59 protein-coding genes are annotated in these 55,168 nt (G+C 70.7%); 39 read left to right on the forward strand and 20 right to left on the reverse strand.

The genetic code is table 11. From position 1 onward, the window contains the following. Positions 1-316: 316 nt before the first annotated feature. Both MFF30_RS13300 and MFF30_RS13305 read right to left on the reverse strand, forming a co-directional pair. On the reverse strand, positions 317-1,669 hold the full coding sequence (locus MFF30_RS13300) for an MFS transporter (RefSeq protein ID WP_238279902.1): 1,353 nt from the start codon (positions 1,667-1,669) through the stop codon (positions 317-319). Continuing rightward, complete coding sequence (locus tag MFF30_RS13305; protein ID WP_306424577.1) at positions 1,666-2,451, reverse strand: PRC-barrel domain-containing protein; 786 nt, start codon at positions 2,449-2,451, stop codon at positions 1,666-1,668. Before MFF30_RS13305 ends, MFF30_RS13300 begins: the two co-directional genes overlap by 4 nt. A 370-nt stretch (positions 2,452-2,821) precedes the next feature. Here MFF30_RS13305 and MFF30_RS13310 point away from each other — a divergent pair, with 370 nt between their 5' ends. From MFF30_RS13310 to MFF30_RS13320, 3 genes are all read left to right on the forward strand, one after another. Next, complete coding sequence (locus MFF30_RS13310) at positions 2,822-3,193, forward strand: hypothetical protein (RefSeq protein WP_238279903.1); 372 nt, start codon at positions 2,822-2,824, stop codon at positions 3,191-3,193. A 201-nt stretch (positions 3,194-3,394) separates the two neighbouring features. Beyond that, entirely contained in the window at positions 3,395-5,602 is a 2,208-nt protein-coding gene (locus tag MFF30_RS13315; protein ID WP_238279904.1) for an FUSC family protein, read from the forward strand. 326 nt (positions 5,603-5,928) lie between these two features. Further along, positions 5,929-6,603 (forward strand): response regulator transcription factor, encoded by a 675-nt coding sequence (locus tag MFF30_RS13320; protein WP_238279905.1) that lies wholly within the window; start codon positions 5,929-5,931, stop codon positions 6,601-6,603. A gap of 112 nt (positions 6,604-6,715) precedes the next feature. Here MFF30_RS13320 and MFF30_RS13325 read toward each other — a convergent pair whose 3' ends face one another. Both MFF30_RS13325 and MFF30_RS13330 read right to left on the reverse strand, forming a co-directional pair. Further along, complete coding sequence (locus MFF30_RS13325; RefSeq protein WP_238279906.1) at positions 6,716-8,104, reverse strand: flagellin N-terminal helical domain-containing protein; 1,389 nt, start codon at positions 8,102-8,104, stop codon at positions 6,716-6,718. A 301-nt stretch (positions 8,105-8,405) separates the two neighbouring features. Continuing rightward, on the reverse strand, positions 8,406-8,699 hold the full coding sequence (locus MFF30_RS13330; protein ID WP_238279907.1) for a PilZ domain-containing protein: 294 nt from the start codon (positions 8,697-8,699) through the stop codon (positions 8,406-8,408). A gap of 138 nt (positions 8,700-8,837) precedes the next feature. Here MFF30_RS13330 and MFF30_RS13335 point away from each other — a divergent pair, with 138 nt between their 5' ends. The 11 genes from MFF30_RS13335 to MFF30_RS13385 all read left to right on the forward strand — a co-directional run bounded on the left by MFF30_RS13335 (position 8,838) and on the right by MFF30_RS13385 (position 18,142). After that, positions 8,838-9,380 (forward strand): hypothetical protein, encoded by a 543-nt coding sequence (locus MFF30_RS13335; protein WP_238279908.1) that lies wholly within the window; start codon positions 8,838-8,840, stop codon positions 9,378-9,380. 160 nt (positions 9,381-9,540) lie between these two features. Beyond that, a complete protein-coding gene (locus MFF30_RS13340; protein ID WP_238279909.1) occupies positions 9,541-10,317 on the forward strand; it encodes a DUF1217 domain-containing protein in 777 nt (258 codons plus the stop codon). A gap of 4 nt (positions 10,318-10,321) precedes the next feature. After that, positions 10,322-11,047 carry a flagellar basal-body rod protein FlgF gene (gene flgF / locus MFF30_RS13345; protein WP_238279910.1) on the forward strand — a complete coding sequence of 242 codons (726 nt, stop codon included), beginning with the start codon at positions 10,322-10,324 and terminating at the stop codon, positions 11,045-11,047. Between the two features lie 4 nt (positions 11,048-11,051). Then, positions 11,052-12,398: a flagellar protein export ATPase FliI gene (gene fliI, locus MFF30_RS13350; protein ID WP_238279911.1), complete on the forward strand. Its 1,347-nt coding sequence runs from the start codon at positions 11,052-11,054 to the stop codon at positions 12,396-12,398. Between the two features lie 140 nt (positions 12,399-12,538). Beyond that, on the forward strand, positions 12,539-13,786 hold the full coding sequence (locus tag MFF30_RS13355; protein WP_238279912.1) for a flagellar hook protein FlgE: 1,248 nt from the start codon (positions 12,539-12,541) through the stop codon (positions 13,784-13,786). Between the two features lie 100 nt (positions 13,787-13,886). Beyond that, complete coding sequence (gene flgK / locus MFF30_RS13360) at positions 13,887-15,359, forward strand: flagellar hook-associated protein FlgK (RefSeq protein WP_238279913.1); 1,473 nt, start codon at positions 13,887-13,889, stop codon at positions 15,357-15,359. 5 nt (positions 15,360-15,364) lie between these two features. After that, entirely contained in the window at positions 15,365-16,411 is a 1,047-nt protein-coding gene (locus MFF30_RS13365; RefSeq protein WP_238279914.1) for a flagellar hook-associated family protein, read from the forward strand. 113 nt (positions 16,412-16,524) lie between these two features. Further along, positions 16,525-16,872, forward strand: coding sequence for a flagellar biosynthesis regulator FlaF (gene flaF, locus MFF30_RS13370; protein ID WP_238279915.1), 348 nt, complete (start codon positions 16,525-16,527; stop codon positions 16,870-16,872). A gap of 44 nt (positions 16,873-16,916) precedes the next feature. Next, the gene (locus tag MFF30_RS13375) at positions 16,917-17,318 is read left to right on the forward strand and encodes a flagellar biosynthesis repressor FlbT (protein WP_238279993.1); all 402 of its coding nucleotides are present in this window, start codon (positions 16,917-16,919) and stop codon (positions 17,316-17,318) included. Positions 17,319-17,400: 82 nt separating this feature from the next. Then, positions 17,401-17,820 carry a flagellar hook assembly protein FlgD gene (flgD, locus tag MFF30_RS13380; RefSeq protein WP_238279916.1) on the forward strand — a complete coding sequence of 140 codons (420 nt, stop codon included), beginning with the start codon at positions 17,401-17,403 and terminating at the stop codon, positions 17,818-17,820. 55 nt (positions 17,821-17,875) lie between these two features. Beyond that, positions 17,876-18,142, forward strand: a complete 267-nt coding sequence (locus MFF30_RS13385; RefSeq protein WP_238279917.1) for a flagellar biosynthetic protein FliQ — start codon at positions 17,876-17,878, stop codon at positions 18,140-18,142. Here the strand turns inward: MFF30_RS13385 and MFF30_RS13390 are convergent. The 5 genes from MFF30_RS13390 to MFF30_RS13410 form a co-directional block, all read right to left on the reverse strand. Further along, on the reverse strand, positions 18,129-18,899 hold the full coding sequence (locus MFF30_RS13390) for a 5-oxoprolinase subunit PxpA (RefSeq protein WP_238279918.1): 771 nt from the start codon (positions 18,897-18,899) through the stop codon (positions 18,129-18,131). The genes MFF30_RS13385 and MFF30_RS13390 overlap by 14 nt on opposite strands. 25 nt (positions 18,900-18,924) lie before the next feature. Next, a complete protein-coding gene (locus MFF30_RS13395; RefSeq protein WP_238279919.1) occupies positions 18,925-19,938 on the reverse strand; it encodes a 5-oxoprolinase subunit C family protein in 1,014 nt (337 codons plus the stop codon). Next, entirely contained in the window at positions 19,938-20,639 is a 702-nt protein-coding gene (locus tag MFF30_RS13400; protein WP_238279994.1) for a 5-oxoprolinase subunit B family protein, read from the reverse strand. Before MFF30_RS13400 ends, MFF30_RS13395 begins: the two co-directional genes overlap by 1 nt. A gap of 147 nt (positions 20,640-20,786) precedes the next feature. Further along, entirely contained in the window at positions 20,787-21,056 is a 270-nt protein-coding gene (locus MFF30_RS13405) for a hypothetical protein (RefSeq protein ID WP_238279920.1), read from the reverse strand. A 115-nt stretch (positions 21,057-21,171) separates the two neighbouring features. Then, on the reverse strand, positions 21,172-21,423 hold the full coding sequence (locus tag MFF30_RS13410) for a hypothetical protein (protein ID WP_238279921.1): 252 nt from the start codon (positions 21,421-21,423) through the stop codon (positions 21,172-21,174). 241 nt (positions 21,424-21,664) lie between these two features. Here MFF30_RS13410 and flhA point away from each other — a divergent pair, with 241 nt between their 5' ends. The 6 genes from flhA to MFF30_RS13440 all read left to right on the forward strand — a co-directional run bounded on the left by flhA (position 21,665) and on the right by MFF30_RS13440 (position 26,346). Then, positions 21,665-23,746 (forward strand): flagellar biosynthesis protein FlhA, encoded by a 2,082-nt coding sequence (gene flhA / locus MFF30_RS13415; protein WP_238279922.1) that lies wholly within the window; start codon positions 21,665-21,667, stop codon positions 23,744-23,746. Continuing rightward, positions 23,743-24,516 carry a flagellar biosynthesis protein FliR gene (gene fliR, locus MFF30_RS13420; RefSeq protein ID WP_238279923.1) on the forward strand — a complete coding sequence of 258 codons (774 nt, stop codon included), beginning with the start codon at positions 23,743-23,745 and terminating at the stop codon, positions 24,514-24,516. Before flhA ends, fliR begins: the two co-directional genes overlap by 4 nt. Before the next feature lie 4 nt (positions 24,517-24,520). Further along, positions 24,521-24,922, forward strand: a complete 402-nt coding sequence (locus MFF30_RS13425) for a hypothetical protein (protein WP_238279924.1) — start codon at positions 24,521-24,523, stop codon at positions 24,920-24,922. Positions 24,923-25,074: 152 nt separating this feature from the next. Beyond that, positions 25,075-25,545 carry a rod-binding protein gene (locus MFF30_RS13430; protein WP_238279925.1) on the forward strand — a complete coding sequence of 157 codons (471 nt, stop codon included), beginning with the start codon at positions 25,075-25,077 and terminating at the stop codon, positions 25,543-25,545. 9 nt (positions 25,546-25,554) lie between these two features. After that, positions 25,555-25,884: a flagellar protein FlgN gene (locus MFF30_RS13435; RefSeq protein WP_238279926.1), complete on the forward strand. Its 330-nt coding sequence runs from the start codon at positions 25,555-25,557 to the stop codon at positions 25,882-25,884. A 15-nt stretch (positions 25,885-25,899) separates the two neighbouring features. Then, on the forward strand, positions 25,900-26,346 hold the full coding sequence (locus MFF30_RS13440) for a hypothetical protein (protein ID WP_238279927.1): 447 nt from the start codon (positions 25,900-25,902) through the stop codon (positions 26,344-26,346). A gap of 87 nt (positions 26,347-26,433) precedes the next feature. Here MFF30_RS13440 and MFF30_RS13445 read toward each other — a convergent pair whose 3' ends face one another. After that, positions 26,434-29,175, reverse strand: coding sequence for a heparinase II/III domain-containing protein (locus MFF30_RS13445; protein ID WP_238279995.1), 2,742 nt, complete (start codon positions 29,173-29,175; stop codon positions 26,434-26,436). 224 nt (positions 29,176-29,399) lie between these two features. On the opposite strand from MFF30_RS13445, the gene flgB reads away from it, so the two are divergent. From flgB to MFF30_RS13530, 17 genes are all read left to right on the forward strand, one after another. Next, the gene (gene flgB / locus MFF30_RS13450; protein ID WP_238279928.1) at positions 29,400-29,786 is read left to right on the forward strand and encodes a flagellar basal body rod protein FlgB; all 387 of its coding nucleotides are present in this window, start codon (positions 29,400-29,402) and stop codon (positions 29,784-29,786) included. Beyond that, positions 29,786-30,202 (forward strand): flagellar basal body rod protein FlgC, encoded by a 417-nt coding sequence (flgC, locus tag MFF30_RS13455; protein WP_238279929.1) that lies wholly within the window; start codon positions 29,786-29,788, stop codon positions 30,200-30,202. Before flgB ends, flgC begins: the two co-directional genes overlap by 1 nt. Before the next feature lie 9 nt (positions 30,203-30,211). Then, positions 30,212-30,550, forward strand: a complete 339-nt coding sequence (fliE, locus tag MFF30_RS13460) for a flagellar hook-basal body complex protein FliE (RefSeq protein WP_238279930.1) — start codon at positions 30,212-30,214, stop codon at positions 30,548-30,550. Between the two features lie 77 nt (positions 30,551-30,627). Then, positions 30,628-31,416, forward strand: coding sequence for a flagellar basal-body rod protein FlgG (gene flgG / locus MFF30_RS13465; protein ID WP_238279931.1), 789 nt, complete (start codon positions 30,628-30,630; stop codon positions 31,414-31,416). Positions 31,417-31,548: 132 nt separating this feature from the next. Then, entirely contained in the window at positions 31,549-32,022 is a 474-nt protein-coding gene (flgA, locus tag MFF30_RS13470; RefSeq protein WP_238279932.1) for a flagellar basal body P-ring formation chaperone FlgA, read from the forward strand. Beyond that, complete coding sequence (flgI, locus tag MFF30_RS13475) at positions 32,022-33,125, forward strand: flagellar basal body P-ring protein FlgI (RefSeq protein WP_238279933.1); 1,104 nt, start codon at positions 32,022-32,024, stop codon at positions 33,123-33,125. The genes flgA and flgI overlap by 1 nt, the downstream gene beginning before the upstream one ends. Further along, positions 33,122-34,087 (forward strand): MotE family protein, encoded by a 966-nt coding sequence (locus MFF30_RS26200; protein ID WP_238279934.1) that lies wholly within the window; start codon positions 33,122-33,124, stop codon positions 34,085-34,087. Before flgI ends, MFF30_RS26200 begins: the two co-directional genes overlap by 4 nt. Then, a complete protein-coding gene (gene flgH / locus MFF30_RS13485) occupies positions 34,087-34,803 on the forward strand; it encodes a flagellar basal body L-ring protein FlgH (RefSeq protein ID WP_238279935.1) in 717 nt (238 codons plus the stop codon). Before MFF30_RS26200 ends, flgH begins: the two co-directional genes overlap by 1 nt. A gap of 23 nt (positions 34,804-34,826) precedes the next feature. Then, a complete protein-coding gene (locus MFF30_RS13490) occupies positions 34,827-35,318 on the forward strand; it encodes a flagellar basal body-associated FliL family protein (protein ID WP_238279936.1) in 492 nt (163 codons plus the stop codon). 10 nt (positions 35,319-35,328) lie between these two features. Beyond that, entirely contained in the window at positions 35,329-36,093 is a 765-nt protein-coding gene (gene fliP, locus MFF30_RS13495) for a flagellar type III secretion system pore protein FliP (protein WP_238279996.1), read from the forward strand. A gap of 187 nt (positions 36,094-36,280) precedes the next feature. Continuing rightward, entirely contained in the window at positions 36,281-37,000 is a 720-nt protein-coding gene (locus MFF30_RS13500; RefSeq protein WP_238279937.1) for a nucleoside deaminase, read from the forward strand. A 92-nt stretch (positions 37,001-37,092) separates the two neighbouring features. Further along, a complete protein-coding gene (fliF, locus tag MFF30_RS13505) occupies positions 37,093-38,796 on the forward strand; it encodes a flagellar basal-body MS-ring/collar protein FliF (RefSeq protein ID WP_238279938.1) in 1,704 nt (567 codons plus the stop codon). Continuing rightward, positions 38,796-39,491 carry a hypothetical protein gene (locus MFF30_RS13510; protein WP_238279939.1) on the forward strand — a complete coding sequence of 232 codons (696 nt, stop codon included), beginning with the start codon at positions 38,796-38,798 and terminating at the stop codon, positions 39,489-39,491. The genes fliF and MFF30_RS13510 overlap by 1 nt, the downstream gene beginning before the upstream one ends. Before the next feature lie 3 nt (positions 39,492-39,494). Next, positions 39,495-40,820, forward strand: a complete 1,326-nt coding sequence (locus MFF30_RS13515) for a MotB family protein (RefSeq protein WP_238279940.1) — start codon at positions 39,495-39,497, stop codon at positions 40,818-40,820. Then, a complete protein-coding gene (locus MFF30_RS13520; RefSeq protein ID WP_238279941.1) occupies positions 40,820-42,046 on the forward strand; it encodes a MotC family chemotaxis protein in 1,227 nt (408 codons plus the stop codon). Before MFF30_RS13515 ends, MFF30_RS13520 begins: the two co-directional genes overlap by 1 nt. After that, positions 42,043-45,042 carry a flagellar hook-length control protein FliK gene (gene fliK, locus MFF30_RS13525; protein ID WP_238279942.1) on the forward strand — a complete coding sequence of 1,000 codons (3,000 nt, stop codon included), beginning with the start codon at positions 42,043-42,045 and terminating at the stop codon, positions 45,040-45,042. The genes MFF30_RS13520 and fliK overlap by 4 nt, the downstream gene beginning before the upstream one ends. After that, entirely contained in the window at positions 44,996-45,619 is a 624-nt protein-coding gene (locus MFF30_RS13530) for a transglycosylase SLT domain-containing protein (RefSeq protein ID WP_238279943.1), read from the forward strand. The genes fliK and MFF30_RS13530 overlap by 47 nt, the downstream gene beginning before the upstream one ends. A 202-nt stretch (positions 45,620-45,821) precedes the next feature. On the opposite strand, the gene MFF30_RS13535 is transcribed toward MFF30_RS13530, so the two are convergent. The 8 genes from MFF30_RS13535 to motA all read right to left on the reverse strand — a co-directional run bounded on the left by MFF30_RS13535 (position 45,822) and on the right by motA (position 51,907). Then, the gene (locus MFF30_RS13535) at positions 45,822-46,505 is read right to left on the reverse strand and encodes a response regulator transcription factor (RefSeq protein WP_238279944.1); all 684 of its coding nucleotides are present in this window, start codon (positions 46,503-46,505) and stop codon (positions 45,822-45,824) included. 236 nt (positions 46,506-46,741) lie between these two features. Further along, on the reverse strand, positions 46,742-47,191 hold the full coding sequence (locus MFF30_RS13540) for a BspJ family T4SS effector nucleomodulin (protein WP_238279945.1): 450 nt from the start codon (positions 47,189-47,191) through the stop codon (positions 46,742-46,744). Then, positions 47,191-48,252 carry a flagellar biosynthesis protein FlhB gene (gene flhB, locus MFF30_RS13545; RefSeq protein WP_238279946.1) on the reverse strand — a complete coding sequence of 354 codons (1,062 nt, stop codon included), beginning with the start codon at positions 48,250-48,252 and terminating at the stop codon, positions 47,191-47,193. Before flhB ends, MFF30_RS13540 begins: the two co-directional genes overlap by 1 nt. A 27-nt stretch (positions 48,253-48,279) precedes the next feature. Beyond that, a complete protein-coding gene (locus MFF30_RS13550; RefSeq protein ID WP_238279947.1) occupies positions 48,280-49,308 on the reverse strand; it encodes a flagellar motor switch protein FliG in 1,029 nt (342 codons plus the stop codon). A 20-nt stretch (positions 49,309-49,328) separates the two neighbouring features. After that, on the reverse strand, positions 49,329-49,706 hold the full coding sequence (gene fliN / locus MFF30_RS13555; RefSeq protein WP_238279997.1) for a flagellar motor switch protein FliN: 378 nt from the start codon (positions 49,704-49,706) through the stop codon (positions 49,329-49,331). A 109-nt stretch (positions 49,707-49,815) separates the two neighbouring features. Beyond that, complete coding sequence (locus tag MFF30_RS13560; RefSeq protein ID WP_238279948.1) at positions 49,816-50,115, reverse strand: hypothetical protein; 300 nt, start codon at positions 50,113-50,115, stop codon at positions 49,816-49,818. Further along, positions 50,099-51,031 carry a flagellar motor switch protein FliM gene (locus MFF30_RS13565; protein WP_238279949.1) on the reverse strand — a complete coding sequence of 311 codons (933 nt, stop codon included), beginning with the start codon at positions 51,029-51,031 and terminating at the stop codon, positions 50,099-50,101. Before MFF30_RS13565 ends, MFF30_RS13560 begins: the two co-directional genes overlap by 17 nt. Before the next feature lie 3 nt (positions 51,032-51,034). Further along, the gene (gene motA, locus MFF30_RS13570; RefSeq protein WP_238279950.1) at positions 51,035-51,907 is read right to left on the reverse strand and encodes a flagellar motor stator protein MotA; all 873 of its coding nucleotides are present in this window, start codon (positions 51,905-51,907) and stop codon (positions 51,035-51,037) included. 153 nt (positions 51,908-52,060) lie between these two features. Here motA and MFF30_RS13575 point away from each other — a divergent pair, with 153 nt between their 5' ends. Then, positions 52,061-52,264, forward strand: a complete 204-nt coding sequence (locus MFF30_RS13575; RefSeq protein WP_238279951.1) for a DUF3606 domain-containing protein — start codon at positions 52,061-52,063, stop codon at positions 52,262-52,264. A gap of 10 nt (positions 52,265-52,274) precedes the next feature. Here MFF30_RS13575 and dut read toward each other — a convergent pair whose 3' ends face one another. Continuing rightward, positions 52,275-52,766, reverse strand: coding sequence for a dUTP diphosphatase (dut, locus tag MFF30_RS13580; protein ID WP_238279952.1), 492 nt, complete (start codon positions 52,764-52,766; stop codon positions 52,275-52,277). Further along, positions 52,763-53,650, reverse strand: coding sequence for an HpcH/HpaI aldolase/citrate lyase family protein (locus MFF30_RS13585; RefSeq protein WP_238279953.1), 888 nt, complete (start codon positions 53,648-53,650; stop codon positions 52,763-52,765). Before MFF30_RS13585 ends, dut begins: the two co-directional genes overlap by 4 nt. Before the next feature lie 344 nt (positions 53,651-53,994). Here MFF30_RS13585 and pstS point away from each other — a divergent pair, with 344 nt between their 5' ends. Further along, positions 53,995-55,032: a phosphate ABC transporter substrate-binding protein PstS gene (gene pstS / locus MFF30_RS13590; RefSeq protein WP_238279954.1), complete on the forward strand. Its 1,038-nt coding sequence runs from the start codon at positions 53,995-53,997 to the stop codon at positions 55,030-55,032. The last annotated feature ends 136 nt before the right edge of the window (positions 55,033-55,168 follow it).

Below are 55,168 nucleotides of genomic sequence, written 5' to 3' on the forward strand. Positions count from 1 at the left end.
CAGGGCGCGTCGGCGCAGGTAGCGTCCCACGAAGGCGAACGGCCGATCGGCATAAACGCAGAGGTCTTCCATCGCGGTGACCATCCCGGTTTCGAGCATCCACCCGATGACGGGGGGACGTACCCTTGTTTAAAGCGTCCTCGCGGACCCCGGTTTCCCGCGTGTGTCACACACGGGAACTTGAGCCCCCCTAACGCGCAACGCGAAAAGGAGACAAGCGTTGCAGTGTCGGGTGGAGCCTGCCCGTTCTAGTGCAGGAACCTGAACCCCGCTTGAGCGGCAAGCGAATTCGATGCCGCCCCCATGCTTTTCCCGTTCACGCCTCGGTGTCGGGGCGCGTCTCCGGCATGATCAACGCCACCAGGGCGAAGGCCGCGAATCCCACGATGGCGAGCCCCAGGAAAGCCGTGTGGCTGCCCAGACGGTCGGCCATGACACCGGCCAGCGACGTCGAGAGCGCGGCACCGATGCCCATGGCCGTTCCGACGGCGCCCAGCGCCAGGTTGAAATGGCCCGTCTTGCGGGTGGCATCCGAGACCACGAGGGGCACCATCACGCCGAACACCGCCGCCGAGACTCCGTCGAAGACCTGGACGGCCACGAGAAGCTCGGGGCTGTCCACGTAGGCGAAGAGCAGGCCGCGGATCGGCAGTGCGAGGAAGCCGATGAGGAGGAGCGGGCGCCGGCCCCAGCGCTCGGCGGCGCGTCCGACAGCCGGGGCCGACAGGGCCAGAACCACCTGCGGCACCACGATACAGGCCGCGATCAGCGCCGTGGCGGTCTCGCTCGCCCGCAGGGTGAGCATGCTGCCCACCAGCGGCAGCATCGCCGCGTTGGCGAGGAAGAACAGCGTCATGCAGGCGCCGAAGCAGAGCAGGGCGCGGTTGGTGAGGAGCGCACGCAGGCCGTTGTCGCCGCGCGCGGCCGGCGCGTCGGTGGCGACCTTGGCGCGAGGCGGTCCGTCGATCTCCCCGGGGCGGATCCAGGACAGCGCGATCAGCGTCGGCACCATGAGGGCCGCCGTCAGGTAGAAGACCGCGTCGTTGGAAAGGTAGTAGCCGCAGGCGCCCATGCCGGCGGCTGCGACCGCGTTGCCGAGCGCGGAGAAGCTGGCGTTGCGCCCGAGGCGCTCGCCCGCCCGCGCATGGCCGACGAGGCCGATGCTGATCGCCGCGATGGCCGGCGTGAGGATGCAACTCGCGGCGGAATGCGCTGCCATGGCCAGCAGCACGACGAGAAAGTTCGGCCACATGGCCAGCGCGAAGGCGCTCAGCGCGATGGCGACCACCGAGAAGCCCGCGGCGAAGCGGCGCGAGCGGACGGCGTCCACGAAAGCGCCGCCCGGCACCTGGCCCAACAGGCTGACGAGGCTGCCCACGGTGAGCGCGAAGCCGATATCGGACTGCGTCCACTTGGCCTGGGTGAAGTAGACCGCCAGGAACGGCCCGAAGCCGGTCTGCAGGTTGGCCACGAAGAACGCGAAGCCATCGAGGCCGCGGGTACTCGCCCGAGAAATCACCTTCATGTCGCCCGGAGCCTCCACTGCCGTCGCGGCCGGGGCGTCGTCCGTGAGGGCGTCGCGACGGGGGAGCGGACGCGGCCGGAAATCCGGACGCGGCGTCTCGCGGGGCTTGAGGGCCCGGCGGTTCTTCGGACGCGGAGCCGTCATCGATCCGGCGACTTCTCGGCCGGCTTGTCCGGCGCCTTCTCGGGGGTGGTCGGGGCCGAGGCGGCGCCCGGGGTCGGCATCGTCACGGCGGCGGGCGCGGAAGCCGGGGCAGGCTGCGAAGCGGGTGCAGGCGCGGAAGAGGGTGCAGGCGCGGGCGGCCCCTGGACGGGGGCGGCGGCCTGCTCGCCCTCGGCGGGCGTCGCCGGGCTCGCGGGGCCGAGGACCACGATGGGTTCACCGGGCTTGTACTCGGGGGAGACGCGGACCTGGTTGCGGCTGAGCTGCAGCACCAGCCGGCTCGGCTTGCCGTCCGAGGTGAAGCGCATCGCCCGCCAGTCCACCGCGATCTTGCGCGAGCCCACGCCGAGGAAGCCGCCGAAATCGATGATGGCGGCGCGCGGACGGCCGTCCTTGTCGAGGATGATGTCGATGATCCGGCCCATATCCTCGCCGGTGGAGCTGCGCACGGCCTTGCCGAGCACGCCGTCGTAATCCTGCGTGTCGAGCACGGTGGCGGGCGTGCCCGTGGCGCCCGCCGGGGGCGCGGATGCGGGCGGAGCGGCCGGCTGCGCCGATGCTGGCTGTGCCGGTGCCGGTGCCGGTGCCGCGTGCGCGGGTTGCGGCGGCGCGGCGGGGGGCGGAGGCGTGCCGGGCGAACCCGTCGTGACGTCGCCCCCGGCAGAGACCGGTTCCTTCCCGGGCGTTGCCGGGCTTTGGGCGGCCGCAGCTGCGGCCCACAGGGTGATCGTCGCGGTGGCGATCATCCGGACAGTTCTGAACACGCGCGTTCCCCGAGGTATGCGTCGGCCCGGTCTCGCACAATCGTGGCTTGAGCGTCGGGTTCCACCCGAGGGCGGCGCCGGCCTCATTGCGCGGGGACCAAGGCGAAGTTGTGGATGAGCGGATACGGTGTGGATCGTCGCGGCGCCCGGTTCCCGAAAAATCGGGAATGCCCGCGCGCCGGGCAAGAAACGGACCGCCGCCGGGCCGGCTCCGCTCCACCGGCGCCACTCTGGCACCAGTCGAAGCGGGGCCGCAATGTCCGGTGCGCGGTGGCCCGTCTGGTTTTCGCCCAAACCGCGTCGTAGAGAGGCAGAATGATGCGTAGGGTGCCCCCGGGGGCACTATTGTCTTGCTTGAGGACCAGATCCGATGTCGCTTCCGTCCAAAGTCTGCGCCGCGGCGCTCGTTGCCGCCGCCCTCGGGGGCTGCCAGGCCTTCGGCGGCGGCGGTGGCGTGATGCCCGAGACGGAGGTCGGACCGCCGCCCTCGATGCGCGGCACCGCCCAGGCGCCCCGGCGCGGTGCCCGTGCCGATGCGGATGGCGGCGAGGCCCAGACCACGCCGACCCGCCGCCTGAATCTGCCCAGCAGTGCCGGCGGCCAGACCCGCGCGGCGGCGAACGAGGAGCGGCGCATCCGCCGGGAGGACATCGAGGGCGAGACCACGAGCCGTTCGAGCTCCGGCGGCCTCGGGCCCCAGATGAGCCAGGGCGGCGGCGTCGGCCTCGGCGGCAAGTTCTGATCGGGGGCAAGTCCTGACCGACGGCAAGGTCTGATCCGCTGCTGGGGCTGACGCGCCCCCGGGCGCGGACGGCCGCCGGATGCAGGGCTCCCGTGCCGGTGCGGTGGTTCCGGTGCGCCCGCAACGGTCCTACAGATCGGTCCCGCGGAAGGGGGCCCGCCGCCCGTGCGGACGGGACCTGACGTTCCGTGGAGCCTGCGCGTGCCCGCGACCCCACCCATCTCCGGCAAATCCCACCCCGCGACCGGCCCGCGCCGAAGGGCGCGCGCCGCGGCGTTCCTGCGCGGCCGCGGCACCCTGGCCAATCCGGGGCAGGACCTCACGCGCCTGCCGATCGGCCTCGATCCGCGCGGCCTCAGCCTCGTCGACGGGGTGCGGGCGGCGCTGGCCTTCGGCCTCGTCATCCTGCTGCACGAATGGCTGCCCTGGCCGCCGCTGCTCACCGTGGCGCTCGCCGCGAACCTCGCGTGCTTCGCCGATGCGGGCGGGCCGATGCGCTCGCGCCTCCTCGTGCTCACGGTCTTCTCGCTGCTGGGGGGCGTGATCTGGGGGCTGTTCGGCCTGATGCAGCCCCTCGGGCCGGTCCCCGTGGTGCCGCTCGCCGGGATCGTCATCTTCGGCTGCACCTATGCGCGGGTCTGGGGCGTGCAGGCGCAGGCCGCCGGCAATGTCCTCGTCCTCGTCCTGTGCTTTGCCCTCGACCGGCCGCTCACGCCCGATCAGGCCCTGGTGGCCGGGCTGGTCTTCGCCGCCGGTGGATTGTGGGCGACGCTGCTGGCGCTGCTGCTCTGGCGCCTCCATCCCTATCGCCCGACGCACCGCGCGGTGGCCGAGGTCTGGCGCCGCCTGACCCGCCTCTGCGACGACCTCGAGGACCTCGCCTCCCTGGCCTGGCCGGAGAAGCCCGAGACGCGGAACGCCGGAGGGGGCGCCCGCCAGATCTTCGATCGCCAGACCTTCGAGCGCCAGGCCTTCGACCGGCACGCCCGCGCCCACCGCCGGGGCGTGCGCGAGGCGATCGAGCAGGCGCGGACCGTCATCGTCGACCTCGCCCGCAGCCGCGAGCGCATCTCCGACCGCACCGCCCAGGCCCTGATCCGCCTGGAGGCGGCGGAGCAGATCTTCGCCGCCCTCATCGCCCTGTCGGATCTCGTCGAGGGCGAGCCCGACCCGCGCCGGCGCCGGATGGCGCGCCGCTTCCTGCGCCGGCTCCGGCCGCTGCTGGGCGTCATCGCCCGGGCCATCCGCGACGACAGCGCCATCGACCTCGCTCGCCTGGAGCGGGCGATCGACCGGGGCACCCGCCGCCTCGCCCATGACCGCGGGCTGCACGATCTCGCCACCCGCATCCTCGACCGCGTCCGCATCGGCGCCAAGCTCTCGACACCGGACGGCTACTGGCCCGGCGGCGCCCTGCTCGGCCGGGCAAGCCTGCCCCTCGGGACCCGGCTCCTCGGGCCGCTCGGCACCAATTTCACCTTCGCATCCGCCAACCTGCGCCACGCCGTGCGGGCGACCGTGGTCGCGGCCCCCGCCCTCTGGGCCACCCTGGTCTGGGCGGGCCCCTTCGCCCACTGGCTCACCATGACGGTGGTGCTGACGATGCAGCCCTTCTACGCCGCCACGTGGCAGCGCGCCCTGGAGCGGATCGGCGGCACGGTGCTCGGCGGTCTGATCGGCGCCGTTCTGGCAAGCTTCGCCACTTCGCCCCTGGCCCTGGCGGCCCTGGTTTTTCCGTTAAGCATCATCGGCTTTGCCGCGCGTCAGGTCAGCTACGGCGTCTTCATCGCTTGCCTGACCCCCCTCGTGGTGCTCCTCGTCGAGGTGGTGGAACCCGGCCACGGGTCCTGGGAGGTGGCGGGCATGCGGGCTCTCCTCACCCTCCTCGGTGGCCTCATCGCGGTGGGCAGCGCCCTCGTGCTCTGGCCGATCTGGGAGCCCGACCAGGTCCGACTCGAACTGCGCAAGGCCGTGCGGGCGCATGCCGCCTTCGCCCGTGCGGTGCTCGGCACGGGGGCCGAAGCCGAAGCCTCGGGGGCCCGCGCCCAGGCCGCCCGCGCTGCCGGACTCGCCCTGAACGACCTCGAGGCGGCCCTGGCTCGCGCCCTGCAGCAGCCCCGCGCGGGACGTCACCCTCAGGTGGAGATGGCGATGGTCGCCGACGCCACCCTGCGGCGGATTTCGGCCCGGCTCACGGCCCTGCGCTATTCCGCCGAGACGGCGGAGCCGGAAGCCCTGGCCGCCTGGAGCGACTGGATCGCCGCCACCCTGGCGAGCCTCGGCGGCGAGGGAACGCCGCGGGGGATGCCTGACGCACCCCGCAGCGACGGTCTTCGCCGTCTCGTCGGCCAGGTCGAACTCCTCGCCGAGACTTTGAAGCCCGGCGGATCGCGACCTGCGGGCGCCTGAGACCGCGCCAGGTGCCGGGGTCGATACCGTGACGCGTCTGCCACAGAGCCGTGCCCTCGGGAAGATTCGGCAGTCCGGATGCCCTTCGGGCCGACCTGGGATCACAGGATACCCGATCACTTAATGCAAAATTAACCATTTCGTTAAAGAAAGGTTGTCAACGCAAATCGGCGGACGGCGGTGATCAGACCCCTAAAAGGGGCGGCGCCGCGAAGTCATCATCAAGTAAAAACCTGGATGCCAAGGGCGGACAACGAAGTCGCTCCGCGTTCAAGGTGATGGTCCGACGGGGTTGCGATAACGTTCGTTTTCGGCGGGGCGCTGGAATGTATATCGTTGTCGATGAAAGGCAGTCAGTTGCCGCCGAATACCTGGCGGGTTTCGGAGCGCAGGACGTTCCCGCGCGAAGCCTGAGAGCCGAGGAATTCCTGGCCTGGCTCGCCGGCCACCCGACCGATACGGTCCAGGGCATCGTTCTCGGCGAGTGCGACGACCGTGCCGGCCGCACCGCCGCGATCCGCAGCCTGTCCCAGGCGCCCATCATCGCCCTCAACGAGACCCGCTCCCTGGAGCAGACCCTCGACCTATTCACCGCCGGCATCGACGACGTGGTGCGCCGTCCGGTCCATGTCCGCGAGATCCTGGCCCGGGCCGAGGCGATCCGCCGGCGCGGCATACGCGGCGAGGCCCAGGCCCCGGCCGCCCAGGACCGCAATGGTCGCCTCAAGGTCTTCGCGGACGGACGCGACCCCGAGATCGACGGGGTCAGCCTGAACCTGCCGCGTCGCGAGCGCCACATCCTGGAGTTCTTCGCCAGCCATCGCGGGCGTCCCCTCAGCCGCGCACAGATCTTCAACGCGGTCTATGCGGAGCACGGCAGCGACGTCGAGGAGAGCGTGGTCGAGGGCCACATCAGCAAGCTGCGCAAGAAGCTGCGCCTGCGCCTCGGCTACGATCCGATCGAGGCCAAGCGCCTGGCCGGCTACACCTTCGTCGGCTGATCCGCCCCTTTCCCGTCCGACCCGGAATGCGAAAAAGGCCACGCTCCCTCGCGGGGGCGTGGCCTTTTCCTCGTCGCGCCGCCCCCGGAACCTCCGGGGGCGGCCGTTCGGCTTAACGGAACAGCGAGAGCACGTTCGCGGAGGCGCCGTTGGCGATGCTGAGGGCCTGGACGGCCAGCTGCTGCTGGGTCTGGAGGGCCTTCAGCTTGGTCGACTCCTCCTCCACGTCGGCGTCCACCAGGATGCCGATGGTCCGGTCGTTGGCCTTCATCAGGGTGTCGACGAAGGTCTTCTGGCCGTCGATCTGGGTCTTGTTGGCGCCGAGCTTCGTGCCCGCGTTGGTGACGCTCGAGATGGCCTTGTCCACCTGCGAGATCAGGGTTGCCAGGGTGGCGTCGCCGGTGGTGCCGGAGAGGGCCGAGATGTTGATCGAGTTGATCGACTGGCTGGTGGTGCCGTCCACGGTGTCCAGGATGCCCTTGGCGTTCGACGTGCCCGCATCCGTGCCCTTGCCGGCTACGACGGCGAGGCCGGCGGTGGTGCCGAAGCCGATATCCACCAGCGCATTGCCGCCCGTCGCGGCGACGACGTCGACGTTGATCGTGCTGGCGGCGGCGGCCGTGGTGGTCTTCAGGACGATGCGGCCCTGCGTGTCGAGGCTGGCGGCGACCAGGCCCTTGACGCTGTTGGCGCCGGTGGAGGCCGCGATCTGGTTGTTGATCGCGCTCAGGACCTCGTCGGTGGTGACCTTGGCGAGGTCCTTGACCGCCGCGCCGAGGGTGGTGGCGTCGAGCTTGATGTTCTGCGTCTTGCTGCCGTTCAGGTTGATCGTGAAGTTCACCTGCTTGGCGCTGGCGGCGGAGAAGTCGGCGGTGCCGGCCGTGAAGGCCGAGGTGCCGGTCAGCGAGGTCGAGCCGGCGACCTGGGCCTCCGTGGCGGGCACGCTCGCGCTGGCGGCGTTCACGTCATAGAGCTTGATGTTGGAGACCTCGACGTTGATCCGCGAGTAGGTGATCGCGCCGGCGGTGGAGCGCGAGAAGCCCGCGATCACGCTCTGCGTCGCCTGGTAGGCAGTGTTGGCGGCCGAGGAATCCACCGAGAGCCAGTTCTGGCCGCTCGACACCGACGAATCCGCCGTCGCCTTCATCTTGCTCTGGATGGCGGTGATCTCGGTCTGGACCTTGGCACGGTCCACGCCCGGCTGCAGGGCGGTCTGCAGCTTGGCGCGCATGTTCTGCAGATCGGTGATGATGCTGTTCAGGCCGTTATAGGTCGTGTCGACGGCCGAGGAGCCGAGGCCCAGCGAATCCTTGACGGCGGAGAGCGAGGCGTTGTCGGTCCGCACCGTGGTGGCGATCGACCAATAGGCGGCGTTGTCGGCGGCGCTGGAGACCCGCTGGCCGGTCGAGACCCGGTTGCTCGTCATGTCGAGCTGGGTGTTGATGCTCTTGAGGGTCGTCAGCGCCGTCATTGCGGCGTTGTTGGTCAGCAGGCTGGTCATTGCGAGGATGTCCGGTTGACAGGAATTACAAGGAATTCGTGTGTATGACCGCGCAGCAGAGCGCTCAAATCCGATCTGAGGATCGGATTTATTTTGCGTAATGCTGTCTACATCCCGGGTTTTCACCGGAGCAGTGGGACGACATCATGTCTATAGGTCCACGAAACCTATCCACTGCGGTGGCTTCGAAGGCGTTCAACCCTTTCGGGTCGCCGTCTCACCGATGGACCGACTATGCACGGCCCGACTTAGCAGGAACTTAAGGGCGGCCTGCGGCCGCCTGTATCCGGATGCGACCGGATCAGTCCCGGGCCAGGAACGTCACGCCCGCGAAGTCGGCGCGCTGCCAGCGCAGGCGCACGGACAGGGTGCGAATCTCGTGGCCGGCGATGATGAGATCGAATTCCGGTGGCAGCGGCCTCGGGCGCGGCAGGCGAAGGCTCGCGCCCACGGGTGACAGGTCGCGCACGATGCAGGCGAGCAGGCTCTCGGGTCCGAGGACGATGCGCCCCTGCTGCATCACGCGGTGACGCTTCGGCGTCGGGCTGCGCAGGGGCCGATCCCCGCGGGACACCGCCTCCTGCCAATCCGCCATCGTCGATCCGTCCGGTGCCACACGCCGAAACGGACTTAACAGCGCGGCTCCGGACTGTCGATCGAACGGACCTTAACCATTCGCTAACCATATTGCCGGAGTGTTGCGCGGAACGCCGTCGACCCTCCAGCGACCCTCATGAACCGATCCCTCCCCTCGCGAACGACGGCGCCCGCCCTGCGGCCCGGCCATGTCCGTCCTTCGACGGGGGCCGAGCTGCTGCGGCGCGCCCGGGCCGCCACTCTCGAGCGGGCGGCCGTCGGCGTTTGCGTCGGGCTGGCGCTGGTCTCGGGGAGCTTCGCCGCCTACTCCATCACGGGCGCCACGAACACCTACTCGGTCCAGCCCTTCCTGCCGGCTCTCGGGGGCGGTTTCGCCTGGAGGCGGAACGCCGCTCCCGTGCGCGAAGCGGCCCTCGACCTCGACCCGACCACCACCGGTTCGCTTCCCGATGGCGCGCGCGCGGCCCCGGAGCGCCCGGAGCCGGCGCCGGGCGCGCGCGGCTATGTCCTGCGCCGCGTCAGCGGCGGGACCGCCTTCGTGGACGGACCCGAGGGCCTGCGCCAGGTGGTGCCCGGCGCCGTCCTGCCGGGGGCCGGGCGCATCCTGTCCATCCGCGCCACGGGGGCGGGCTGGGTGGTGATCACCTCCGAGACCATCATCGGGCCGACCCCGCTTTGACTCGGATGGAACGCCTCGCCCGGGCGCCTTCGCAGTGCAAGCCCAGCGCCGCGCTGGTGGCGCCGAGACCTGCGCGCGCGCGCCAGCCATCGTTACCGAGGGCGCGGCCGATGCTCCGAGATTTTCCGCGCACCCGTGCCCGGCCAGGACGCTCCCGCCCATGACGAGCACCTTCACGAGCTACCGGCTGATCGCCCGGGACATGACGGCCTCCCTGGCCCGGAAGGCGGCCCAGCCCGACGTCGCGCGCGAGACCGCCTACTACAAGGCCAAGATCGGCGACGTGAAATCCATCGACGACTTCCTCGGCGACCGGCGCCTCTACGCCTACGCGATGAAGGCCTACGGCCTGGAGGACATGACCTACGCCAAGGCCTTCATGCGCAAGGTCCTCACCGAGGGCGTGAGCGATCGGGCCGCTTTCGCCAACCGCCTGGCCGACGATCGTTACGTCGCCTTCGCCAAGGCCTTCGATTTCAAGACCTACGGCGCCGGCACCACCACCCTGGCCGCCGCCACCACAGACACCACGAGCGCCTACCTGCGCCAGAGCCTCGAGACCGACGCGGGCAGCGACGATACCGGCGTGCGCCTCGCCCTCTACTTCGCGCGGCAGGCGCCCACCGTGTCCTCGGGCTACGGGGTGCTGGCCGACCAGGCCCTGTCACAGGTGGTCAAGACCGTGCTGGGCCTGCCCGACGTCGCCTCCTCGGACGGGATCGCGCGGCAGGCGGCGATCATCGAGAGCCGCGTGGACTTCGCGAGCTTCAAGGATCCGGACAAGCTGGAGCGCTTCGTGCAGCGCTTCACCGCCATCTGGGACGCGCAGAACAACGCCACCTCGGCGCCGGTCCTCAACCTGTTCGCGGATTCCTCCTCACAGGGCCTCGACGCGAGCCTGCTGCTGAGCCTGCAGCGCATCCGGTCGGGGACCTGACGCGATGCAGAACGCACTCTACGTGGCGCTCTCGGCGCAGGTCGCCATGGAAAAGCGCCTGAACGCCGTCGCCAACAACGTCGCCAACCTCTCCACCAGCGGATACCGGGCGGAGGACACGAAGTTCACCGCGCTCCTGGCCCAGGCCAGCAAGGGCGCCGTCGCCTTCACCTCGTCCGGCGACACCTACATCTCGCAGCGGGCGGGGCCGACGATCAAGACCGACGCCCCCCTCGACGTCGCCGTGCAGGGCGATGCTTGGTTCGCCGTGCGCGGGGCCAACGGCCCCGTCTACACCCGCGACGGCCGAATGAAGATGGATGCGCTGGGTCAGCTGCGCAGCATCACCGGGCAAGCCATGCTCGATCCGGGCGGTGCGCCGATCCTTCTCGACCCCCAGGCCGGCCCTCCGACGATCGGGCGCGACGGCAGCGTGGCGCAAGGCGTCAACCAGGTCGGCTCCATCGGGCTCTTCGCCCTCGATCCCAAGAGCACGCTCACCCGCGCCGAGCCGAACGGCGTCACCAGCAGTCTGGCCGCCGTCCCGGTGCAGGACTTCACCCGCGTCGGCATGGTGCAGGGCTACATCGAGGGCGCCAACGTCAATCCCGTCATGGAGATGACGAAGCTCATCAACATCCAGCGCGCTTTCGAGAGCGCGGCGTCGCTGGTCTCCGAGACCGAGACCTCGTTTACCGGGGCGGTCCGCTCCCTCAGTCCGCAGGGTTGAGGCGATGACGGACGCCCTCCACCGCCTCGGCGCCGCCCTGGCGGCGGCCCGCGAGGCGCTGCCCCTGGTGCGCATCGGCGGCCCGATCCAGGAAGTCACCGCCAGCGCGGCCCGCGTCGCGGGCGTCGCGCCCTTCATGACCCTGGGCGACCGCATGGGCTTCGTGGGCGGTGGCCGCGAGCAGATCGGCGAGGTCGTGCGCGTGGATGCGGCCGGCGTCACCGTGAAGCCGTTCGACAGCCGGATCGAGGCCGGGATCGGCACCCGCGCCTATCGCCTCGGCGATCCGACCCTGCGCCCGGACCCGAGCTGGAAGGGCCGGGTCATCGATGCCCTCGGGCGTCCCATCGACGGGCTGGGCGCCCTCGTGCCGGGCCAGCGCGCCGTGCCCCTCGATGCGGCGCCGCCCGCCGCCATGGAGCGCGCGCGGGTGACGAAGCCCCTGCGCACCGGCGTGCGCGCCCTCGACCTGTTCACCCCGCTCTGTCTCGGCCAACGCATCGGCATCTTCGCGGGCTCCGGCGTCGGCAAGTCGACCCTGCTGGCGATGCTGGCGGCCGCCACCGGCTTCGACAGCGTCGTGGTGGCCCTGGTGGGCGAGCGCGGGCGCGAGGTCCGCGAGTTTCTTGAGGGCGCGATGGCGCCCAACCTGGCGCGCGCCGTCGTCGTCGTCTCCACCGGCGACGAGAGCCCGATGATGCGGCGCCAGGCACCGAAGATGGCGATGGCGATCGCCGAATCCTTCCGGGATGCCGGGGAATCCGTCCTCCTCATCGTCGATTCCGTGACCCGCTACGCCCATGCCGCCCGCGACGTGGCGCTGGCGGCCGGCGAGCCGGCGGTGGCCCGGGGATACCCCCCGAGCGTGTTCTCGGACCTGCCGCGCCTGCTGGAGCGGGCCGGGCCGGGGCTCGACGGCACGGGTACCGGCCCCCACGGGGGCGGCACTATCACGGGGGTGTTCTCGGTGCTCGTCGACGGCGACGATCACAACGATCCGGTGGCCGATTCCATCCGCGGCACCCTCGACGGGCACGTGGTCCTCGACCGCGCCATCGCCGAGCAGGGCCGCTACCCGGCGGTGCACCTCCTCGGCTCGATCTCGCGCCTCGCCACCGAGGTCTGGACGCCCGAGCAGCGCGAACTCGTGCGCCGCCTCAAGGCCATGATGGCCCGCTTCGAGGAGACCCGGGACCTGCGCCTGATGGGCGGCTACCGGGCCGGCGAGGATGCCGAGCTCGACCAAGCCATCCTCCTGGTGCCGCGCATCTACGAGGCCCTGCGCCAGGAACCCGGCATGGCGGCGAGCCGGGACGCGTTCCTGGAACTCGCCCAATCCCTTCGGACCTGAGGCGCACCCATGCGAACGCCTCCCGAATCCGGGTTCCGACCCCTCCGGTGCGCCGGGCCAAGCCCCGCGCAAGCCTATCTTTCTTTAGTGCTCGTCAAGATCCCGCGCCGCGCCGCGCGCCATTCCTCGAAGGTGACGTCATGAGTCTCATCAGTGTCCTGCGCACCGGCGTCTCCGGCATGAACGCGCAGTCCAACCGCATCTCCACCGTGGCGGAGAACGTGCAGAATTCGAGCACCACCGGCTACAAGCGCACCTCGGCCGAGTTCTCCTCGCTGCTCATCGAGAACAACACCGGCACGAGCTACAATTCCGGTGCCGTGGAGACCACGATCCGGCGCGCCATCAACGAGGGCGGCTCGATCAGCTCGACGACCTCGAAGACCGACCTCGCCATCCAGGGCAAGGGCTTCTTCGTCGTGCAGGACGAGAACAAGGCGCCGCTCCTGACCCGCGCCGGCAACTTCGTGGTGGATGGCCCCACGGGCAACCTCGTTAATTCGGGCGGCTTCACCCTGATGGGCTTCAACATCCTCGACGGCGAGGCGAATCCGACGCTCAACGGCATCCAGGGCATGGTGCCGGTGAACACCTCCGGCCTCAGCATGCGCGCCACGCCCTCCACCGCCGGGTCGATCTCGGGCAACCTGTCGGCGGATACGGCGGACCTCGCCGGCGCGCTCTCGCCGACGAACTACTCGAAGAAGTCCTCCATCGTCACCTTCGACAAGCTCGGCAAGAGCGTCACCCTCGACGTCTATCTCGCCAAGGTGCCGGCTTCCGCCACCGCGCCGGTGGTGGCCGCGAACACCTGGAGCGCCAGCATCTTCGCGCCCGACGGCACCCAGCTCACCAGCCCGGCCGTGACGCTCGCGTTCGGCGCCGACGGCAAGCTCAGCGGAGCCGCCGCCACCGCGGCCAAGACGAGCTTCACCATTCCGGGTGGCGAGACCTTCGCCCTCGATCTCAGCGGCGCGACGCAGTTCGCCGGTAGCTACGACCTGAAGGGAACCGCCAACGGCAAGGCCCCCTCGGCCGTGACCGGGACCGAGTTCAGCGGGGATGGGACCGTCTACGCCACCTACGCGGACGGGACGCGCCTGGCCGCCTTCAAGGTGCCGCTCGCCGACGTGAAGAGCCCCGACAACCTGGAGCCGCGGGCCGGTAACGTCTTCCGCACCAACAACGAGTCCGGCGATATCCAGATCGGGTTCGCCAGCACCGGCAGCCTGGGCTCGCTGAAGGCCGGCGCCCTGGAAGCCTCCAACGTGGATGTCAGCTCCGAGCTGACCACGATGATCGAGGCGCAGACCGTCTACACCGCGAACTCGAAGGTCTTCATGACCGGCAACGAGCTCCTCGATACCCTGATGAACCTCAAGCGCTGACCGGGCGGCCGCGCGCAGGCGCGGTGCCCGCACCTTTGCCCGTCGCCCCAAGGGGCGGTGGGCCGCGCCGCTCGCACGCTCGCTCCCCAGGACACACCCGATGGGCCTCTCCCTCGCCCTCAACTCCGCCCGATCGTCCCTCATCGCGACCTCCGCGCAGGTCGCGCTCGCGGCCCGCAACACCGCCGGGGCCAGCGACCCGTTCTATACCCGCAAGATCGCCAACCTCGTGGCGACCAGCGGCGGCAGCGCCGTCTCGATCCAGCGCGCCACCGACAGCGCGCTGTTCGACCGCAAGCTGTCCGCGACCTCCTCGGTGGCGGCCAGCGAGGCGGTGCTCGACGGCCTCACCACCCTGAAGGGGACCATCGGCGACACCGATGACGGGACCTCGCCGGCTGCCCGCCTCGGGGCCCTCAACGCCGCCCTGCTGATGGCGGCCAACAAGCCCGACGACGCGGCGCTCGCCCGCACCGCCGTGGACCGGGCCCGCGATCTGGCCTCCAGCCTCGCCGCCGGCGCCACGGCGGTCCAGTCCGTCCGGGCCCAGGCCGATGCGGGCCTCGCCGACTCGGTGGCGCGGATCAACGACCTCCTGACTCAGTTCGACGCCGCCAACCGCCTCGTCACCAATGGCACGGGCTCCGGCGCCGACGTCACCGATGCCTTGGACGACCGCGACCGCATCCTCGCGGGCCTGTCGCAGGAGATCGGGATCACCACGGTGACCCGCGCGGGCAACGACGTCGCCATCTACACCGACAGCGGCGTGCCGCTGTTCGAACGCAGCCCGCGCCGCGTGTCCTTCACGCCCACCACCACCTTCTCGGCCGGCACCATCGGCGCGGCCGTCACCGTGGACGGGGTGCCGGTGACCGGCGCGACCTCGCCGATGCCGGTGCATTCGGGGCGTATCGCCGGCCTCGCCGAACTGCGTGACGGCGTCGCGACCCGCTACGAGGCTCAGCTCGACGGCATCGCCAACGGCCTGATCGACGCCTTCGCGGAGACCGGGACCGATGCCCTCGGGAACCCGGTGCGGGCGGCGGGCCTGTTCACGGCCGGTCCGGGCGGCCCCGTCCCCAACGGCACCACGGCCAACCAGCTCGGGCTCGCCGCCCGGATCCGGGTGAACGCGGCCGTCGATCCGCAGCAGGGCGGGAACGTCAGCCTCCTGCGCGACGGCGGCATCGCCGGGACCGCCTACCGGTCAAACCCCAACCCCGCGACGAATGCGGCCTACCCCGACCGCCTGCGCGCCCTGGCCGCCGCCCTGGGGGCGGACCGCCCCTTCGACGCATCGTCGGACCTCGGCACCCGCAGCTCCCTGCAGGACTTCGCGACCGCCTCGACCGGATGGCTCTCGGCCAAGCGTCAGGCCGCGACTACGAACTCCGACTACCAGTCGACCCTCCTCGCGCGGGCCTCGGACGCCTACTCGAACGCGACGGGCGTCAACACCGACGACGAGACGGCCATGACCCTCCAGCTCGAACGGTCCTACACCGCCTCGGCCAAGCTGCTGACGGTGATCAACGACCTCCTCAAAACCCTGATGGATGCGGTGCGATAGACGCCATGCGGACCAACGCCCTCTCCACCCTAAGCTTCTGGAGCGCGCCCCGCACCGGGGTCGCCCGCATGCAGGCTGACATCGCGCGCGGCAACGAGGAACTCGTGACCGGGCGCTTCGCGGATGTGGGGCTGGCGCTCGGCAGCCGCGCCGGGTTCACCGTGGGCCTGCGCCAGAAATCGGCCGAGCTCTCGGCCCTGCGCGACGGCAATGCCGGCACCGCCCTTCGCCTGAGCACCAGCCAGGCCGCCTTGAAACAGATGCAGGAGACCGCCGACACCGCGCTCAAGACCTTCACGGGCTTGCCGGAGGACAAGCGGGCCGGCGCTCTGAAGGCGATGGCCGCGAACCAGCTCGCCGGGCTCACCAGCCTCCTCAACACCTCGGTCGACGGCCAGTTCGTGTTCGGCGGCACCAACACGGGGAGCGCGCCGATGACGGCCTACACGGCAAGCCCGGCTTCACCCGCCAAGGCGGCCGTCGACGCCGCCTTCCTGGCCGCCTTCGGGGTGACGCAGGAGAGCGCCGGCGCCGGCGCGATCACGGCGGATGCCCTCTCGGCCTTCCTCGATGGACCGTTCCAGAACCTGTTCGACGATGCCTCCTGGGCCGCCGACTGGTCCGGTGCGGGCGCCGCTCCGCTCACCAGCCAGATCTCCCTGACCGAGACGGTGCAGAGTTCGGCCAGCGCGAACGCGCCGGCCTTCCGCAAGCTCGCCATGGCCTACGTGATGGCCTCGGATCTCGGGGCGACGAACCTCTCGGCGGCGGCCCAGGCCGTCCTCGGCGACAGGGTCGCCAAGGGTTTGAGCGAGGCGAGCGGGGGACTGGTCACGCTGCAGGCGGATCTCGGCCGCTCGCAGGCGGCGATCACCGCCGCCAATACCCGGTTGGACGCGCAGAAGAGCCTGTTCGCGAACCAGATCGGGCAGATGGAGGGGGTGGACACGGCCGAGGCCAAGACCCGCGTCGACCGCCTCTCGACCCAGGTCCAGATCTCCTACGCCCTCACCGCGCAGCTGCGCCAGCTCAGCCTCGTGGCCTACATCTGACGCGGCTCGGCCGCACGCATCATCCGGCGGACGCCTCCGCCGGCCCCTCGGATCTCCGGCTCGAACCCGCGCCCCGGCGCGCGGCGGGCCCCGGACACACGGGACAGGACCCCATGTACCAGTTTTCCTACGCCGAGATCCTGGAGGAGGCGCCCGCCATCGCGCGCGAGCGCGAGCGCGTGGCCTTCGACCGGGCCCTCGACCTCCTCCGGCTGGCGGACCGGCCCGATGCCGAGCAGACCGACCGCGCCACGGCGGCGGGCTTCCTGCAGAGCCTCTGGGGCGTGCTGATCGACGACCTCCAGAGCGAAGAGAACGGCCTGCCGCCGGACCTGCGCGCGGACCTCGTCTCGATCGGCCTGTGGAGCATGCACGAGGCCAACGCCGTGATCGCGACGCCGCAGCGGGATCTCTCCGCCCTGATCACGGTGAACACCGCCATCCGGGACGGCCTGCGGTGAGCCGACCCCTGCGCCTCTCGCTGCGCGCCGGCGAGCGCGTCTACATGAACGGCGCGGTCCTGCGGGTCGACCGGAAGGTCTCGCTGGAGCTTCTGAACGACGCCAGCTTCCTCCTCGAGACCCACGTGCTGCAGGCGGAGGCGGCGACGACGCCCCTGCGCCAGCTCTACTTCGCGGCTCAGACGATCCTGATCGAGCCCGGCAACGCCGAGCGGGCGCGCGCGCTGTTCCGCACCCTTCAGGCCGGAATCCTGGCGGCCGTGGTGGATCCGGACATCCGCGCGGGTGTCACCGCCGCCGGCCCGCTCGTCGAGGGTGGCCGGCTCATCGAGGCTCTCAAGCTGATCCGCGGGCTCTACCCGGCGGAGGCGGCCCTCCTGGCGGCGTCGCCGGGGATCGAGGCGGCGCCGGCGGCCGGTCCGCAGGCCCCGTCACCTCCGGCCTGAGGGTCGCCTTCCCGCCCACGGGTCTATGGGCGGTCCGAGAGTCCATTCCAGGCCCGAGGGCCGCCACACGAGGAAGCCCGCGATGAGCGTCGCCAGTGTCACCAGCACGGCCACATCCCAGACGGCCAGCACCGCCGCCGCGACCAAGTCCGCGACGGGCGTGGCCGCCAAGTTGAACGCGGACACCTTCCTCACCCTGCTGATGACGCAGCTGAAGAACCAGGATCCGACGAAGCCGATGGATTCCACGGCCTACGTGAGCGAGCTCGCGACCTTCTCGCAGGTGGAGCAGGCGACCAAGACGAACGCCAAGCTCGATTCGCTGCTCTCCTCGAGCTTCCTCTCCCAGGCCGACCAGATCATCGGCCGCACCGTCACCTCCGCCGACGGCACCGTCACCGGTGAGGTCCAATCCGTGAAGATCACCAGCGAGGGCGCGCTCGCCCGCCTCACCTCCGGCGCGGACGTGCTGCTCACCGAAGGCATTTCGCTGTCGCAGTGACAGGCCGGCCGGGTTAGACCCGCGATCCCAGACCCTCAGGACAAGGCCGCCCCGGATGAACGAGGTCGACGCCCTCGAACTCGTGCGCGCCGCGATCTGGACCGTGATCGTCGCCGCTGGCCCCGCCATCGGTGCCGCCATGCTGGTCGGCATCGCGGTGGCGCTGCTCCAGGCGTTGACCCAGATCCAGGAGGTGACGCTCACCTTCGTGCCCAAGATCGTGGTCATCCTGCTGGTGCTGCTCGTTACCAGCTCGTTCATCGGGGCGCAGATCTACACCTTCGCCGAGGCCACCTACGGGCGCATCGTCACGGGGTTCTGAGGGCGAATCCGCGCAAGGCGATCCCGGCTTCTTCGAGGCGCGCCCGCACCGTTCGGGCCATCGCGATGGCGTGCGCGCTGTCGCCGTGCACGCAGACCGAATCGATGCGCGTCGGCAGATGCGTGCCCGCCGCCGTCACGATGGCGCCGGCGCGCACCATCGCCAGCACCCGTTCGGCGGCCGCCTCCGGCTCCGTGACGAGCGCGCCCGCCTGTCCGCGCGGGATCAGCTGACCGTTCTCGTCGTAGCCGCGATCGGCGAAGATCTCCGCGTGGACGGCGAGACCCGCCGCCTCTCCCGCCGCGACCTGCTGCGTGCGGGCGATGGCGAGGAGCCCCAGCGTGGGATCGACGGCCCTGACGGCGCGGGCGACGGCATCGGCCGCATCGCGCTCCGCCGCCGCCCGGTTGGCGAGCGCGCCGTGCGCCTTGACGTAGCCGAGACGGTGCCCGGCCAGGGCGGCGAGACCCTGCGCGGCACCGACCTGATAGGCGACCTGCCGCTCGATCTCCGCCGCCGTCACCGGCATCGGCCGCCGCCCGAACCCGGGCAGATCCGCGTAGCCCGGATGCGCGCCGACCGCGACGCCGCGGGACCGGGCCAGCGCGAAAGTCTCGGCCATGATCTCGGGGTCCCCCGCATGGAACCCGCAGGCGACGTTGGCCGAGGTGACGATGGCGAGCATGGCCGCGTCGTCGCCGCAGCGATAGGCGCCGAAGCCTTCGCCGAGGTCGGCGTTCAGGTCGATGGTCGGCATCGCGTCTCCTTGACTCCCGGCGATCCTACCCGAAGACGCCGTCGATGAGGTTGGTGCCGAGCAGGAATTCCGAGGTGAAGCGCGTGCGCAGGACGGGCCGGCGCGTCACGGCCGGGAGCAGGGCGGCGACTTCCGCCCGGCGCGCGGCCACGGCCTCGGCCAGCTCGACCGCGGCGAAGCGCAGGACCGTCCCGGGCCGGGCCTGGGCGAGCCGGCCGAGATCGGCGCCGATCACGGTCGCGATCTTGGGGTAGCCGCCGGTGGGCTGGCGGTCGGCCATCAGCACGAGGGGCTGGCCCGAGCCCGGCACCTGGATCGCCCCCATGGCGATCCCGTCCGAGACGATGTCGTGGGTCCGGGCCTGGATGGTCGGGCCTTCGAGGAAGCAGGCCATGCGGTCGCCGCGCGCGCCCACCCGCCAGGGGCCGGCCAGGAAGGCCGCGATGGCGCCCTCGGCGAAGTGATCGTCCTGGGGGCCGAGCACGATCCGGATCGTGTCCGGCGGCCGATGGAGGACGGGCAGGTCGAGCTGCGCGGCCTCGCCGATGACGGCGCGCGGTTCCAGCACCGGCAGGACATCCCCGGCCCGGAGGCCGCGCCCGTCGAGGCCGCCGAGACGGGACCGGGTGTGCGTGGCGGTGGAGCCGAGGACCGGCGCCACGTCGATCTGGCCCGCCACCGCGAGGCTGGTCCAGACGCCGGCCTCGCCAGCCCGGATGCCGAGGCGCTCGCCCGGGCGCAGGGTCAGGCCGATGGGGCAGGGCAGGGTGCGCCCGTCGAGGTCGATGCGGGGTGCGCCCCCCGCCAGCGCCACATCGACCGGTTCGCCCTCGACCGTCAGGGACATTCCGCCCAGCGAAACCTCGATGGCGGTAGCGCCGGGCGGGTTGTCCAGCGCCCGGTTCGCGCAGGCCAGCGCGAGGGGGTCCATCGGGCCGGCCGGCGTGATGCCGTAGCGCAGGTAGCCGTGGCGGCCGCCATCCTGCAGGGTGCTGCCGGCGCCGGCCGATAGGATGCGGATGCGGGTCCGGCAGCCCATCAATCCTCCCGGCGGGCGATGATGTCGCCGCGTGCGGCCCGCGCGTCGAGTTCGGCGAAGGTCGCCGCGTCGATGGCCGCGAAGCGCAGGACGTCGCCGGGCTCGATGAGGAAATTCTCGGTCCGCGTCGTCGTGAAGAGCCGCTCGGGCGTTCGCCCGACCATGTACCAGCCCGTGGGCATCGGCACGGTGGCGACCGCCGCCAGTCCGCCGCCGATCAGGATCGCGTTGGCCGGGTGGGGCGGGCGCGGCGAGGCGCGCCGGCCGATGGCGAGCGCATCCGGCAGGCCGCCCAGATAGGCGAAGCCCGGTGCGAAGCCGTACATGTAGACCCGGTACTCCGCTTGCGCGTGCAGGTCCGCGATCTCCGCCGGGGACAGGCCGGCCCAGTCGGCCACCGCCCCGATGTCCTCGGCAAGATCCGGGTCGTAGCAGCAGGGCAGGGTCCAGCGGCGCCCGCTTCCCGCCCGGGGGCGAGGCCCGGCGATGCCCGCCTCGACGAGGCGACAGAGATCGGCCCGGTCGAGCACCAGGGGATCGTAGTGGATCATCAGGGAGCGGTAGGTCGGCACCGTTTCGCGCAGGCCCGGAACGGCCGCCTCCGCGAGGGCGGCGTCGAGGGCCAGCACGCGCGCGTTCAGGTCCGGATCGACCCTGGCTCCGAACTCGACCACCAGGGCCGTTTCCCCCGCGTCGCGCATGCGCACCGGTTCGATGCCCGCCTCGCTTCGACCCTGCACGGCCACGCCCTCGAGCCTCCCGGCGCCGAAACCCCGAGCCGGCGCGAGCGGCAGCGTTTCACAGCACGGGCGAGCTGACGAGTCCCCGATGCGGTGCGGCGCGTGAGTTCAATGTGTGCCCGAGACCTGCCGGTTCCGCTTCTTCTCGCGCTGATAGGCGTTGATCGCCTGGGCGCAGGGGCGCGAGAGCTTGCGGATGTTCTGCCGGAAGCAGGCCTCCACCTCCGGGCCGCCCGGCGCATGCATGCTGCAATGCTCCAGGTAATCGCCGGTGCAGGACAGCTTGAGGAGTTCGCGCATCGGGGTCGGCTGGGCTGCCGCCGCAGCGGGCACGAGGACGACGCCGAGGACGAGGACGGTGGAGCGAAGGAGAAGCATGGGTCGGCAGGTGCTTTCGAATCAGAATGACGGAATCATCTTTTAACGCCCAAGTGACGCTTCCCGACGCATGAAGTCGAGCATTTCACGCGCTTCGACCTCCGAAGGCCACAGGTCAGGCGCCGCAGACGGGGGCCTGATAAGAAATTCCGTTGGTTTCGTCGAAGATCTCGACCACCCAGCTTCGCGTCGCGTTACAGCTTGAGGCCGCGGTGCGGCGGCAGGCTTTGGCGAGCCGATCTGCAATTTGCATGGCTTCTGCAAGCAACGAGGTCTCGAGTGCTTCCGGCGCCTGCCAGATCATGGCATGGGCCGAGCGGATCTGAAGGCGAAATTCGAACATCGGACCCTGCATCGAAATCGTCATTGTGTTTTTACATCGGCGCGTGTGGTCGTATTTCCTAAAGATTGCGTCAGACACCGACAAGGTCATGGCAATGCCCAAGGGTCCATTCGGCTTGTCCGAGCGTCCCATTCGCCGGCCGGATGCGGCCAATCCCGTGGCGCGGCGGTCGGCGGGGCCCCCGCCGCCGGCCGGGCAGGCGACCCTCGCGCAAGCTTGGGGCGCGACAAGCCCCCGTTCCAGACACGGGGGTTGAGCATCCGCCATGGCGGCAAGCGAAGCGATCGCGGGAGAGCGCCGGTCCCAGCGGGACATCGGGTTCGCGGCGGGCATCGTCGCCATCCTGGCGATCCTGTTCCTGCCGGTGCCGGCGATCCTGCTCGACATCGGGCTCGCCTTCTCGATCGCCCTGTCGGTGCTGATCCTGATGGTGGCGCTCTGGATCAAGAAGCCGCTCGAATTCTCGGCCTTTCCCACCGTCCTCCTCATCGCGACCCTGCTGCGCCTGGCGCTCGGCATCGCCACCACCCGGCTGATCCTGGCCAACGGTCAGCACGGCGTCTCGGCGGCCGGCCACGTCATCCAGGGCTTCTCGCAATTCGTGATGAGCGGCGATTTCGTCATCGGGATCGTGGTCTTCCTGATCCTGATCACGGTGAACTTCCTCGTCATCACCAAGGGCGCCACCCGCATCGCCGAGGTCGGCGCGCGCTTCACCCTCGACGCGATCCCCGGCAAGCAGATGGCGATCGACGCCGATCTCAATGCCGGGCTGATCGACGACAAGGAGGCGCAATCCCGCCGCCGCGAACTGGAGGAGGAGAGCGCCTTCTTCGGCTCCATGGACGGCGCCTCGAAGTTCGTGCGCGGCGAGGCCATCGCTTCGCTGATCACCATCGCCGTCAACGTGTTCGGCGGCATCATCATCGGCACCACCCGCCACGGCATGCCGCTCGGCCAGGCGGCGGAGGTGTTCACGAAGCTCTCCGTCGGCGACGGTCTCGTCTCGCAGATCCCGGCCCTGATCGTCTCGCTGGCCGCCGGCCTCCTCGTCTCGAAGGGCGGTACGCGCGGCACCGCCGAGCAGGCGGTGATGGGCCAGCTCGGCGCCTATCCGCGCGCCCTGTCGGTGGCCGCGGCCCTCATGTTCATGTTCGCCCTGGTGCCGGGCCTGCCCTTCGTGCCCTTCATGGTGCTCTCCGGGCTGATGGCCTTCACCGCCTACGCGATCCCGAAGAAGATCGCGGCGCAGAAGGCCATCGTCGACGCCAAGGCGGTGGCCGACGAGGAGAAGAAGCAGGTCGCGGTGCGCGAATCCGTCAAGGAGTCGCTCAAGACGCCGGAGATCGAACTCTGCCTCGGGCGCCAGGTCTCGGCGCAGCTCCAGGGCACGCAATCCGAGCTGTCGCACCGGGTCGCCAAGATGCGCCGCAAGTTCGCGCGCCAGTACGGCTTCGTGGTGCCGGACATCAAGCTGACCGACAGCCTCGCCGTGCCGCCGAAATGCTACCAGATCCTCATCCACGGTACCGTTGTGGCGACCCAGGAATTGCGGCCAGGCGAACTCCTCGTGGTGGTGGGCGACGGCCCGGTGCCGGACGTGCCGAGCGACGAGGTCCGCGAGCCCGCCTTCGGCATGAAGGCGCGCTGGGTGCTCGACGCCTATGCGGGCGAGGTGCGGCGCGGCGGCTTCGAGCCCATCGACGGCTCCTCCGTGCTGCTGACCCACCTCTCGGAGGTCATCCGCAACAACCTGCCGACGCTGCTGTCCTACAAGGACATGCGTAACCTGCTCGACCGCCTCGACCCGGAGTACAAGCGCCTGCTCGACGAGATCTGCCCGTCGCAGATTTCCTATTCGGGCCTCCAGGCGGTCCTCAAGCTCCTGCTCTCCGAGCGGGTCTCGATCCGCAACCTGCACCTCATCCTGGAGGCGGTGGCCGAGATCACGCCGCATGCACGCCGGGCCGAGCAGATCGCCGAGCATGTCCGCATGCGCATCGCCCAGCAGATCTGCGGGGATCTGGCCGAGAACGGCGTGCTCGCGGTGCTGCGCTTGGGAAGCGCCTGGGACCTCTCCTTCCACCAGAGCCTGAAGCGCGACGGCAAGGGCGAGGTCATCGAGTTCGACATCGACCCGCGCCTCGTGGAGCAGTTCGGCACCGAGGCCTCGGAGGCCATCCGCAAGCAGATGCGCGAGACCCGCAGCTTCGCCCTCGTCACCGCGCCGGATGCCCGCCCCTACGTGCGCATGATCATCGAGCGGCTCTACCCGACGCTGGCCGTGCTCTCGCACCTCGAGATCGCCCGCGGGGTCGAGATCCGCTCCCTCGGGACGATCTCGTGACCGCGCTGGTCGCCTCGGGTCTCCTGGGTCCGGAAAGCTTCCTCGGCGTCTTCCTGATCTTCTGCCGCGTCGGTGCCTGCCTCCTCATCGTTCCGGGCTTCTCCAGCCCCCGCGTGCCGGCCCAGGTCCGCCTCCTCATCTCGCTGGCGGTCTCGCTGGCTCTCAGCCCCCTGCTGCTGCCTCTGTTCCAGGGCAAGCTCTCGGCCCAGGACCCCGGCGCGACCCTCGCCTGGATCGTCACCGAGAGCCTGACGGGCCTCGTCCTCGGCTTCCTCGGGCGGATCTTCTACGTGGTTCTGGAAACGGTGGTGAACGCCGCCGTCACCATGGTGGGCTTCGGCGGAATGCCGGGCTCGGTGGCCGAGGGCATGGACCCGGTGCCGGCCGTCGAGGCGATGATCATGATGGCGGCCGCCGCCCTGCTGTTCGCCGCCGACCTGCACTGGGAGCTGTTCCGGGGGCTGATCGATTCCTACAGCCGCATCCCCCCCGGCGAGGGCATCGGCTCGCAGGCCGCCCTGGTGCGCATCGTCGATCAGGTCACGACCGCCTTCGTGCTGGGACTGCGCATCACCTCGCCCTTCCTCATCTACGCGGTCGCGGTGAACCTCGCGGCCGGTTTCATCAACAAGCTCGTTCCGCAGATCCCGGTCTACTTCATCGCCACGCCGTTCATCATGGCCGGGGGCCTGCTGCTGCTCTACGCCATCACCAACGAGTTCATGATGCAGTTCGTGATGGGTTACTTCGACTACCTGCGCCGGGGCTGAGCCGATGACCACGCGCCTCCGGCTGATCCGTGCCCAGCGCCTCCTCAAGGTCCAGGAACAGATGCGAGGCATCGCCGAGCGCGACCTCGCCGAGACCCGGGGCAAGGCCGCCAAGGTGGAGGCCGACCGGGCCGCCATGCTGGCCACGCTGGCCGGCGAGACCATGCACGGCCTCTTCCTCGATGCCGCGGCGCGCCGTCTGCGGGCGCTCGCCGGCGAGGCGACGGATCTCGCCGCCACCGCCGCCCAGCAGTCCGAGACCGTCCGCGCCCGGGGCCTGGCCGAGAAGCGGGCCGAGCGCCAGACCGAGAGCCTCGTCCGGCTGCGCGCCCACGAGCGCGAGCAGGCCGATATGCTGGAACAGCTCGACCTGATGGTCGCGCGGGCCGGGACGCCGCGGGACTGACGGGTTGCGCTGGATGCCGGCGCAAGCCTGCCGAAAGCCACGGCGCCTATCCCTGTCGACCATCGGCGCTCTCGAATCCGAATCGCGGCGTCCGCCAACAGAAGATCTGCACGAGACGACCCGCAAGAGACGACCCGCAAGAGACGACCCGCATGAGCATCTCGCCCCCCACCGACATCGTCCTCGATGTCGCCCGCGCCGCCGATCCGGGCCGCGTGCAGGAAGCCACCGCCAAGCTGTCGGCGCCCGGGACCGACCCGGCGGCCTTCGGCGACGCATACCGCATGGCCGGCACCTCCGTGCACATGCCGCTCGATGCCCGCGGCACCCTCACGGCGCTCCAGACCGACAACGCGGTCTCCGGCGCCGGCAAGGCGGGCGATCCCTACAAGCAGTTCGAGGCCTTCGTCCTGCGCCAGTTCGTCGAGACGATGATGCCGGCCAAGTCCAACGCGGTGTTCGGCAAGGGCAATGCCGGGGGCATCTGGAAATCGATGCTGGCCGATCAGGTCGGCACCCAGGTCGCCAAGGCGGGCGGCCTCGGCATCGCCCGGCTGCTGGAGGCGGCCCGCCCCCTGAACACGCCCGCCCCCGCACCGGCCTCCAAGACCTCGGACATCTGAAGGCGCCCCATGCTGATCGCATCCCTGAAGCGGCTCGAAGACACGGTGGCGGCGGAGACCGAGGCGCTGATGGCCCACCGCCCGATCGACCAGGAGGCTGTGAACCGGCGGAAAAGCCAGAGCCTGCTCGAGCTCACCCGCCTGACGCGGGGCCTCGATCCCGACCAGCTCGACGCCCCCGTGATCGACCAGCTCCTGCGCCTGCGCGGTGTGCTGGAGCGCAACCAGGCCACCGTCGGCCTGCATCTGCGCGCCGTTGAGGAGATCTCCGGCATCGTCGCGGATTCCCTGCGCGACGCGGAATCCGACGGCACCTATTCCGGTCACGTCCGGCGCTGAGATCGAACGCCAGCCATGCGCATCCTCGTCACCGGCCTCTGGATCTGCGGCCTCACCATCCTGTCCTGTTACGGGGCGGTGACCTGGGGGGAGGGGCTGTTCGCCAAGAAGGCCGAACCCTACCTTGAAGGCCTGCAGTACCAGAAGCTGCCACCCATCAACGTTCCGATGGTGGTCGACGGCAAGGTGCAGGGTTACATCGTAGCCGTGCTGATCTTCACCGCCGATGCGCGGCTGATGCACACGCTCTCGGTGCCGCCCAACGCTTTCGTGGTCGACGAAACCTTTCGGCAGATCTACACGGACCCGGCGATCGATTTCAAACGCCTGTCCCGCTACAACGTCACCCAGCGCCTCGCCGAGATCCGCAAACAGGTCAATGTCCGCCTGGGCTCGGACGTGGTGAAGGACGTGCTGGTCGAGGAGTTCAACTTCGTCGCCAAGCGCGAAGTTCGATCCTGAGCCCCGTCACGGGGCGCGACGCCGCTCGGGGTCCGTGTCCCGCATCCTGATCCTCGCCGCGTCGGTGGCCGCCTCGGCGAAGGGCGCTCACGCCTCCGCCAGGGCGCGCGCGACCGCATCCCCCGCCAGGAGCGCCGTCAGCCGCCGGTCGGCCTCGGCATCCGCCGCGAGAGCGAGGCCGCCGCAGGCCACCCCCGTTCCGGCGACGGCGTAGCGCAGCGCACTCGTAGGCTGGAGGCCGCCCGACGCCGCCGCGATGAAGCCGCGCAGGGCGCCCGGATGCGCGTTGCAGCCGTTATGGATCGTCAGGCCTGCACCGCGTCCGTCGAGCACCAGCGCCGAGAGCGCGAGACGGGCCCGGCCCGCCTGCGCCATCGCCCGGCGCGGGCCGGCGAGGCCCACCAGGATCTCGGGCGCGAGGTGGACGATTCCCTCGAAGGCGACCGGGCCCGCCTCCACCGCGAAGCGATCGAGGACGACGAGGCCCGAGAGGTCGTCGAGCACGAGGAAGACCCGGCGATGCGCGAGATCCGGCCCGTGCACCTGCGTGGCGAGCCGGTGCAGCGTGGCCCCCTCCAGGCGCTCCGCCCCGAGGTAGCGGGCGAGGCCGGCGCTGGCCGCGCGCCCCTCCGGCACCGCCACGTTGTGGCCCGCCTCCGAGAGGACGTGGTGGCGCGCCGCCCCGGTCTCGACCAGGCTCGAGCCGCCCGCCTCTACGATCCAGCGCACGCCGTCGCAGGCATAGACGAAGGAGCCGCCATCGCGGTGGCCGGCGCCCTGGCTCGCGAAGGTGCAGGCGAAATGGCCCCAGCCACGCCCCGGCCCGTCGTGCCGCAGGGCGACCATGCCGGATGCCGGGTCGACCCGCCCGGTAGGGGGACCCGCCGGCGCGTCGTGCCGGTCCGGATGCGCATGCCGGAGCCGGGCCCGGTCCGATCGGCGCTCGATCACCAGGGCCCGGCCGGCGCCCGTGCCGAGGCGGCCGATCCAGCCGGCCGCATCCTGGCCCTGGGGCGTGTCGCCGAAGGGCGGCAGCCGGCCGCCGGGGTCCAGCATGCCCGCGACGGCCGGGAGTGCCGCTGCCAGGATCCGCGCAAGGCTGGATCGCAGGCCATCCCGGGTGTCGTCCCCGGTGAGGCCGACGTCGAGGGCGCGCAGCAGCGTCAGGAGTTCGAGGCGCTGGTGCAGGGACGGGTCCGAGAACCGCCCGGCCTCGTCGACGAGGGCCGCGATGCCGGCCTCAAGGGCGCCCGTCGCCAGGCACGACCAGTGCGGCGAGAGCGGCAGCAGCGGCAGGGCGCGGGCCACGCACATCAGGCTGGCCGCCGCCTGGATTTGATGGATCGAGCGCCCGAAGGTGTTCTGCCCGACGATCTCCGCGAGGGCGAAGCCGTGGCGGACCGCCTCGCCGGTGAGCGTCAGGGAAGCCGGTCCGCCGGGCCTGCCCACCCGGACCAGCAGCCGCACGAGAGTCTCGGCGCGCGCCGCGAGTGCCGCCGGATGCAGGGCGAGGCCGTCCGCCGGGGCGCCCCAGGGATTCCCCCGCGACCAGGACAGGGCGAGGCTCACGGCGGCGGGGGCCCCGCCCGGTGCTTCCGCCAGGGCGCCCAGCCAGGCGAGCGATTGGTATTCGAGCCGCCAGGGCACCGAGCGGAACGGGTCCTCGGTCCAGTCCGGGGCGTCCGGCAGGGTCCAGGCCGGGGCCGGGCCGAGGCGCAGGGTCCGGTCGATGCCCGCCGCCGGGGGGCCGTCCCCCCGCTGGATGGCCCGGGCCCGCGCCAGGACCGCCGGAATCGCCGCGACGGCCTCGGGCTGCGGGCACCAGCCCACGAAGGTGCCGCCGGCCAGCCCGAGGCGCTCGCCGAGGCGAGCGAGGAAGTCCGCGGCCTCGAGGAGGTCGTCGCCGCACAGGCTCTGGAGCCGCATCCGGTCCTCGAGGGCGATTTCGGGCGGACTCAAGAGTTCCGCTTCCGAAGGCTTCGATTCCCGGCCGTCCGCCGTCCAGGTCGCGAAGCCGACCGCCACCCGGGCCGCGTCCTGCGGCGGCTCGAGTTCGAGGGTGAAGCGCCGCGTCTGCTGCTGGGCGGGCAGGTCGATGAGCGCGTCCAGCCCCGGCACCGAGATCGTGCCCGGATAGGGTGGTGGCAGGACCGCGCCCTGGTGGTCCCGATAAACGATGCGGGCGAGCGCCCCGCGAGTCGTGGGCGCCGCGACGTGGAGCTGTCCGCGCAGGACGAGCCTGCAGCCCGGCACCAGGGCATGCTCGCTCCAGGCCGGCTCGGGTCCGAGCCGGTGGCGGGTGCGCGGGAGCAGGGCGGGGGAGGGCGCCTCCGCCGGCCCCTGCCGCAGGGTCGCCTCGGAGACCGCGAAGGTCTCGCTGTTGCGCCAGGAGCGGATCGTCACGGTGAGCCGGCAGGCGGGCGCCGGCACGCGGAATGCGACGCGGACGAGCCCGATGCGTACGCCCTGCGCCTCGGCCGGCAGGTAACCGGGGCCGGCGATCCAGGCGCCGTGCGGATCGAGAAGCGTCCGGTCGAGGCCCGGCACGTGGTCGAAATCGAGGCTCGACCCGTCCTCGGTCAGAAAATCGATGCCCGCCAGGGCGAAGTCGAGGGTGGCCCCGGCCGTTTCCGCCGCGTCCCAGGCGAGCCGGAAGGTGAGGGTGCACCACGCCTCCGGCAGGAGGCCGGCGAAGGGCAGCACCACCCGCGACCAGCGGTTCTTGGCCGGGACGAGGTGTTCGCTCGCGCCGGGGCCGACGCCGGCGCCGGCGGCGTGGCGGGCGGGCCCGGGCGCCAGGATTCGTAACCCCGGAAGGGTCGCCTGCACCGTGCTCAAGGGCCGGTTCGGATGCGGAACGGGGAAGCGGACATCGTGCGCTGGGCGGCCGTGGTCTTGATCTGCGACGTTTCTGAGACGATCCGACCGTTCGACGCGGGTCCGGTACCGACATGGTACTGACGGGGTTCGACGGGCGCCGTCAAGCCGCGCCAGCCTGGGGCAAGATTGGCTGCCTAGGGATCGGTCATGATTGATCGGGACCGGAGTCGACCGTGACAGGCGTCTACCTCTTCGACCTGGCCTCGCAGCAGGCCCGCTACCTCGCGGTGCGCCAGGCGACCATCGCCAGCAACGTCGCGAACGCCAACACGCCCGACTACAAGGCGCGCGACGTGGTGCCGTTCTCCGAGGTGATGGCGCGCACGAGCACCATGGGCATGTCCATGACGGAGAGCGCCCATGTCACGTCCGGCGAGGGGCGCATCCCGACGAAGCCGATCTCGGCCTCGCAGGCCTGGGACGCGCTGTCCACGTCGAGTTCCGTCAGCCTGGAGCAGGAGATGCTCAAGGCGGGCGAGGTCAGCCGTCAGCACAATCTCAACATGGGCATCACGAAGGTCTTCGACCGGATGCTCAAGGCCGCGGTGAGGGGCAGCTGATGATCGATCCGCTCAGCGCCTCGACGCGGCTCGCCAGCGCCGGCCTGGAGGCGCAGTCCCTGCGCCTGCGCATCGCCGCCGAGAACGTCGCCAACGCCCAGTCGGTGGGCGACGGGCCGGGCGCCGATCCCTACGCCCGCAAGACCGTGACGTTCCGGGCCGCGATGGACCGTGCCGCCGGCGGCACCTCCGTGGCGCTCCAGAAGATCGGCACCGACGATGCGCCGTTCCGGATCGAGCGCGACCCCGGCAACCCGGCGGCCGACGCGGAGGGCAACGTGAAGATGCCCAACGTCAACGTGCTCATGGAAATGGCCGACATCCGCGAGGCCAACCGGTCCTTTGAAGCCAACGTGCAGGTGATCAAACAGGCTCGCGCCATGGTCGCCAGCGTCATCGACCTCCTGCGAACCTGAGCCCGTCCGATGATCGAAGCCCTCACCTCGCTCGCCGCCTTCGACCGGGCCGCCGGCATCACCCGCACCGAGGCCGCCGCACCCCTGGCGCGGGCGAGCTTCCCGGTGATGCCGGCAGCGAGCACCGGCGGCACCGATTTCGGCGACGTCATGGCCCAGCTCGCCACCGGCCTGCGCACCTCCCTGCGCACCGGCGAGGCCACCGCCATCTCGGGCATTCAGGGCAAGGCCACCACGCAGCAGGTGGTCGAGGCCGTGATGGATGCCGAGCAGAGCCTGCAGACCGCCATCGCGGTCCGGGACAAGGTGGTCGCCGCCTATCTCGAACTCAGCCGCATGCCGATCTAACCATTTGCCGATCTGACCATCTGCCGATCTGATGACCCAACGTCCTCGCCGCATCGCCACGACGGAACCGTGAAGACATGAGAGCGCTCGCCATCGCGGCTACGGGCATGAACGCCCAGCAGATGAACCTCGAGGTCATCGCCAACAACATCGCCAACCTGAACACCACCGGGTTCAAGGGCGCGCGGGCCGAATTCACCGACCTGCTCTACCAGGCCGAACGCCAGCAGGGCGTGCCGAACCAGGCCGGCCAGGAGCCGGTGCCCGAGGGCGCGATGCTCGGCCTCGGCGTGCGCACCGCCGCCATCCGCAACCTGCACCGCCAGGGACCGCTGGCCAACACCTCGAACCAGCTCGACGTGGCGGTGAACGGCCGGGGCTACTTCCAGATCACCAACCCGAACGGCGAGATCAACTACACCCGCGCCGGCTCGTTCAACCGCAACAACACCGGCCAGATCGTGACCCTGGAGGGCTACGCCCTCGACCCGGCGATCCTCATTCCCAACGGCGCCGTCGACGTGGTGATCAACCAGTCGGGTCAGGTCTTCGCCAAGATCGACGGTCAGGTCCAGGCGCAGAACCTCGGCCAGATCACGCTCGCCAACTTCGCCAACGATTCCGGCCTGGAGCCGTTGGGCAACGGCCTCTACCGCGAGACCGCCGCGTCGGGCGCGCCCGTCACCGGCGTGCCCGGCGACCCGAGCTTCGGCAAGCTGCAGCAGGGTTACCTGGAAAGCTCGAACGTCGATCCCGTCAAGGAGATCACCAACATGATCACGGCCCAGCGCGCCTTCGAGATGAACTCGAAGGTGATCCAGGCCGCCGACGAGATGGCGGGCACGGTCTCCAAGGGGATCCGGTAAGCCCACCCCGTAGACGCCTGTCCCAAACCGATCCGAATCCCACATCCGCGCGGTGGCGACGGGAGGCCCACGCCTCCCGCCGGAGCCGGCGGTCGCCCGTCCGGGCTTCCTTCAAGGGCGCGACCACACCCCATGGGTCTTCCCACCTTCACCCGCCTGCCCGTCGCGGTCCTGGCCGTCGGCCTCGCGCTCGCAGCCGCTCCGGCGACGGCCGGCGACATCTCTCTGCCCGTGCCGACGGTGACGATCTATCCCGGCGACACCATCCGGGAATCGATGCTGCGGATGCAGGCCTATCCGGAGACCTTCAAGGCGCGCACCGCCGTCATCGATGCGCCCCTCGCCATCACGGGCCGGGTCGCGCGCCGGATGCTGCTGCCGGGCGAGCCGGTGCCGGTCAACGCCATCGACGACCCGCGCCTCGTCAGCCGGGGCACCCCGACGCAGATCGTGTTCGAGGAGCAGGGCCTGCTCATCACCGCCGTCGGCGCGCCCCTCCAGAACGGCGGCCTCGGCGACGTGATCCGCGTGCGCAACACGGACACCAACCGCATCGTGCTGGGCACCGTCATGGCGGACGGCCGAATCCGGACCGGGGACCGCTGATGCGCCGCATCCTGGCGATCCTCGCGGCGCTCCTCCTCGCGCTCCCGACGCCCGCGCTGGCCGGCACGCGGATCAAGGACATCGCCACCCTGAAGGGCGTGCGCGACAACCAGCTCGTGGGCTACGGCCTCGTCACCGGCCTCCAGGGCTCCGGCGACACCCTGCGCAATGCGCAGTTCACCGAGCAGTCCCTGCAATCGATGCTCGACCGCATGGGCATCAACGTGCGCGACGCCCGCCTGCGCACCCGCAACGTCGCCGCCGTGATGGTGACCGCCGACCTGCCGCCCTATACCGGGACCGGCACGCGCATCGACGTCACCGTCACCTCGCTGGGCGACGCCACCTCGCTGAAGGGCGGCACCCTGCTGATGACGCCCCTGATGGGCGGCGACGGCCTGACCTACGCCGCCGCGCAGGGGCCGCTGGCGGTCTCGGGCTTCGTCGTCTCCGGCCAGGCCGAGAGCATCACCCAGGGCGTGCCCACCGCCGGGCGCATTCCCAACGGCGCCCTGATCGAGCGCGAGGTCCCGGGCACCTTCCGCGACCTGCCCGAACTGGTCTTCGAGTTGAAGAACCCGGACTTCAAGACCGCCACCATGGTGGCGGATGCCATCAACGCCTATGCGCTGGCCCGCTTCGGCCGCCGGGTGGCCGCCCCGCGCGACCAGCGCGCCATCGCGCTGATGCGGCCGAGCAACATCGCCCAGACCCGGTTCGTGGCCGAGATCGGCGACCTCACCGTCAATCCCGACACGCCGGCCCGCGTGGTCGTCGATCAGCGCACCGGCACGGTCGTGATCGGCCGCAACGTCCAGATCTCTACGGTGGCGGTCACCCACGGCAACCTCACCGTGCGGGTGACGGAGGCCCCCGAGGTCTCGCAGCCCGCCCCGTTCTCCAACGGTCAGACCGCGGTGGTGCCGCGCACCGAAGTGGCGATCAACGAGCAGTCGGGCCGCATGGCGATCATCGGCGGCTCCGACCTCCAGACCCTGGTGCGCGGCCTCAACAATGTCGGCCTCAAGCCCAGCGACATCATCGCGATCCTGCAGGCGGTCAAGACCTCGGGCGCGCTTCAGGCGGAGCTCGTGGTGCAATGAGGCAGGCGAACGACTTCAGTCGGCACTTCGATCCGGCCCGGTTGATCGTCGGGCTTCCGGCGCCGGCGCATCCCATGCGCGCGCTTGCCCTGATGGCGCTGCGGGTCCTCCTGTTCCTCGCGGTTCTGGTGGGCGCCTCGCTCGGGTTCGGCCCGGCGCGCGCCTTCGAGGGGGAGGGGCTCTCGGATACGGGCAAGCCGAGCATTCCGGGCAAGGCGATCGTCGCGAGCCGCTTCATCGATCCGAGCGAGCCCGTCGCTCCGGGCAAGCCGACCGTTTCGAGCCAGCCGCCTGTGTCGGGCACGTCGACCGTGCCGGGCAAGCCGACCGTGTCGGGCAAGGCGACCGTGTCAGGAATGAATCCCGGTTCGCTTCCCAAGAACTCCGCGCCGAAGCCGCCGGCACCGAAGCTGTCCGTCGCGGTCAAGCTCGTGGACACCAAGGCCCCCGAAACCACGGGTGCGATCGAGCCCCGGGCCGAGGCGACGAAACCCATCGAGACGGTTCAGGTGGCCGAGGTCCGGCTGCCGGAGCCGGCCCCCGAGCCGGTCAAGCCTGCGGTAAAGCCTCCCGCCTACTGCGCCAGCATCGCGGATGCCGCCGCCGATGCGCGCTTCGCCTGGCAGAAGGAGCAGCTCGCGATCCTGGAACGCCAGGTCGAGGAGCGCATCGCCAAGCTCGAGGCCAAGCGGGCCGAGTACGAGAGCTGGCTCGCCCGCCGCAACGCCTTCCTGGCCAAGGCCGACGAGGGGGTGGTGGCGATCTACACCAAGATGCGGGCGGACGCGGCGGCACTGCAACTCGCCAACATGCCCGACGAATCGGCCGCCGCGATCCTGACCAAGCTCAATGCCCGCACCGCCAGCGCGATCCTGAGCGAGATGGAGGCCGCGCGCGCCGCGCAGCTGGCCCGCATGATGACCGAGCTGGGCAAAAAGGCCCGCGAGAGCGAGAAATCCTGATGTCCCTCAAGACCCTCCGGGCCGGCCTTCTCGCGGCACTCGTCGCGCCGTCCCTGGCCGCCTGCAATTCCTCCCTCGACCGGATGGGCCAGCCCCCGCTGCTGACCCCGATCGGCACCGGCCTGCAGCCGCCGCGCGAGGCCCTGCCGACCGCCTACGGCGCCCTGGGGCCGCGCAGCTATCACTCGACCTGGGCACCGGGCAGCGCCGAGATGTTCCAGGACCCGCGCGCCCGCAACGTGGGCGACGTGATCACGGTCTCGATCCTCATCGACGACAAGGCGCAGTTCGGTAATTCGAGCGACCGCTCGCGCAGCCAGAAATCGAGTCTCGGCTTCGACTTCGGCTACGGCGTCTCCGGTCTGAAGGATTCCGCCACCGCCGATGCGGGCATCCGCTCGGGCACCGAGACGAAGGGCGCGGGCAACATCGACCGCTCCGAGGTGCTGCGCCTGCAGGTCGCCGCCATCGTCACCGAGCAGATGCCCAACGGCAACGTCGTCATCAGCGGCTCGCAGGAGGTGCGGGTGAACAACGAGGTCCGCGTGCTGACCGTCGCGGGCATCGTCCGGCCGCGCGACATCTCACGCAAGAACACCATCGACTACGACAAGATCGCCGAGGCGCGCATCTCCTACGGCGGGCGCGGGCGCATCACGGACGTGCAGGCGCCCACCCTCGGCCAGCAGGTCTTCGAGACCCTGGCGCCCTTCTAGCACCCGCAGGCAGGACGCGACCCATGGCGGCCAAGACCGACACGAGCGAGCCGAAGAAGGGTGGCAAGGGCTGGATCGCGGCGCTCGCGCTCACCAGCCTCGTCGCCATCGGCACCGGCGGCGGCCTCGGCCTCTATCTGCTCTCCACCGTCGAGAAGGCGGTGGACGTCAAGAAGAAGGACGAGGAGGACAAGGCGGTGAAGGTGTTGAAATACACCGGCGACCTCGCGTTGCGCAGCGTCGGCTCGGTGGTGACCAACCTCGCCGACACGCGGGACGCCTGGGTCCGTCTCGAATCCTCCGTTGTGTTCACGGCCGGCGCCGTGCCGAACCCCGACGTGGCCCTCGCCGAGATCCGCGCCGACATCCTGGCCTACCTGCGCACCGTCACCCTGCGGCAGATCGAGGGCGCCAGCGGCCTCCAGCACCTGCGCGAGGACCTCAACGAGCGGGTCGCCCTGCGCACCAAGGGGCAGGTGCGCGAGCTGATCGTCGAGATGCTGGTGGTGCAGTAGCCCCATGACGATGCCGACCCTCCCCAGGCTCGCCACCGCCGGCCTCGTCCTCGCCGGCCTCGTCTTCGCCGGCCCGGCCGCCGCGCAATCCGCCACGGGACTGCCTGCCCTCGACGCGCTGCTGCCGGCCGGCAACGGCGCGGCCAGCGGGCGCATCCTGCAACTCGTGGCCCTGCTGACCGTACTGTCCTTGGCCCCGGGCCTCCTCGTGATGGTGACGAGCTTCACGCGCTTTGCCATCGCGTTCTCGTTCCTGCGCTCGGGTCTCGGCCTCCAGAGCACGCCGGCCAACATCTTCCTCGTCAGCCTGTCGCTGTTCATGACGTTCTACGTCATGGCCCCGACCTTCGACCGCGCCTACAACGAGGGCCTGAAGCCGCTCACCGAGAACCGCATCTCGGAGGAGGAGGCGATCCCCAAGCTCGTCGAGCCGTTCCGCGAGTTCATGGTGCAGCACGTGCGCCCCAAGGATCTGCAGACCTTCACGGATCTGGCCAGCCGCAACATTCCGAAAGCCGAGGGCGGCGAGAAGATCGACCTGCGCATCCTGATCCCGGCCTTCATGATCTCGGAATTGCGACGCGGCTTCGAGATCGGCTTCCTGATCGCGCTGCCCTTCCTCGTCATCGACATGATCGTCTCCACGGTCATCATGTCGATGGGCATGATGATGCTGCCGCCCACCGTGATTTCGCTGCCGTTCAAGGTGCTGTTCTTCATCCTCATCGACGGCTGGAACATGCTGGTGGGGGGATTGGTAAGGTCGTTCTTCTGACTCTGAGGATGTCGGCTTTCTTTTCATGCTGAACGGCCTGCCATCGTCATGCTGCAGGGTCCAATCCATTCGTGTAACGAGATGGAAATGATGTTATTTATTACAGAGTAGAGCCGATATTTTTCGCTCTTCGGATCGACCGGGTCATGTATCGTGCATTCGTGCGGTAAAGCTTCGGGGTTATTCGATGTTTCAGTCTTGTTCCTGTTCGACCGAGCATTCCGGCGACTGCACGACACCGGGTGATCTCGGCCGGCGCGCCTTTCTGGCGAGCGCCGTCGGCGTCGGGATGTCCCTGGCCATGGCGCCCGGCGCCGTCGCGCAGGCGGCTCCGGTTTCGCCCGGCAAGAAGGCGTTCATGGAGGAGGCGACCCGGCTCGCGATCGAATCCGTCGAGAAGGGGTGGGGCGGGCCGTTCGGAGCCGTGATCGTCAAGGACGGGGAGATCATCGGGCGTGGGCAGAACCGCGTCCTGCTCACCGGCATTCCGGTCTTCCATGCGGAGATCACCGCCATCATGGATGCCTCCGCCCGGCTGAACCCGAAGGCCTTGCTCGGCAGCGAGTACGGCGCCGGCACGATCCTGGAGATGATCCCGCGTGAGCCCGGCTCCCCGGATCCGGTAGCCGAGCGGGCCAAGATGCTGAAGGGCTGCGAGATCTACATCAACGGCGCGCCGTGCCCGATGTGCATGAGCGCCATCTACTGGTCACGCATCGACCACGTCTACTTCGCCGCCAGCCTGAAGGACACGAGCCAAATCGGCTTCGACGACGCCTTCCAGTACGAAGATTTCGCCAAGCCCTGGGACCAGCGGCGCATCCGGGTCAGCGAGAACTTCGAGCGCGAGACTGGGCTGAAGGCCTACGAGGCCTGGATGAACAAGAAGGACCGCCACCCCTACTGATCGCCCTTCGATGGGCGGCGCAATCTCCGCGCAAGGCTGACGGGCGAGAGGACCGTATCGGGTCGCGGACCCGAAGCGGAGCAGCCCACCGAATGTCCGGTCTTCAGCACGCCGAACGGCTCTGGAACAACATCCTCGCGCTCGGCGGCCGGCGCATCGCCGCTCTGTCGCTGATCGGCGTCGTCGTTTTCCTCGCCGTGGGCCTCGGCGCCTACTATCTCAGCCGCCCGGCCCAGGAGCCGCTCTACACGGGCCTCAGCCGCGAGGATGTCGGGCGCATCGGCAGCGTGCTGAAGGACGCCAACATTCCGTTCGACGTGAGTGCCGATGGCGCGGCCGTGCTCGTCGCCTACGGCCACACCGCCAACGCCCGCATGCTGCTGGCCGAGAAGGGCCTGCCGCAGAGCGCCAAGTCCGGCTACGAGCTGTTCAACGACCTCGGTTCCCTCGGCATGACCTCGTTCATGCAGGAGGTGACCCGGGTGCGTGCCCTCGAGGGCGAGATCGCCCGCACCATCCAGGGCATGAAGGGCGTCAAGGCCGCCCGCGTCCACATCGTGCTGCCCGACCGCGGCTCGTTCCGCCGCGACCAGCAGCCCCCGTCCGCCTCCGTGGTTGTGCGCACCGAGCCCGCCGACGACGCCAGCGGCGCCCAGTCGATCCGCCACCTCGTCGCCTCGGCTGTGCCCGGCATGAAGCCCGACCGCGTCACCGTGATCGGCTCGGACGGGTCGCTCCTGCTCTCCGGTGACGAAGCCAGCGCGGTGCCCACCGGCAAGATGGCGACGCTGGAGAAGACCATCGGCCACGAGGTTCAGGACAACATCCGCCGGACCCTGACCCCCTATCTCGGCGTCGGCAACTTCGAGGTCAGCGTCGCGGCGCGCCTGAACACCGACAAGACGGTGCAGAACGAGACGATCTTCAACCCCGACCAGCGCGTCGAGCGCTCCACTCGTGCCGTGCGCGAGACCGAGACCTCGCAGAACCGCAGCGCGGCGCAACGCCCGACGTCGGCGCAGACGAACCTGCCCGAGCCGCGCGCGCGCTCGGACGGCAACGACTCGGCCAGCAACGAGACGCAGAAGCGGGAGGATCTGACCAACTACGAGATCTCCTCCAAGACCATCCAGACGGTCAGCGACGGCTACAACATCCGGCAGATCTCGGTGGCGGTCCTCGTCAACCGCGCCCGCCTCGCGTCCCTGGCCGGGCCCGAGGCCGGCAAGGCCGGCATCGATGCCCAGGTCGCCGAGATCGAGCAGCTCGTCGGCTCGGCCGCGGGCTTCAACAAGGAGCGCGGCGACAACGTGAAGGTCGCCGCCGTGGGCTTCGTCAACGATGGCCAGCCCCTGGAGCCGGTGGCCCCGCTGAGCCTCACCGAGGTGCTGATGCGCCAGTCGGCCACCCTCATTAATGCGGGCACCATCCTGCTCGTCGCGGGCCTGCTGATCTGGTTCGGCCTGCGCCCGGCCATGCGGGCCATCCTGGAGATCCCGGCCGCGCAGCAGGAGGAGGCGCGGGCGCTGGCCGCCGCGGCGGAGGCGCAAGCCCTGGCCGCGGGCGCGCCCAACGCCGCGCTCGCCGGCCCCGGCGCTGGGGCACAGGACGCCCTGGCGGGCGGCGCCATGCCGAGCCTCGCGGCGCCCGGCCAGAACCCGGTCGCCAGCATGATCGAGGACCTGACCGATAAGCTGAACCGTTCGCCGCAGAAGAGGCTCGAACAGATGATCGAGACCGACGAGGCCCAGGCCGCCGAGATCCTGAAGCGCTGGCTCCTGCGTGAGGCCGCGTGATGGCCGCCGCGATCGCTCGGTTCCTGCCCGACTTCTCCGGCGACGTGGCGCCGGCGCGCCCGCCCGCCACCGGGGGGGGCGCCTTCGCCCCGGCCGCCCGGCCGGCGTCGCGCGCGGCGGAGGGGCTCGCCGCCCTCCTGCGCAAGCCTGCCGCTCCGCCCGAGACCCCTGAGGACCGCGAGGCCCAGCTCCGTTCCGCCGAGGCGCGGGGCCTGGAGCGCGGGCGCGAACTCGGCCGGGCCGAGGCCGCGGCCGAGACCGCCTCGGTGCTCGCCTGCATGCAGGCCGATTACGATGCGCGCCTCGCCGAGATGCGCCAGGCCTGGTGCGTGGACGAGGGAGACCGTCTCGCGTCGGGCTTCGCCGACGCGCTCCAGGCCCTCGGGGCCGGGCTGACCGACCGGGTCGGGCACCTCCTCGTGCCGGTCCTGACCGAGGCCCTGCGGCGGCAGGCCGTCGACGAACTCGCCCGGAGCCTCGCCCGGATCCTGGGCGACGCCCGCGCCCCCGTGCGGGTGAGCGGCCCGGCCGACCTCCTCGAGGCGGTGGCGGGCAAGCTCGGACCCTTCGAGGCCTCGCTGGACCTCGTCGTCGCCGACACCGCGGAAGTGACGGCCCAGGCCGACCAGACCGTGATCGAGACCCAGCTCGGCGCCTGGGGCCGCCTGATGACGGACGCGGTCCGGGGAGCCTGAGCCATGGCGGACGAGTCCCACCACGAGATCATCATCATCAAGCGCCACGGCGACCACGAGGACGGTCACCACGGCGGCGCCTGGAAGATCGCGCTCGCCGACTTCATGACCGCGATGATGGCGCTGTTCCTGGTGCTGTGGCTGATCGGCTCCACCACCAAGGAGACGAAGACGGCCATCGCCGAATACTTCAACCCGGTGAAGCTCGCCGACGTCACCTTCGACCGCAAGGGCCTGCGCGACCCGCAGAACAAGCCCGGCGAGACGACGCCCGAGGAGGGCAAGCCCGAGGCCGGCAAGGGCGAGGGCGCCGGCGAGGGCAAGGGAGACAGCAAATCCGAGGGGAAGGGGGCCTCCGGGCCGCCCGGCAGCCGCGCCCGCGAGGCGGCCCTGTTCCAGGACCCCTACGCGGTGCTGGCCAAGCTCGCGGCCGAGGCCGAGCCGGGTCCGGAGGTCGCCTCCGCCGACGCGGTGGTGACGGAATCGGGCGAGCCCGGCATCAAGGGCGGCGAGGCCGCGCGCGATCCCTTCGATCCGCTCTACTGGCAGGTCGCGCCCCTGGCCAAGACGCGCACCGAGCAGGCCGGCGTCACCGGCACGGTCACGCCCCTGCCGCAGGAGGTCCGCCCCGATGTCCGCGCGGCCTTGCCCGCGAAGCCGGCGACGATCAAGGTGGCCTCGGCCGTGGCCGACGAGATCGACCCGAAACTTCTGGCCCCGAAGCTGACGCCGAAACCCGCCGCGCCGGCCGGCCCCGCCACGCCCAAGGGATCCGAGGTCCGGCCCGTGGAAGGCGCTGCCGCCGAAGCGAAGGCCGCCCAGGAGCGGTCGGCGCTCGAGGCGAAGCAGGCCGCCGACGCGGCCGAGAATGCCGCGATGGCCGAGATCAAGGCCGAGATCGCCCGGGTGCTGCCGGCGCAGGGCGCACCCGCGCCGCGCGCCGAGGTGCGGCGCACCGGCGAGGGCATCCTCATCAGCCTGACCGACGAGGTGAACTTCAGCATGTTCGGCGTCGGCTCGGCCGAGCCCCAGGCCAAGGTGGTGCGTGCCCTGGAACAGGTCGCCCGCATCCTCAAGGATCGGCCCGGCCGCATCATCGTGCGCGGCCACACCGACGCGCGGCCCTTCCGGTCGGAGACCTATGACAACTGGCGCCTGTCCTCGGCCCGCGCCCAGATGGCCTCCTACATGCTCGTGCGCGGCGGCGTCGCGGATGCCCGCCTGGAGCGCATCGAGGGCTACGCCGACCGCCAGCCGCGCAACCCGGCCGATCCGAAGGCCGCCGAGAACCGCCGCATCGAGATCCTGCTGCGGGGACGGCCCGAGTGATGACGCGCGCCCTCGTCGCGGGGCTGTGGGCGGCGGTGCTCCTCGCCGGGCCCGTGCAGGCCGCGGATTCGCATGGCGGCGGCGGCCATGGCGAGGCGCCCGCCGCCCCCATCGAGCCCCTGCCGGTCAAGCCCTACACCGTTCCGGTGGAACTCGTGCGCACCCTGCAATTGCTGCAGGACCAGGTCGCCCTCGGTTCCGCCCAGGCGCATCACGGCCAGCGCGCCCTGCTGGCGCATGCCGAAGCGCGCATGATCGCCCTGGAGCCCGAGGTATGGGCGGAGACCGTGAACCTGCGCGCAGCCGTCACCTTCGCCCTCAGCGGCGGCGGCCCAACGCTGCTGCGCCACCTCGTCGCCTCGGGCAAGGTCACCGAGTCCGACACCTCCCTGGTCTTCGGCGCGCTCGCGTACCTCGAGGGGCGCGAGAAGGAAGCCCGCGCGTTGCTCGTGAAGATCGATCCGCTCTCGGTGCCGGTGAGCCTCGGGGCACAGCTGGCCATGGCGCAATCGGCCCTGGTCGTGCGCGATGACCCGACCCAGTCGATCCGCCTCCTCGACCTCGCCCGGCTGCTGGCGCCCGGCACCCTGGTGGAGGAGGGGGCCCTGCGCCGGGAGATCTTCGTGCTCGCCCAGGCCGGCGACCTCGCCAAGTTCGAGGCCCTGGCGGTTCAGTACCTGCGTCGCTTCCGCCACTCGGTCTATGCCGGCAATTTCCGCCAGCGCTTCGCCGGAGCGCTGACCCGCCTCGACTTCACCGGCGGCGAGGCGCGCTTCGCCCGGTTGCAGGCCATGCTCGACGAGGTCGAGGTCGAGGGCCGGCGCGAGCTTTATCTCCTCGTCGCGCGGGCCGCCGTCGACCAGGGCAAGTCCGCCACGGCGGTGTTCGCCGCCGAGCGCGGCGTCACCCTCGCGGAGCCCGGCTCCCAGGACGCGCTGCGCGCCGGCCTCTACCGGGCGGCGGCCCTCATCGTGGTGGAGGGGCGCTTCGAGGAATGCCTCGACACCCTGCGGGCGATCGACCGCGCGCGGCTGGAGCCGGGCGACCGCGATCTCCTCGACGCGGCCCTCTCCACCGCCCGCGAGATCCGGTCGGCGGCGGCGCCTTCGGCGTCCGCCGACGCAACCCCCACGGGCCCGCGGGTGCTTCCCGTGGCGCCCGCCATCGCCCGCGCCGAGGGTGCGATCGGTCGGATCGACGAGATCATGCGCAGGAGCCAGCGTTGAACGCCCTCGGCATCACTCATCCCACCCCCCGCGCGCCTGTGGATGCGGCCGGCACCCGCAACGCGGGCGCCGATGCGCCGGATGCGACCGGCACCGCCTTCGTCGCGCTGCTCGGCGCCCTGAAGGGGACGGCCGCGCCGGAGGACAAGCCCGCCGAACCGGACGGCCCTCCGGCGGAGGACGAGGCCCACGGCTCGGCGCCCGGCGCGACGGCCGAACCCGCAAAACCGCTCGACCTCCTGGCTGCGTTCAACGCCGCGCTGCCCCTCGGGACGGGGCCCGCGCCCATGCCTGCCCGTGATGCGCTGGATGTGCTCGTCGCCCGCGCCATGCCGGCTGCCGTGCCGAACACGGACCCGCACATGGCCCTGGCTGCGCTGGCATCCGCCCCTCCGCAGGCCGCCGGGCCGGTGGACCCGGCCGACCTCGCAATCCTGCCGGGCAATGGCGCGGACGATGTCCCTGTCCAGGCCGGCGCATCCGCCCCGGCCCCCGAGGCGCGGACCCGCGCGACCATCCTGCGCCGGGAGACCCATTTCGCCCCGGTGCTCCCGCGCCTCCTGGCCGGTTCGTCCGCAACCGTCTCCGTGGGACGGCCGGCTCCGCTCGGCCCGCCCCTCGCGGCCGTGGACGCGTCACCGGATGCCGGTGTGCTGCCCACCCTCGCGCCCATGGCGGCGGCGCCTCCGGGACCTGCTGCGGTACCCGCTCCCACAGCCCCTGCGCCGGGCGTATCGGCGCCCCAGATCGCGAACGTCGTGCCGCCGTCCGGCGATAAAGCCCTGACGCCGGCCCGGCCTGCCGGTGTGCCTCCCGCGGATGAAAGCCTCCGCGTCGGCACGGCTGTTCCCGCCCCGGCCTCGCAGGCTGCCGGGGCGCCCCAGCCGGCCATCGCGATGTCCGCGCCTCAGACCACCGCGCCTCCGACCACCGCGCCGTTGCAATCCGTGCGCGGGACGTCGCCCATCCTGTCGGAGGTCGGGCTGGGCGCGCCGATCCCGGCGCCGGTCGCTCCTGATCCCGTCCCGGATCTCCCCACCGCGTCGCCATTGGCCGCTGCGTCGCCGGGCCACGAGCCGGCCGACCCGCGCGCTCCAGCCCTCCCGCTGGCGGTGACGCAGGCCGAGGCGGATGCCGCGCCGCTTCCCGGGTTCGGCGAGGAGGACCTCCGTTCCGCCATCCGCCAGCCGGCCGCGGCACCGCCGGCGGTAGCTCCGGCGGATCGCATGCCGGCCTCCGATGCGCCGGTGGTCCAGGTACCCCCTCCCGCCACGGCTCCGCCGGCCGACGCGCCCGCACGACCTGTCCGGCTCTCGGGTGAGGCACCGATGCCCGACGCGGACCCCGCCCCGAGGTCGCTCGATACTTCGGCCGCTGCCGGTCCGGCGCCCGACCCCGAGGCGTCCTCGCCCACGCTCCCCAGGCCGGCCCCGATCGCGAACGCGGCACCGGTCCCGGTGCTGCCCGCCGGCACAATGGCCGGTGTCGCGGCTTCGGCCGTCGCTCCCTCACAGCCGGATTCGGCCGAGCCTTCTGTTCCGGATGCGCCAGCTCCGGGACTCGGCGCGATGACCTCATCCGATCAGGCGGTGCGCGTTTTTCAGCGCCCGATCCCCGAAGGCGCACCGGCGCCGGTCGATCTCGGATCGCCGACCGGCCAAAACCCCGTTCCACCCCAGGAACCCGCTTCCGGCCAGGACCTGCCGATCAGGCCAGAGCCCGCGCTTCCTTCCACCGTCGTTCCGTCGATCCCACGCGCGCCCGCGCCGCCTCTGCAGCCGGGCGAGCGCGTCGACCCTGCGATGCGCCAAGCCCCGGCCCTATCAGCCGCCGGCCCAAGCGCTGCAACCGCACAGGACGCGGCGACGCCGAGGCCGGCCCTGACTGCGGATCTCGGCGTGGCCGCGATCGAGGCGGAGCCGCCGGCCCACATGCCGCCCGGGCGCGAGGCCCAAGCGGCCTTGATCGGGCCTCGGGCCGAGAGCGTCGCGACGCCGTCCGTCGCGACGCCGGTCGCGGCCACCCTCGGCGGCCCTCCCCTTGCCGCGCTCCTGTCCGATGCCGCTCGGGACCTCCCTCCGCAGCCGAATCCGGCGCGGGAGGCCGCCACCCTGCCGGCGGGGCCGCCCGTCGATCCCACGCGCGGTGCCGTCTCCGTCGAGGACCAGACACCGGGCCCGGCCGGTCCGCAGGCCGGGCTCGTGCAGCCGGCCGCGCGCGCTGAGACTCAGGGCTTGCCGCCGGAATCGGTGGCTCGTGACGGTGTAGCGCGCACGGACTCCGCCATGCCGGTGTCACCGCCTTCGCCCCGCGATTCCGAGGCCGGCCCGCAACGCGCCGAGGCGAGGCGGTCCCAGGGGAGCGAGACACCGCCGCTCGGCGAACCGGCATCGCCCAGTCCTTCGGCCACGGGCCCGGGGGGGCAGCCCGCTGTGGGCGCGTCGTCGGCCCCACTGATGGGGCAGATCCTCGCCGGAGCGCCGGCGCAGGCCGCCTCCGCCCCGCCGGCACAGCAAGTCGCGGCCGCGATCCTGGGGCAGATGCCGCGCGCATCCTTCGGTGCGGTTCCGGGGGCCTCGGGGATCGAGGGGCCGCTGCGGCTCCTCACCCTCCAGCTTCATCCCGCCGATCTCGGGATCGTCCTCGTGCGGATGCGCCTGCGCGACGGTCAGATCGAGATGAACCTGCATGCCGCCCGCGAGGAGACCGCGACCCTCCTGCGGGAAGGGGGCGAGGTCCTCGCCGATCTCCTGCGCCAGGGCGGCTACCAGCCCGAGCGCGTAACGATCAGCGGCGGCTCATCGCCCAACGGACCCACGCCGGGCGAGGGACAGGCCTTCCAGACGCAGGCCGATGCCGGCGCGAACCCGGATCACGCCACGCCGGGCCAGTCGGACCGGCGCCAGCCCGATGGCCGCGTGGCGGCTCCCGAGACCAGCGAGCGAAACCATGAGAGCGTTCCGAGCAGCCCTGACCGCAGCGGCGTTTACCTGTAGCCTCGCCGAGCCGGCCCGCGCCAACAGCGCGCCGCCGGCGCCCGCCGCATCCCCGGCCGCCGTGAAGGCGGCGGCGCTGCCCGCATCGGCCAACATCTGCGAGCGTGAGATGGCGGGCGCCTCGGCTCGGCACGGGGTGCCGCTGGGCGTGCTCTACGCGGTCGGGCTGACCGAGAGCGGCAAGCGCGGCTCCCTGCAGCCCTACGCCATGAACATCCAGGGCCGGGCGTATTTCGGGACCAGCGCATCCGACGTGGTGGGCCAACTCGCCCAGGCACGGGCGAGCGGGATCAAGCTCGTCGATCTGGGTTGCATGCAGATCAATCATCACTACCACCGCGAGAAGTTCGCGAGCCTGGAGGCGATGATCGATCCGCGCCAGAACGTGGAATACGCGACCCTCTTTCTGAAGCAGCTCAAGGCCCGCGAGGGAAGCTGGACCCTGGCCGTGGCGCGCTACCACGCGGGCCCGAACAACAATCCGGCGCAGAAGCTCTATGTCTGCCGGGTGATCACCAACATGGTCGCCTCGGGCTTCGGCGCCTGGACGCCGGGGGCACGCAGTTTCTGCCAGTGATACGTCATCCGCTTGATCAAAGCGGATGACGTATCAGCAAGCCTGCGCGGCGCTTGAGCGAAGCCCAAATCCGCCATCCCGAACGCGATCCCGCAGGGATCGCCGGAAGGGATCAAATGGATTTGGTATGAGGCGTCGGGGGCCCATTCGCCCCCGGGGCGCCGGGCCCCGCGCATCCAGTGCGCGGTGCCGCGAGCGGGCGTCAGCCGACGAAGGTATAGCCCATGAAGCGCTTGGCCTCGATCGGGTCGTGGCCGAGGCGCTGGCTGAGCTTCTTGCGCAGCTTGCTCACGTGGCCCTCGATCACGCTCTCCTCGACGCCGTTGCTGTAGACGCCGTAGACGATGTTGTAGATCTGCGCCTTCGTCATTCGCTTGCCCCGGTTGCGCACGAGGCACTCGAGGATGTGCCGTTCGCGCCGGGGAAGGGGCAGCACCTCCCCGTCGATCTCGGGGTCGCGCCCGTCGAAATGCACCTTCAGGCGCTCGCCCTCCGGCGCGGCCTCGCGGGTGGAGCCGGCCTGCGCGTTGACCCGGCGCCAGATCGCCTCGGAGCGGGCCAGGATCTCGCGGATATGCACGGGCTTGGGCAGCACGTCGTCGATGCCGGCCTCGAAGAGCTGAAGGGTCTGGTCGAGGGAGCGCACGTCGCTCAGGGCGATGATGGGCGCGCGGGACATCCGGCGGATCAGGGTCGCGCACTTGGCCCGGCCCTCGAAGTCGCCCAACAGGAAACCCTGGATCGCCTCCCGGTCGACCCGGGACGAGGACTGGAACCAGTGCGTGAATTCCTGCGGGTCGAGACCGAGGGAGGAGATGCCTTCGCGGTCGAAGCTGGCCTTGTACCCTGAATTCACCGATGGCCGCGCATCGACCAGGACGTACATCGAGAGGCTCCGACTGACCTTGCGCAGGACGCGAGCGTTACCGTTTTCGAGCGACAAGGCGAAACAAAGACAAGACGGAACGACGCTTTGTCTTCGCGTTTCGCAATCGCGCGAACCGGATTGATTCGCTTAGCTTTTAGCAATGTCTGGCATCCTCGCCTCCGTCAATGACCGGAAGAACACACGCGTTCGTGATCCGATCGATGGAAGGCAGGCACGCTGCCGCGGAAGCGCGCTCAGGCGGCCGCGTGGCTCAGCCGGGCGTCGTCGAGGGCCGAGCGGAAACCGTCGAGGCAGAAGCCAGGACCCTGGTCCGCCAGGATCCGCTGGATGGCGACACCCACATAGACGCCGTCGAGGATGAGCTTGAAGAACACCGTCACGGGTTCGGTCACGAACTCCATGTCGAGCACCACGGTCAGCGAGCGGCCCCAGTCGAAGCGCACGTCCGCCCCGTCCGCGTACGCGATGGTGGCCTCCTTGAAAAAGGGCTCGGCGGAGGAAGCGACAAGGTCGGCGATGTTGCCGTGGCGGGCGGCCTGGACCCAGCCGATCAGGATGCCGCCGTCGAGGAGGCAGAGTTCGGCGATGAAATCCCGGATCGCGGTGGCGAAGACGCGCTCAGCATCGGCGAGCACGTCGTGACCATCCAGGCGGAGGGCTCCGGTCGAAAAGGACGCGGACATCAGCGGGCTTTCGAGAACAGGAAGAACAGGATCTGGGCCACAGCGCTGTAGAACTCCGCGGGAATCATCTGGTCCACCTCGACACTCTCGTACAGGGACCTTGCGAGAGGCTTGTCTTCCACCACCGCGATGCCGTTGGCCTCCGCAGTTTCTCGGATGCGCAGCGCGACGAGGTCCTTGCCCTTGGCCAGGACCAGGGGGGCGGGCTGCTCGTCGCGCGCGTAGCGCAGTGCGATGGCGTAGTGCGTCGGGTTGGCGATCACCACGGTGGCCTGCTTCACGTTGCCGAGCATGCGCTTGCGCGCGCGGTCCTGCGCCAGGGAGCGCAGGCGCCCCTTCACCACGGGATCGCCCTCCGTCTGCTTGTGCTCGTCCTTGAGGTCCTGTTTCGACATGCGCAGCGAGCGCTGCCAGCGCATCCGCGACCAGACCAGGTCGGCCGCCACGATGACGATCGTGGCGACGCACACGACCGAGATCAGCCGGATCGACAGCGTTAGGATGAGATCCGGGATCTGGCTCGGGTCGGTGAACATGGCACTCACGGCTTTGCTGCCCTCCGAGCGCAGGAGCAGCAGGGCGACGAGACTGACGCTTAAAAATTTAAGGACCGATTTCAGGAATTCGACTTGGCCCGACTTGCCGAAGATTCGCCCCCAGCCGGCCATGGGCGAGACCCGGGACCATTGCGGCCGGATCCGCTCGGTCACGAGGCTCGGGACGTTCTGAACGAGGGACGCGACGAGGCCGCACAGGCCGAGAATCAGCACGGTCGGAATCAGGAATCGCGCAGCCGCGATGGCGGTTCCCTCCAGGATGCGGGCGACGTCCTGGTTGTTCTCGAGGGCGAAGTCGCGGGGGTGGTCGAGGAAGGGCGCCAGCGCCTGGAGGAGCGGATTGACCGCGTCGCGGACCACGAAGCTCAGGGCGATGAGGAGCCCGAGAATCGAGGCGAACACAGGGGCCTCGCGGGAGAACGGAACGTTGCCCTTCTCCACCGCATCGCGAATCTTGCGCTCGCTGGCGGCCTCGGTCTTGCCCTCCTGGTCTTCGTCGGACATCGCGCGATCGGGTCGGGCGGCCCGTCCCTAGCGGACGAGGGCCTCGACCTCGCCCCCGGCATTGATCTCCAGCTCGCCCCGTCCGGCCATCTCCAGGGCGAGGTCGGTGATGCTGCGGCGCGCCTCCGTCACGTCCTTCTGTGCCGCCGGCTCGCCGCCGTTCAACTCGTGCTCCACCATGCGGCGTACGCGGGCGGAGAGTGCCCCCAGGATGACCCCCCGGAACTCGGCGTCGGTGCCCTTGAGGGCCAGGACGAGCCGGTCGTTCGGCACGGCGTCGAACAAGGTGGTACGGGCGCGCGGGGCCAGCTTGACGATATCGTCGAAGGTGAACAGCAGGCCCTTCAGGATCTCCACCGATTTCGGGCGCGACTCGGAGAGGCTGGTGAGCACCTCGTCGATCTGGGTGCGCTCCATCTTGTTGATGATGTCAGCCATCTTGGCGTGGGTGTCGGCGCCGGCATTGCGGGCGCCGTTGACGAGCAGATCCTCGTGCAGGGCACGCTCGATGATCTCGATCACGCCGTCGCCGACCGGCTTGAAGCTCAGCATCCGCCGCATCACGGTGTTGCGGGTCGGCTGGGGCAGATGGGCCATGACCTTGGCGGCCGCCGCCGGCTTCAGGCGCGACAGGATGAGGGCCGCCGTCTGAGGATGCTCCTTGACCACGTAGCTCGCGATCACGTTCTCCGAGACGCCCGACATGCGCTCCCAGACGGAGCGGGTGGCGTCGCCGCGGACATCGGCGAGGATCTCGGCGATCTGATCGGCGGGGAGGAGCCCGGTGAGCAGCTTCTCCACTTCGGAGGCGGTGCCCACGAGGCGGCCGTCCGACGCGAACTCGTCGGAGAACATCTCGACGATGTCCTCGAGCTGGCGTGCGCTCACGGTGCCGAGCTTGGTAGCCGAGCGGGTGATGCGCCGGATCTCGTCCGGCTCGAAGTACTTCAGCAGGCGACCGGCCGCGGGTTTACCCATGGCGAGCAGCAGCGCGGCGACCTCGTCCGCCGGACTGAGGACCCGATTCGCGCCCGGGGCGCGCTGAGGGATCGGCACGCTCGCCACGCTGCTGTGCCTCAGCCCTTCAGGCCGGCATCGGCGGGGCCGACGATCTCGGTCAGGGAGACGCCGAAGCGGGAATTGTCCTCCTCCACCACCACGATCTCGCCGCGCGCCACCACCCGGCCGTTGACGGTGACGTCGACGGGTTCGCCGACGCGGTGATCGAGGGCCACGATGGCCCCGCGCCCGAGTTTCATCAGGTCGGCCACCGGCATGGTGGCCGAGCCGAGCACCACCTGGATCAGCACGGGGATGCGCAGGATCGAGTCGAGGTTGCGGGCGTCGCCGATCCGGGCGTCGTCCGCCGCCGGGCCGGCGGCCGGGACGCTCGGGAACACCGCCGCGGTGCCGGAGGATGCGAGGTCCGCATCGTCGAAGGGGCTGTTGCTCATCATCCGCTCGTCAGGGGGTGTCATCGCGTATCAGGGCGCTGGGGCTCGACAGCGGATGATCGGAGAGGATCGGCCAAAGTCGGTCGGGGTGCAAGCCGCGCATGCACGGTCAGCCGACTCGGCCGGCGCGTGTGGCGGAGAGATCGCGGCGGCTGGCCTCGAGATCCGCGAGGAGCTGGCGCGCCTCGCCGATGCGCTGGTTGAGGGCCTCCAGGATCTCGCGGCCCTCGGTGCTGAAGCCGCGCACCGCGTCGCCCGCCTGGGTGAGCGCGTGGCCCGACTGCATCAGGATGCGGCCGTACTCCGCCTGGGTCCGGTCCAGGCGTTTCAGCTTGAGGTACATCGGCACCACGCAGGCGCTCGTCGCCACGAGGGCGATGAGGAGAATGGTGTCAACCCACGGCGTCATCGTGCGCGCCTTCCTTGTCTTGAGCGATGGCTTCGTCGACCCGCAGCACGTAGGAGCCCTGCGCCTGGCCCATGTGGCACCAGAACAGGGGCCGGTCGTTGCCCTCGAGCTTTACCCGTGTGGCCGGCGTGGCATCGAGGCCGATGACCTGCCCGACCTTGAGGCCGGCGATCTCGCCGAGCGTGAGGGTACGCTCCTCCAGCACGGCCCGCAGGGTGACCTCGGCCTTCCGGACCTCGGCGGTGATCTGCTGCGTCCAGGTCGGGTCGCGGGCGGCGCTGTCGCCGGTGAGCACCTTCGACAGCGCCGGCCGCATCGGATTGATCACCGACTGGGGCAGGATGAGGAACATCTCGCCGCCGCGGTTGAGCGCCTGGACCGAGAACTTGGCCTCGACGGCCTTGTTGTTGCGGCCCCCGATGACCGCGAACTCCATGCGGGTCTCGGTGCGCTCCAGGCGGAAGGCGGTCATCGAGACAAGGGCGAACGAGGATTCCAGGGCCTTGCCGACCTGTTCCAGGATGGTGTGGGCGAGCCGGAGCTCGATGGCCGAGAAGGGGCGCTCGTCCTCCACCGGCGGTTCGCCCCCGTCGGCCCCGAACAGCGCCTCCACCAGGGTGAAGAGGAAGTCCCGGTTGAGGCCGACCAGAATGTGGCTGTCCCATTCGGGCGCGTGAAAGATGCCCGCCACGGCGTTGTTCTCGTAGGCGTCGAGCATCTCGCCGAAACGGCCGCTGGAGAAGCCGTTGAAGCCGAAATAGACCGGCGAGGCCACGAGCGGCTTGAGGTTGTCCGAGCAGCCCGAGGTGAGCCGGTCGAAGACCACGTTCAGCATCGGCATGCGGTCGAGCGACAGGCCCCCGGCATCGATCAGGCGGGCACGGATGTCGGTGGCGTTCCCGATCGGCACGTCCATGGTTCAGGCGGCTTCCCTCTGCGCGCCGCCGTTGACGGTGGCGTTCTCGACCTCGTCGATGGTGGGCCGGTCGCCCAGCGAGATGCCCTTGCGGCCATGCTCGACGGCGATCTGCGGCACCGCCCCGCCCATGTAGGCGATCAGGGTCTGCTTGACGATGACGTAGACATGGTTCTGCTTCTCGCGGATGGTCTTGATCTTGATCGCGAAGGGCGCAAGCACCCCGTAGGACATGAACACGCCGAAGAATGTCCCCACGAGTGCGGCGCCGATGAGGCCGCCCAGGATCTGCGGCGACTGGTCGAGGGCGCCCATGGCCTTCACGATGCCCAGCACCGCCGCCACGATGCCGAGTGCCGGCATCGCCTCGGCCACGGTCGTGACCGCGCCGTAGGGCTTGAGCCGGTCCTTGCGGTAGCCGCTGATCTCCTCGTCCATCAGGGCCTCGATCTCGTGGGCGCGGGCGTTGCCGATGAGGATGAGGCGGGCGTAATCGCAGATGAACAGCACGAGGTCGGCGTTCTTGGCCACATCCGGATAGGCCTTGAAGATCTCGGAATTGGCCGGGTCGTCGAGATGCGGTTCGACCTCGTTGCGGGGCTTGGTCTTCAGCTCGCGCATCAGGGCGTGGAGCAGGCCGAGGAGGGCGAGGTAGTCCTTGCGCTTGGGCACCTTGCCGGTGAGGGCGTCCATGCTCGCCTTACCCGAATCCACCACCGTCTTCATCGGGTTGGCCATGACGAACGTGCCCGCGCCCATCCCCCCGATGATGACGAACTCCCACGGTTGCCACAGCACGACGAGGTGGCCGCCCATGGCGACGAAGCCGCCGAGCATGCAGCCGATTGCGATGACGAGGCCGATCAGAACGCCCAAGGCTCAACGCCTCCGATGGGGGTGAGAAATCCGATGCAGCGGACCTACGCAGGATCGCTTGCGCGGGGCTGGATGGCCGCTCCGGCCGAAAACGCACCGGCGGCCCGGCCCGCGCGTTAGGACAAAGACCCGACACCGCAGCGAGAGCCCGCCATGAGCAGCACGACGCCCGACAACGACCACGAGCCCGCCACCGTGAACGTCTCGGAGCCCTGGACCCTGGCCTACTGGGCCCGGCGCTTCGAGGTGCCGCGCGAGGAGGTGGAGGCCGCCGTCGCGGCGGTGGGGCACGAGCCCGCGAAGGTCGCCGCAAAGCTCGGCCGGCCCTGGCCCTTCGAGGGCAGCGGCATCGTGTGAGGCGCGCGCCTCAGCGGCGCCCGGTGGAGCCGAAGCCGCCGGTGCCGCGTGCCCCGGCGTCTCCGGAGCGCGGCGCGTCGTCGGCGTCGTCGCGGATCGTGAGCGTCGGCCGGGTGACGCGGGTGAAGACGAGTTGGGCGATGCGGTCGCCGGGCTCGATCCGGAGGCCGGGGCCGCCGGGATTCCGGTTCCAGGCCGAGATCATCAGCGGGCCTTCGTAATCGGCGTCGATCACGCCGGTGCCGTTTCCGAGGACGAGGCCCTCGCGATGGCCGAGGCCCGAGCGCGGAAAGATCAGCCCGCACCAGGCCGGGTCACGGATCGCCAGTGCGAAGCCCGCCGGGATCAGGGCCGGCGGCCCCTGAGGCGGCAGGTCCAGGGCGGCATCGAGGCAGGCATGGAGGTCGAGGCCCGCGGCCCCGGCCGATCCCCAGCGGGGAAAACCCCAGCCGGCGAGGCGGGCATCGCGCAGGCGGATCTCGACGGCGAGGTCGGGATTCACGCCGTCCGGGCCGCGATGGCGTCGGCCAGGGCCACGGTGCGGGCGGCGTCGACCGCGTGCAGGCGCTCCACCATCTTGCCGTCGAGGCCGATGACGCCGCGGGTGCGGTTCTCCGGCTCGGCGAAGGCGGCGAGGATGCGCCGCGCCCAGGCGACCTCGTCCGCACCCGGGCCGAAGGCGGCGTTGGCCGGGGCGATCTGGTCGGGGTGGATCAGCATCTTGCCGTCGAAGCCGCAATCGCGTCCCTGCGTGCACTCGGCGGCAAACCCGTCCGCATCGCGAAAATCGTTGTAAATGCCGTCGATGGCGTCGATCTCGTAGGCGCGGGCGGCGGCGATCACGCTCATCAGCCAGGGCATCAGGGCGGGCCGGCCCGGCACACCGAGGCGCAGCCGGCTGGCCTTGGCGAGATCGTTCGGCCCGACCATGAGGCAGGCCAGGCGCGTGTCGACATCACGGGCGGAACTCGCGATCTCGGCGAGATGCAGGATCGCCATCGGGCTCTCGATCATCGCCCAGGTCCGGGTCCGGTCCGGCGCGCCGAGGCGGCGCAGGCGCGAACCCACCGCCACCAGGGCATCGGCGCCCGTCACCTTCGGGACCACGATGGCGTCGGGCCCGGCGGGGGCGATGGCGGCCAGATCGGCCTCGCCGTAGGGCGTGTCGAGGGGGTTGATGCGAACCAGGACCTCGCGGGTGCCGAAGCCGCCCTCGGAGACCGCCCGGGCGACGGCCTCCCGGGTCGCCGCCCGGCTCTCGGGCGCGGCACCGTCCTCGAGGTCGATCATCACCACGTCCGTGGGGAGGCTGCGGGCCTTCTCCAGGAGGCGCGGGTTCGATCCCGGCATCGCCAGGACACTACGGCGCGGGCGGATCTCGGTCATGGCGCATCCCTTGAATGACGGTCGGGGATCGGGCGCCGCACGACCGCACCCGGCGGCGACGCCGGCCCTGTCCCGGCCACGACTCACCGCAAGTTCCGGCGATAGCCGTCCGCGTATCCCGATTCAAGGCGGGGGCGTTCTGCCGATCGCCCGCCGGCTTCCGGCTCGCCATCCCCGGCAAACGGCTCGGAAAGCGGGCGGATCGCTCATGGCCGGGGCGCGTGTCATCGAACTGTCGTGCAATCGTCATACCGCCTTACCCGACCGGACGTATGGCGCAGTGCACAACGGAGGGCGGGGTTCAGCCCAATCCTCCGGCGCACGCTCCCCCAGGAGACCAGCACATGAAGTTCACCACCCTCGCTGCCCTCGTAGGCCTCGGCCTCGCCACCTTCGCGCCGGCCCATGCCGCCGACATCACAGGCGCGGGCGCGACCTTCCCCTTCCCGGTCTACTCGAAGTGGGCCGAAGCCTACCGCAAGGATAGCGGCATGGGCCTGAACTACCAGTCGATCGGCTCGGGCGGCGGCATCAAGCAGATCCAGGCCAAGACCGTCGATTTCGGCGCCACCGACGCTCCGCTGAAGGGCCCCGCCCTGGAGAAGGACGGCCTCGTCCAGTTCCCCACCGTCATGGGCGGCGTCGTCACCGTGGTGAACATCGCGGGCGTCGAGCCGGGTAAGCTGAAGCTCACCGGCGAGGTGATCGCCGAGATCTATGCCGGCAAGATCGCCAAGTGGTCGGACCCCAAGATCGCCAAGCTGAACGAGGGCCTGAAGCTCCCCGAGGCCAACATCACCCCGGTCTACCGCTCGGACGCGTCGGGCACGACGAACATCTTCACCACCTACCTCTCGCAGGCCTCGGAGTCTTGGAAGAAGGAATTCGGCGCGGCCACCACGGTGAGCTGGCCGGTGGGCCAGGGCGGCAAGGGCAACGAGGGCGTCACCGCCACCGTCAAGCAGGTCCCCAACGCCATCGGCTACGTCGAGTCGGCCTACGCCAAGCAGAACAAGCTCAGCCACACCCTGATCCAGAACAAGGCCGGCAAGTTCCCGCAGCCCGACGACAAGGCCTTCCAGGCCGCCGCCGCCAGCGCCGACTGGAAGTCCGCCCCCGGCTTCGGCATCTCGCTGACCGATCAGGCCGGTGACGGCGCCTGGCCGATTACCGCCGCGACCTTCATCCTCGTCCACAAGGACCCGACCGACCCGGCCAAGGCCGCCGACGTGCTGAAGTTCTTCGACTGGGCCTACAAGAACGGCGACAAGCTCGCCACCGACCTCGACTACGTGCCGCTGCCCGACGCCGTCGTCGGCCAGATCCACGACGCGTGGAAGGAGATCAAGGGCAAGGACGGCAAGCCCGTCTTCAACATGTAAGCCCGTCTTCAACATGTGAGGTGACGCTCGCGGGCTCGCGCCCGCGGGTTCTGGGGACGAGCCACCGCGTCCCCGCCTGATCGCAACATCCGAGCCCGGCGCAATCCGCCGGGCTCCCCCGGAACGAAACGGTGAT

It is taken from the genome of Methylobacterium goesingense, assembly GCF_022179225.1.
GTDB classification, from domain to species: domain Bacteria; phylum Pseudomonadota; class Alphaproteobacteria; order Rhizobiales; family Beijerinckiaceae; genus Methylobacterium; species Methylobacterium goesingense.

Coding starts and splice junctions, on each gene's coding strand:
- MFF30_RS13300 (WP_238279902.1), bottom strand. CDS start 1,669: ATGACGGCTCCGCGTCCGAAGAACCGCCGGGCCCTCAAGCCCCGCGAG.
- MFF30_RS13310 (WP_238279903.1), top strand. CDS start 2,822: ATGTCGCTTCCGTCCAAAGTCTGCGCCGCGGCGCTCGTTGCCGCCGCC.
- MFF30_RS13320 (WP_238279905.1), top strand. CDS start 5,929: ATGTATATCGTTGTCGATGAAAGGCAGTCAGTTGCCGCCGAATACCTG.
- MFF30_RS13325 (WP_238279906.1), bottom strand. CDS start 8,104: ATGACCAGCCTGCTGACCAACAACGCCGCAATGACGGCGCTGACGACC.
- MFF30_RS13330 (WP_238279907.1), bottom strand. CDS start 8,699: ATGGCGGATTGGCAGGAGGCGGTGTCCCGCGGGGATCGGCCCCTGCGC.
- MFF30_RS13335 (WP_238279908.1), top strand. CDS start 8,838: ATGAACCGATCCCTCCCCTCGCGAACGACGGCGCCCGCCCTGCGGCCC.
- MFF30_RS13340 (WP_238279909.1), top strand. CDS start 9,541: ATGACGAGCACCTTCACGAGCTACCGGCTGATCGCCCGGGACATGACG.
- flgF (WP_238279910.1), top strand. CDS start 10,322: ATGCAGAACGCACTCTACGTGGCGCTCTCGGCGCAGGTCGCCATGGAA.
- fliI (WP_238279911.1), top strand. CDS start 11,052: ATGACGGACGCCCTCCACCGCCTCGGCGCCGCCCTGGCGGCGGCCCGC.
- MFF30_RS13355 (WP_238279912.1), top strand. CDS start 12,539: ATGAGTCTCATCAGTGTCCTGCGCACCGGCGTCTCCGGCATGAACGCG.
- flgK (WP_238279913.1), top strand. CDS start 13,887: ATGGGCCTCTCCCTCGCCCTCAACTCCGCCCGATCGTCCCTCATCGCG.
- MFF30_RS13365 (WP_238279914.1), top strand. CDS start 15,365: ATGCGGACCAACGCCCTCTCCACCCTAAGCTTCTGGAGCGCGCCCCGC.
- flaF (WP_238279915.1), top strand. CDS start 16,525: ATGTACCAGTTTTCCTACGCCGAGATCCTGGAGGAGGCGCCCGCCATC.
- MFF30_RS13375 (WP_238279993.1), top strand. CDS start 16,917: ATGAACGGCGCGGTCCTGCGGGTCGACCGGAAGGTCTCGCTGGAGCTT.
- flgD (WP_238279916.1), top strand. CDS start 17,401: ATGAGCGTCGCCAGTGTCACCAGCACGGCCACATCCCAGACGGCCAGC.
- MFF30_RS13385 (WP_238279917.1), top strand. CDS start 17,876: ATGAACGAGGTCGACGCCCTCGAACTCGTGCGCGCCGCGATCTGGACC.
- MFF30_RS13390 (WP_238279918.1), bottom strand. CDS start 18,899: ATGCCGACCATCGACCTGAACGCCGACCTCGGCGAAGGCTTCGGCGCC.
- MFF30_RS13395 (WP_238279919.1), bottom strand. CDS start 19,938: ATGGGCTGCCGGACCCGCATCCGCATCCTATCGGCCGGCGCCGGCAGC.
- MFF30_RS13400 (WP_238279994.1), bottom strand. CDS start 20,639: ATGCGCGACGCGGGGGAAACGGCCCTGGTGGTCGAGTTCGGAGCCAGG.
- MFF30_RS13405 (WP_238279920.1), bottom strand. CDS start 21,056: ATGCTTCTCCTTCGCTCCACCGTCCTCGTCCTCGGCGTCGTCCTCGTG.
- MFF30_RS13410 (WP_238279921.1), bottom strand. CDS start 21,423: ATGACGATTTCGATGCAGGGTCCGATGTTCGAATTTCGCCTTCAGATC.
- flhA (WP_238279922.1), top strand. CDS start 21,665: ATGGCGGCAAGCGAAGCGATCGCGGGAGAGCGCCGGTCCCAGCGGGAC.
- MFF30_RS13425 (WP_238279924.1), top strand. CDS start 24,521: ATGACCACGCGCCTCCGGCTGATCCGTGCCCAGCGCCTCCTCAAGGTC.
- MFF30_RS13430 (WP_238279925.1), top strand. CDS start 25,075: ATGAGCATCTCGCCCCCCACCGACATCGTCCTCGATGTCGCCCGCGCC.
- MFF30_RS13435 (WP_238279926.1), top strand. CDS start 25,555: ATGCTGATCGCATCCCTGAAGCGGCTCGAAGACACGGTGGCGGCGGAG.
- MFF30_RS13440 (WP_238279927.1), top strand. CDS start 25,900: ATGCGCATCCTCGTCACCGGCCTCTGGATCTGCGGCCTCACCATCCTG.
- flgC (WP_238279929.1), top strand. CDS start 29,786: ATGATCGATCCGCTCAGCGCCTCGACGCGGCTCGCCAGCGCCGGCCTG.
- fliE (WP_238279930.1), top strand. CDS start 30,212: ATGATCGAAGCCCTCACCTCGCTCGCCGCCTTCGACCGGGCCGCCGGC.
- flgG (WP_238279931.1), top strand. CDS start 30,628: ATGAGAGCGCTCGCCATCGCGGCTACGGGCATGAACGCCCAGCAGATG.
- flgA (WP_238279932.1), top strand. CDS start 31,549: ATGGGTCTTCCCACCTTCACCCGCCTGCCCGTCGCGGTCCTGGCCGTC.
- flgI (WP_238279933.1), top strand. CDS start 32,022: ATGCGCCGCATCCTGGCGATCCTCGCGGCGCTCCTCCTCGCGCTCCCG.
- MFF30_RS26200 (WP_238279934.1), top strand. CDS start 33,122: ATGAGGCAGGCGAACGACTTCAGTCGGCACTTCGATCCGGCCCGGTTG.
- flgH (WP_238279935.1), top strand. CDS start 34,087: ATGTCCCTCAAGACCCTCCGGGCCGGCCTTCTCGCGGCACTCGTCGCG.
- MFF30_RS13490 (WP_238279936.1), top strand. CDS start 34,827: ATGGCGGCCAAGACCGACACGAGCGAGCCGAAGAAGGGTGGCAAGGGC.
- fliP (WP_238279996.1), top strand. CDS start 35,329: ATGCCGACCCTCCCCAGGCTCGCCACCGCCGGCCTCGTCCTCGCCGGC.
- MFF30_RS13500 (WP_238279937.1), top strand. CDS start 36,281: ATGTTTCAGTCTTGTTCCTGTTCGACCGAGCATTCCGGCGACTGCACG.
- fliF (WP_238279938.1), top strand. CDS start 37,093: ATGTCCGGTCTTCAGCACGCCGAACGGCTCTGGAACAACATCCTCGCG.
- MFF30_RS13510 (WP_238279939.1), top strand. CDS start 38,796: ATGGCCGCCGCGATCGCTCGGTTCCTGCCCGACTTCTCCGGCGACGTG.
- MFF30_RS13515 (WP_238279940.1), top strand. CDS start 39,495: ATGGCGGACGAGTCCCACCACGAGATCATCATCATCAAGCGCCACGGC.
- MFF30_RS13520 (WP_238279941.1), top strand. CDS start 40,820: ATGACGCGCGCCCTCGTCGCGGGGCTGTGGGCGGCGGTGCTCCTCGCC.
- MFF30_RS13530 (WP_238279943.1), top strand. CDS start 44,996: ATGAGAGCGTTCCGAGCAGCCCTGACCGCAGCGGCGTTTACCTGTAGC.
- MFF30_RS13535 (WP_238279944.1), bottom strand. CDS start 46,505: ATGTACGTCCTGGTCGATGCGCGGCCATCGGTGAATTCAGGGTACAAG.
- MFF30_RS13540 (WP_238279945.1), bottom strand. CDS start 47,191: ATGTCCGCGTCCTTTTCGACCGGAGCCCTCCGCCTGGATGGTCACGAC.
- flhB (WP_238279946.1), bottom strand. CDS start 48,252: ATGTCCGACGAAGACCAGGAGGGCAAGACCGAGGCCGCCAGCGAGCGC.
- fliN (WP_238279997.1), bottom strand. CDS start 49,706: ATGAGCAACAGCCCCTTCGACGATGCGGACCTCGCATCCTCCGGCACC.
- MFF30_RS13560 (WP_238279948.1), bottom strand. CDS start 50,115: ATGACGCCGTGGGTTGACACCATTCTCCTCATCGCCCTCGTGGCGACG.
- MFF30_RS13565 (WP_238279949.1), bottom strand. CDS start 51,031: ATGGACGTGCCGATCGGGAACGCCACCGACATCCGTGCCCGCCTGATC.
- MFF30_RS13575 (WP_238279951.1), top strand. CDS start 52,061: ATGAGCAGCACGACGCCCGACAACGACCACGAGCCCGCCACCGTGAAC.
- MFF30_RS13585 (WP_238279953.1), bottom strand. CDS start 53,650: ATGACCGAGATCCGCCCGCGCCGTAGTGTCCTGGCGATGCCGGGATCG.
- pstS (WP_238279954.1), top strand. CDS start 53,995: ATGAAGTTCACCACCCTCGCTGCCCTCGTAGGCCTCGGCCTCGCCACC.